This window comes from Acinetobacter sp., assembly GCF_036666595.1.
Lineage (GTDB): Bacteria > Pseudomonadota > Gammaproteobacteria > Pseudomonadales > Moraxellaceae > Acinetobacter.
The window spans coordinates 57672-115342 of the sequence record NZ_JAVWVO010000001.1 but is presented as its reverse complement, the minus strand read 5'-3'; the positions used below and the strand labels follow the sequence as shown (position 1 = coordinate 115342).

Here is a 57671-nt window from a genome sequence, read left to right as displayed (position 1 = left end):
CCAAATAAAAAATCTTAAAGCACAGGAAAAATTCTTGTTATCGCTGTTTATTGAGAAAGATGTTCTGGAATTACCTATCTCTCACAAAGAGCCTGCTCTAGGATTATTAGAAAGTAAAAAACTACTCGTAAATACCTATCAAAAAGAACCAAATGGGAAAACAATTTATCGTATAGATCCCCTAATTTTAGAGGCACTAAAGATTAATCCAAACTCGCTTTATTAATTTCTTATGAGCTCAATTAGGTTAAATAGAACGATTGATTTAGGTATAATTTCTTTTGAATAGAGACTTACTGTAAAATATGCAAACAATAGATTATAAATTAGGGAAGTTAGCTGGTGTCCTAGAAGCTTTTTCATGGATAAACAATAAAACAAATCATGGTTATAATTTTGAAATTGAGAAGCTACCTGATGAAGCTAATTGTCATCAAGCTTTTGAGAAATACATATTTCAATATTATCCTGATGCTATTGTTAGACTAGATCAGTTTTCTATCGATGATGAATCATTTCATTTTGTGATTAGAAATTGGCTATTTGCCTATCAAAAATCACAAAATATTGATGAAAACTCTATAGGAAGTGGACACGAATCTTGCTATTTAGATGATAAATATAGAGCATTTTCATTGACACATGAAAGTCTTAAAAAGCTTTTCTTTGAAGGTTTTTTAGATGAATTAATGTCATTAGTAGAAACTAATACAATTTATAAAGTTCATATGAGAACAGATACATGGTATGAAGGTGCTTGGGATGATTTTATATTTGAAGGAGAAAGGGGAAGAATTTTTCTACATTTAGGGGTATCGGATTAATTATCAAAATTTTTTAAAATCAACATAATACACCCTCTGCAAAGTTCTTGAAATTTTACATTGAGCATCAATATCTTATATGAAACCATGGTAGGGTTCAGCGCACTATCATGGTTTCTTTGTGCGTTGTACATAAGCTGCCGCTCAAGCTAACTCATAAAAAACAAAACTGTAGAGCTAATGAGCAAAACTAAAGCAATAAATGTCAGGTAGATAGCTAGTTTATTTAATTTTTCGCCTTCTATTTCTTTACTGAAAAATTTTGATAGCGGGTAATTCTTAACGGGTAACTGACACCATGGATACCAAAAGCATAGAAAACCTAAAGTTCTCAGGATGCCTTTTAAATTCACTTCTTCAAATAAAGCTATCATGCTAATTCCAACACAGAACACCCCTAAAAGAAATCCAAACCAAGATTTGATGAGGCGGGTGTCGTTAAAGTTTGTTGATAAATCGGTCATATTATATTTTATAAAGTGTTATTAAGAATCATTATTAATAATATCAGATTAGCTATGTTTTTAAAAAATAATTATTATCTAGATGGTTCAGGATTTTGCATAAGTAGAGCGCCGTGAGGCGCTTTATCTGCCTTTAAAATTAATACCAAGTAAAACCACATTCTTTGGTTCTACCAATGAAACATTTTTCTTTTCGTCAATTACAGCGCAGAGTGAAGAGCCGCATTTTATAAGATAAAACTCTTGGCCATTCGCATTGATTCTTGGCAATTGAATGGGATTTGCCAACGCTTTTCTAGCAGATTTGGTAGTTTTAATATCAATTGCAGCAAAACTCAAAAATGCAGACAAAATAAGAACACAAATAAAGAATGGCCAGAAAAATAAACGTATACGATTCGCTCGTTGTTCGTCAGTAATGTTTTGATTGTGAATTTGAGGGTGCTGCTGCTTTTTAGACTTAAATGGATTTTTTAGATTACTTGGATATCTTATATTGAGTAGCGCAAAAATATATAAAACGAAGCTTAGTAATAAACCTCCAAGTAATATAATGGACATCCAATTTAAACAATTTAGAAATCCCCAATTAATTTTTTCTGCTGTAGGAAAGTTCAAAATTACTGGATCTATATAGAACACAGCCATATATGCGGCTAGATAGTTTTGCCCACAAGCATAGAAAAATGCAGTAAAAAGAGAAATTATTACAGCAATATCAACAGAAAGGTTTGTTTTCATTTTTTATCACTTTTTCTTCTTCGGGCACTTCTTACCGTTTCCACCCGGCAAGCAGTCACATGCTTGACCATCGCCGTCGCGGTCTAAACTTTTCCAGCCTGTTTGTCCTGATTTTTTGCGTTGTTCATACCATTTCTGTGCTTGCTGCTGAGTAGAAAAGTCAGCGCATTTTTTTGCATAAACTTGGATGGAAGTGAACCCCAAAACTAAAATAAGTAAAAACTTCATAAATTATTTTAAAGTCAGAACATTAGCTAAAGTCTAGCAACACTTAGCTTAATAGCTCAATGAATCTAGTCAAAAAGTCGTATAAAAGCCAGTTTAGTTGACAAATCTTTGAATTAGCCTGATTTTTTGGTTGACAAATCACTGTTTTAGCCATAAAAAGTGAACTTGAATTGAAATGTAAGTTTTCTTTCATTTGTTCTATAAGTTGAACATAATATAAACAACTAGACTTAAAAAAATTTGTAATGTCAAAAGTGGGTAAAAAGGGCGAAGCTGCCCAACATAGTCTTGATCTATTCGATCCAGCTGTTCAGCAAGAACAAGCTGGCGATCTTGATTTTGTTTTAAAAATCCATGATGGGCATTTACATGATTTAGAAATTTCCAGTATTGCGAATTTACTATCTGCACTGGGTCAAATTGTTGGCATCAAGCAAGCTAGCTTTAATACGATTAAAGAAGGTTCAACGACCATTGCTGTTACAGTACCAAATGACTGTAGATCATTGGCTATGTCCAATGTGATGAAGGACACAGCAGCAAAGCATAAGCAAATTGCTCGCATACAAAAAGAACTAGGTAAGTATGGATATCATCGTGCTGAGATTTCATACGGCACTTTAAAAGATAATGAAATATACGAACCTAAAGAAATTTTATATGTAGTTCCAGAATCAGAGACTGAAGAAGAATTCAAACAAGAAGAGTCTTTAGATGGACGTTTAACTCGGTTGCAAATTGGTCGTGATAAGTCAGATCACATCACTATTATTTTAAAAAATGGTGTGGAAGTTCCAGCACAGTGTTCTAAGAAATTACTAGAAGAATTAAAGCCATACTTTAATACTGATAAAAGTTTAAGATTTGAAGGGGAAGCCATTTATTTATCGAAATCTAATACTTATCAATTAACGCTTAAGAAATACATCATCAATAAGTTCCATGTCATTGAGGATGTCAGCTTAGAAGAGTGGATTGATGACTTTAGAGCAAAAGGTGCATCGAATTGGTCTACACACGATGACCCGATAGCTGAGTGGCTGAAGGAGCGACAAGATTGATTATCTTAGATACAAATGCCTTAATTACATTATTGATGAAAGACAAAGATCAGGCTGAATATAAGAATCTCGTTGCTTTCCTAAATCAAGGTAAAAATTTCACTATGGCTTTGCCGATGCCTGCAATTTCTGAGTTTATTGCGGGTGATGATAATGAAGCTCGTTCTTTGAGTTTGCTTAAACCAAATTCTAAGTTTAAAAATTTAGATTTTGATGCAAAAGCAGCGTTAAGTGCAGCTAAGGTTTATCGCGAATACCGCAATTTGCCGCAAAATAGAAAGTCACAAGAGCCTCGTCAAAAAGTTAAAGTTGATATTCAAATTATTGGGATAGCACTTGCAAATAATGCTACAGCCATTATTTCTCATGACCAGGGACTTAAAACAGTTGTACATGAACTTGGTTTGGCTCTAAATGTTTATGACTACATGGATAATAATTATTTTGAGCAGATGGCTGGCGTGGTTTTAGAAAATAGTATTAAAGTTCATTAAATTTTTATAATTAATTAAAGGGTATATTTAGGAATGCTTAAACAAATAGGTATCGAAAATTTTAAGGCATTTGCTGAATTTCAGGAAATAAATTTAGCACCAATTACATTAATTTATGGTGCAAACTCATCAGGTAAAAGTTCAATTATTCACGCCTTGATGGTTTTAAAACAGTCTACGCTTTTTTCTAACCTCAAGAGCGGTATTTATTCAGATAAAAAGATATTAGATGTGGGTAGTTATTCTACAATGGTTTACTCACATGATATTCAAAAAGATATTAAATTTAGCTTGAATTTTAATATTAGAGGGACTAGGTCCAGTAATTTAGAAAGATTAGCTACAAGCTTTGTGTACTCTTTTGATGATAATGATAAACAAGGATTTTCATATTTAAAGAATATTAAGTTTGAAGATAAAAATCGAAGAGATTCATTTGGTTATACGTTTAAAAATAAATTCAATGGTAAGGATGAAACATCTACTAAAAATTTTGATTTAGAGTTACTTGAAAATTATAAGTTACCTATGAGGCATGAGAGTTTACCAAAACCTCTCTTAAAGCAAATTATGGGTGTTTACTTATATGATGCTGAAGAGGAGTTTTCAATCCCCAAAAGAATAGGTGTTGATGGTAGAAAGCATATGGAGGTTTGGGAAAAACTTGAAAAAGAAAAATATAATAGAGTTTTATTTGAAATACATAATTTTTTAAATGATAAGATTCGTAGTAACTCAAATTTTATCCAAAAAGAGTTGAAAAAAATATCATATTTAGGTCCTTTAAGGAGTAATCCTAAACGTTATTATTCAGTAGATAGTGAGTTCGAGATATCTGTTGGAAAGGAAGGAGAGAATATTGCCTATTTTTTAAAAAGCGATAATGAAAATTTATCAAAATCAATTAATGAATGGTTTAAAAATTTTAGTATCCCATATGAATTTAAACCACAACCAATTGATAGTAAACATTCAGAGCCGTTAATTCAAATTGAATTAACGGATTTAAGAAATAATGTACCAGTTTCTCCGCTTGATGTTGGGTTTGGTATCGGACAAATTTTACCCGTTTTAGTTGAAGGTATTGTTAGAAAAGATTCAATTATTTGTGTGGAACAACCAGAAATCCATTTGCATCCAAAACTTCAAGCTGAGTTAGCTGAATTTTTTGCGGAGACCTGTACAAATAATCAATGGATTATTGAGACTCACAGTGAGGCTCTAATGTTGAGAATTCAAAAATTAATAAGAAGTAAGAAGCTTATTAATGGCAAAAGATTAAAACCTGAAGATGTTTCAATATTATATGTGGTTCCAAGTAATATGGATGATGAACAGGAAGGTGCAGAGGTGGTTCAAATTCGTCTTGATGATGATGGTGACTTCATGGATTATTGGCCTGAAGGATTTTTTGAAGAACGTATTAAAGAAAGAAGATAAGAGATTAACATGTTAACAGAATTTGCTTTAGATACTTCTTTCTTTGAATCAGATGCATTAAAAACAAAGACGACTAATAGGGATTTTCTTAAATTATGGAAGAAATATGGTGTATTAATTCTTGGCGAAAATCAGGAAATTGACGAAATTCTTAAACAATTAAAAGGTAAAATTCCTCCTGAGGTCTATCAGGATTGGAAAGAATCTTTTGAAGATAATATTTGTATTAAATCAAAAAATAGCTGGAAAAGTTTTTGTGACTATAATGATTATTCAGAAATATTAAATCTAAATAGTTTCTTTAAAACAGGTATAACTGAAGCTACAACTAGTGAGTGGGTGAGGGGTTTACCTAACTATATAAGTTTTTGTAATAAATCAAATTTTGAAGTATTGGATGTGGATGATCAAAGTATATCTTATAATTTCCTGAAATCAGAGAAAGAAAGTGTGTCAGATATTATGAGAGGTTCCAATAATCAAAAAATATGGGAAAATAAGTTCGACACATTGGCAAAATATACTAAAGATATTGTGTTGTTAGATCGTTATTTTTTTAAGAATATAAGAGTTGATTCGAAAAAGGGTAGAAAAACGAGTGTAGAAGTTTTTTTAACTTTTTTACTACAGTACAGAAAAAAATTCAATTTAACTTTTATATCTGAGGGTCATGAAGAAAATAGTGATGAGCATATAGAAATTTGTGAATTTTTTAATAGTATAGCTAAAACTGAATTAGCAAAAAGTTTTAATAAAATTAACTTGATCTCGAAGACAGAAAAATATTTTCAATCGCTTTCTCATGAGCGGTTCATTAGTTTTGATAAATATGTTTGTTCTATAGGTCCTGGATTAAGTATTTTTAGCACTTATACATCCAATCAAACTGATTTTAAAATGGTATTAGAAGAATACTCTTGTGTTCCTATGAGAGTTGTAAAAGCAAGAAAGAATCCATTATGGGAAAAAGAATATTTACCCAAAAAATAAAAGCACCTCACGGTGCTTTTTTATCTCATTGGGTATTTAAACTTTTGGATTTACTATGTATAAGTAAATTCATTTTTTCTATTAAAAATTTATATTTTTCTATTTCTAAAAATAATTCTGGTGTTGGATCATTTGAGTAACCTTTCTCTAAGTCACCAAGTAGGTCGCCGTATAAAGCTGTTAGTGCCTCAACTGTACCAGCTAAAAAACCCTCACCATATTCAATTTTTTGCTCTTTAGTGAAGGTTGATTCTTCAAAGCTTTCTTCAAGACGAGCCACAATATCCGCATTCATAGAGCGGTTTAGCTCTTTAGCAGACTCTGCAATTTTATCTTTTAGTTCTTGTGGTAAGCGCAAATTATAAGCTACGCCTAAATGTTTACCCATGACTTCATCCTGAAAAATTCAGTTGACATGGTATCAAGTGGACATATATATTTGCAATATGTCCAGTGGACATTATTTTAAATAAAAATACCCCGAACATTCTTGGCGGAAGACGGGGTATTTACCAATACCAGATGAAGGATATTGATATGACTAGTTTATCACTTTGTTTTAGGGATACAACTCTCGATGTAATTATGTATGACCAAAAGCCATGGATTAGCTCGCGTCAACTTGGTCAGATGTTAGGCTATGCACGTGAAGATGCAGTTAATAAAGTATTTGAAAGAAAGGCCGATGAATTTTCTAGCGGAATGACCTGTAACGTCAAAATGACGTTACAGGGTCAAACACGTGAAGTTAGAGTTTTTTCTTTACGTGGTTGTCATTTGATCGCTATGTTTGCAAAAACACCAATCGCTAAAGAATTCCGCAAATGGGTACTCGACGTACTGGAAAATGAAATACAGCATCAGCAAATTGACACACGAGTAAAAATCAACTCAGAGCAACAAGCCATACTTAAGGAAATCGTCGACCGACGTTGTGAGGGCAGCACAAAGAAACGCACCGAACTCTGGGCCAGACATAACAAGCACTTTCGCATCCCACGTTATAGCGAACTCTTAGCCATGCATTTTCAAGACGCTGTGGACTACTTAGAAACCATGCAAATCAAAGCAAAAGGGGACATTCATATAGATGAAAACCAATCTATAGAAATGCTCTGTGGTCACGCTCGGCTGTTTCAAGCATGGTGGAATACCCATAGCCCGGCATTGGCCAAGCTGAATCCGCAACTGGTCTATATGCTGCATGACAATATGTTCTATATGACCTATGCCATATCGGATCTATGCAAAAAGTACAATGTAGAACTGCCAGCTTATGACTACCAACATATGTTCGAGCTGAAGACCTTTCCGCATGAAAGGTACAATTTATTGAAGTGAAAATGACCGCCTGAAAGGGCGGTTTTTTTATATGTTGAGAAAATAGAAATGATGGCTAAGAAATCTTTAGTAGAAGGGTATTGTAGAGCCTTTATAGATTGCAAGTAGCGCTGGTGGAGCATCATTGGTAGGATATGCTGCTGGTGATAATTGGAGCAATGGTGATATAGGATTAACCGTTGGAATTGGAGGCTACGTAGGTAAGGAAGTAGGAAAATCTATTGGAGAGGCCTCAGGAACGTATGTAGTAGATCAGGTAAATGAATATTATGAATGACAGCGAAAACTTTTTTTATCATTTTGGGCATATATCAACCATTTTGTTCTTACTACTTTATTTTATAGCTATGTTGATTGAGCGGAGTTATATCAAAGGAAATTTATCAAAAATATGTAAATTAGCCTTTGATAATGAAAATTATTTTAAGAAAATTGACTTGGGTAACTATATGGTTCTCAGTTCTTTACCTATTGTTATACAAATAGGTTTTTTACGAGAAAAGATTATTTTAAAGAGAAAAGTGGTATTTCCAAATCCTCCAATTTTATTTTCATCTATCAATGATAAAAAGATGGATACATTTTTTAAAAAATATAAATCTTGGTTGTATATATCTAATTTAAAATGGATATTTGGATTTTCATGGTTTTTTACTATTGGAGTAATTAAATTATATTTTAAGTAATTAAGATAATACCTTATCAGCGGTACAATTTATTGAAGTGAAAATGACCGCCTGAAAGGGTGGTTTTTTGCTGCTAATGCTCGAAGACGATAAGCCATATTTTAAGACAAAATTCCTATGAGCAATTTTAAGCAAAAGCCCAAAAAAGCTGTAGAGAAATGGTGCTCTAAATTATTGATTTTATTGGGTCTAGTTTGGTAAGAAAGTGACTAAAATACGCTCAAAAATAAGCAATGAAATTGTTATATTCTAAAGGCTTATATCGGGTTTTGACTTCATCTTGACATCGTAGAGGTCTCCAGTTCGAGTCTGGATATACCTACCAAATAAATTCAAAGACTTACAGTTAAAATCAATAACTTGTAGGTCTTTTTTTTCCCCGTAATTTGGTGCAATTGGTGCATTTGTTACGCTTTTTGGTGAAAATACGCCATAATTTACGCCAAGATTACGCCAAGACCTGTACGATGAAATTACCCAAAGCCCGAAAACGAGGTGATGCTTATCGAATTGAATTAATGTTCGATGGACAGCGTTACTCAGCAACCCGTGATACAGAAAAAGAATGTGAACAGTGGGCGGCAATAAAAATGCTTGAATTGAAAGCAGGTGCCAAAGAAGAAGCCCCAATAAATGAAAAACCTATTTTCACCTACATGCAATATTTGATGTTTACTTGGAGAAAGTAGGCAAGCACATGAAGTCTAAAAATTGGATTTTGACTCAGTACAAAACCTTTGAAAGAAAAATGGGTGAACTGGCCCATAAGAATATTCATGACATTACACCGCTTGATTTAACCAACTGGCGAAATATGCTTTGCACCGAAGTAAAAGAAAATACAGTGCTCAAAGAAATTTCGCTTTATTCAGCAATGTACACATATGCACAGAAAGAAATGTTCTTGCTTGATTCAAATTTGGATGCAGATTCCAAAGCCTGTTAAACCTGAATCTCGGTACCGTCGAATTTCTCAAGCCGAAATTGATAAGATGCTCAAGCTATTGGAGTACGAAATAGGGCAGATACCGACATTGCCGCAGCACTATGTTGCTTGGGGTTTCTTATTTGCGATAGAAACCGCTATGCGCAAGGGCGAAATTCTGAATATGAAGCGTTCGGAAGTATATGACGGCTATGTTCACTTACCAAAAACTAAAAACGGTTCTAAACGTAATGTACCGCTTTCTCAGTTTGCTAAAGAGCTGATTACATTAATCCCTCATGATGATGAAAAAATCATTCCGCAGAGTGCGGATGCATTTAGAAAGTTATGGGAACGAAGAAAGGCTGATTCAGGCATTGAAGATTTCTATTTTCATGACACACGCCATGAAGCGATTTCTAGAATGGTAAAAATTAGAAAATTACCTGTAGAAGTATTAGCTAAAATCACAGGCCATAAAAAAATTGAAGTTTTGATGAATGTTTACTACAACCCGGATGCAGATGAACTGGTTGAAATGTTTAACTCATAAAAAGAAAGAGAGCTTAACAAGCTCTCTTTCTTCCACGTTTGGATTTACTATCTTTTAAGAGTTGGGATGCCTTAACAGGATCATAGAGAAACTTCCCCTCAGTTCCTTGATTGATAGCACTCAATCGTCTACGTACTGTTGCAACTGAAAGACCATTGCGCTGGGCAATATCCGCAGCAGAAACCAATTCGACCTTTTCTTGTTGCATTCCCACTACAGTCGCGCCACCGATGTCTGAGCCTAAGAAAATCTTGGGAGCTACATCAGCCTCAACAGTGATTGTGAATTTTAATAATCCCATCATGGCACCTAAATGGCCGCACTCGGTATGGCCTTATCTGATTAATTACCGAAAAGCTCTGATTCGCGTCTTTGTGCTGCATTGGTAATGCGTTGCTGGTCAGGATCAGACTGTTCTTCGTACATTGGATTGATAAAGATGTTGTTAATTCCATCTTGGTTTTTGGCTGCTTCAATTTCAGCAATCGCTTTCTCAGCCCAAGGGGTTTCGTCTGTATCAAACATGGATAGCTGATTTTCTAAGAACTGTTTACGTGCTGCATAAACGTTAAGTACATCGTTCATGTGATCAGGCGTGATATTCGGTTTATTGTCTCGGATGGTCTTTGCAACGGCTTCCAGCTCAGTAATATTTTGGGCATTACCGATTTGGATTTTTAGACCACCGATGATCTGAGCAGACTTAATCTCGTTTACACGTGAAGTGCAAAAGATCATTGAGCGTCCTGTTTATCTCAACAATTGTTTCGATGATGCTGGGGTGTCAGCAGTCAATACCGCTGGTAATACCGGCTAATTTAAAAACACCATGCCCGGATTTACAGATGCTAGAAAGCGGTGTGAGTAAAGATGTTCTTATAACCATGGTTGATGATCGTCGCAAGTATGTGGATTGCCAGCAACGGCATGCAGCTGTAATTTCAATAGTTGAAAAAATCCCTCTAAGTGAGGGATTTTTTTCAAAGTAGTAACTGCTGCCTTTCCTTAGGTATTAGATAATCAATCAATCAATTAAATAAATGGCTTTATATATTTATTTACTACGTAAATAGAACCATTTTTACTTAAATGGCCGTAATCAACTTGTAATAATCCATTAGGAGTTTTAGTTTCACAAAAGTATTTAGAATCTCGTACATCACACATTTGTCGAATAAGTGAAATATACGAAACACCTTCAATATTTAAGTTCTTTACAATATTTTCACCTATTAAATCAGCTTTGATGATTTTTAAATCTAATCCAATATCATTAATTCTTGATTGATCTGAATAAAAGTTTTCATCTTTAATTTCTACTCTTGGTAATGAAGGTCGCCATTGTGGTACAGCACCAACAATAATAATTTTTTCGACACCTAATTCCTTAAGTCTACTAATTATTGATTTCCAATTTGATTTATCATGTTCATTCTGTTGAGCAATAATTACAATTGATGGCTTTAATTCTTTAATTTTCTCTAAGGCTATCAAGTTTGCTTTATCGCAAGCTTGTTTAGTTTCACCAATTAGCGTAGCTGCCGCTGTTAAAGAAGCTTTACAACCTGAAGAACTAACTTGATAAAAACTATAGCTAGAAAATGATTTTCTCAACCCAAGTGATAAAGCTTGAGAGTGCGAATCCCCCCACAAAAAAATAGACTTCATTGAATTTTTCTTATTTATACAACTGTCATCAATACCATTAAAACCATGTTCTGTCAGATTAGAGTAAACATCACATTGCAGCATATACGCATCACCAATATTTTTATGTTCATCTAAAGAACTTTCGATAAGCAACGCCTGTGGAGTGTTTGCTGCACTTCTAATCTTTAGATTGGCGCCTTGAGTAATAAAAATAGAAAAAGAAATAGTAATAACAACTAAACATGATCCTGAAATAATTAAATTTGGTTTAAGTAAATTTTTACTCTTAAGTTTATTTCCAATTCCTTTTTCAATATATTTTGCAGAAAAATAACCAACCACTATTGAGGTAGCTATTCCAAAAATAATAAATGAAATATTATCCTGTAGATTCTTATTGTACATCCAATAAACAATGGGCCAATGCCATAAATATATTGAATAAGATGCAGTACCAAGGAATTGAGCAATTTTATTATTTGTGAATATTGACTCTTGGTTCTGAACGTAAAGAATTAATGCCGTACCGAGTGTCGGCATGAGTGTGTATAAGCTTGACCATGGCGTGTCTGCTGTGAACAAGTACAGCGATGCAACAACTGCTGAAAACCCCAAAATTTCCCATACATTTTTGGATATTTTATTTAAATTTGGCTTAGGCACGAAGTATAAAAAACCACCCAAAATCATTTCCCATGCACGAGTGGGCAGCAAATAAAATGATGCTGAAGGCCGATATGTAGATACAAAGTGTGCCAATACTAGTGAAACTAGAAATAATGCTATAAGCGAGTAGATTGTTTTATTTTTCAGTAATCGATATGCGATTATTAAATAAATTGGTAGCAATAAATAAAATTGCCACTCCACCGATAGCGACCATGTATGAAGTAGAATTTTCTCATGTGCATCGGCATCAAAATAACCTGACTCACGCCAATATATTATATTTGAGGCAAAAAAAAGACTGGCAATAATATGTTTACTTAAGGATTTAAAATCAGCAGGAATTAACTCAAACCAGCCAGCAATAAGTAAAAAAATACACAGTATTGCAAGAGCTGGTATTATTCGAATTGCTCGATTTGTATAAAATTGTATGATTGAAAATTGATGGTTTTTTAAACCATCCATGATAATTTTTGTCATAAGAAACCCTGAAATGACAAAAAAAACGTCAACTCCAACAAATCCGCCGGTAAACCCGAAAACTCCGAAATGGAATAAAACAACAAATAAAACTGCATATGCACGGAGGCCATTTATATCGTATCTAAAGTTCATTTTTTAAAAAATTTAATTTTGATAGCTGTATTCTATATATTTTACTGACACATACCACCTTTCTGACTAGAATAAGCCAAAATTTGAATCATTTTGCTAAATTGTGTCATGTCATTCACTAATAAAGCAGTTATAAAATTGGAACTAAAAATACCATATAGCTTAATTCTCTTTTTTAACTTATGTTTGTGTAAGAAATAGTCGACTTAGCATAAAACTAAGTCGGTTTTCCATTAAAAATCTGTGGATAAGTTGGTGTTTTCGCCATTCTTACGCCAAATTAAATTAAGTTATTGTTTGATTTTTCCGCACCTTGACATCGTAGAGGTCTCCAGTTCGAATCTGGATATACCTACACAAAAATCGTTGACATATCAACACATTAAAGCCCACTTAAAAAGTGGGCTTTTTGTTTTAGGGGTATTTTCGGGGAATGGCGTAATTCCCCAATGTGGAAAACTCGCACATTTAAACTTAAAACCAATTATTAACGATAGCTGATCCGCTCAAGTTTTGGCACATGATAACTATTATAAGAATATGTTTTAATGCATAAAGTCGATTAGATCCCAAAGTGGATTTGAATAAGATCATTAAGTCTGGGCCTAAATTTCATTTGGAAAATTAGTAAAATGCTTAAGAAGAACTCACCAATTTTAATGCTAATAATTACTGTAGTTGGGGCACTCATTTACACTGTATTTGGCGGTAGTAATTTATTCCTCAGAAAACCCTCTATGGTCGATTCAAAATGTTATGGCGTTGATGTTCCAGCATCAGTTAAGTACCACAAAGCAGAATTATTCTGCTCATGTATTCATGTGGGTGGGCATGTGAGTAAATAAGAAAATTATAAATATTGTCTAGATAGATTTACTAAGTAAATCTGAAATGTACCAAAGCTGATGATTCAAGTTGTGAAAGCATCAGCTTATTGGCATGATGAACGATAGCTAATCCGCTCTGGTTTAGGTGCTTCATGACCCTAGCGCTCAGTTATCTTCACAGTTGCATTGCCAACCAGTACCTGCGCGTACTTCTTTCCATACTTTTGTGTGATGTTATAAATGCCCAAGGCACGTAAGTCATGCAGCGATGGTCGTTGATTTGGCTCTAAGTGATCAAGCCAGATCGGGCACGCAATGAGGCTCTCGACTGTCGTGTTTATGCTTTGGCCGCTTTGAAAATTATGCAACCGAATTTAAAGCGTGTGTCTATTGAAATTGATGAACCTCAGGTTAAAAAACAGGTTGATCAAAATACTGCAGAAGTTAAAAAACTGTTGTATCGGTAGTTGTTCCAGCGTCTAATAATACTGTGATTAAAAAGAAAAAGGTTTTTGGGAATAAAAAATAATCATTATGATGAATATTAAAGCCTCCTTCAGGAGGCTGTTTTTTATAATTGTGAATAATGAAAAATACCACTTAAATTTTGCAAGTCTAGTAACTAAATTTAGCTGAAATTGTTACAATGGCCGACTCTAAATTAGTAATAGAAAATAGTGATGCTGAGCGCATACGGAAAGAATATGCTCGCCCTCATTCACTAAGTCATTTTGTTAATTCAAAAATAATTTACTTGATAGATTTATTATATTGTTGAAGGATAGCTTTGTGAAAAAAATATTAATAGGAATGTTTTTTGTTTCAGTGCTTTGGCTAATGCTGAATCATTAGAATGTGCTAGTAATTACTCTTTATTTGAAGAAATTGTTCAGATGAAATCTGATGCAAACATGATGGGTAATGAAAGTGAAATTCTTAAGTTTCTATAAAAATATGATTACTCTTCTTTGTTTAATGAGAAACACCCAAATAAAAAATTCTGGGGATTTAAAAATTATGACGCAGATAGACAATATTGGGCTGAAGATGAATGGATTGATATTAAGGTTTATAATAAAAGGATAGTAAACTAGCGAAATATAACGATAAAAATGAATTAAATCCCTATTTTTATGAATTGTTAGACTACAAATATAATGCTGTTACTCCAGTTGGAGAGGTGTGCATTATTCCTGTTCAGGCGTATGCAAGAATAGAGTCAGAAGGAGAGGAATTGGGATTTGAAGCAATGTTAGTAGATTATTTCTTTGTTCGAGATATTCTGAGTGATCAATGGCGCGTTTTAGATTATGGGTTCCATTTTTTAGATCAAGATTTGAAAGAGTTCTTTCCTGGTTTACAAGTAGATATTAAGAATGGATTGAATACAGGGGTTATTGCTGCTGAGGATTTAATAAAAGCCTCCATAGATGATCAATAATAAAAATTTCAATATACGAACCTCCTTCGGGAGGTTTTTTTACAATTGTGAATAATGAAAAGAACCACTTAAAAAATAATGATAACACTAAGAAAAAGCGAAGTTTTGGTTAGAAAAATACATGAGTGGTCAATTTTTTCCCAACCAAATCAAAGCGGGTACGACATTTAAATTCAATCTGAATTTAACGGCATGTCCTGCATCTGATTGGACAATTTATGCATATCTACGCGGTTCAAGAGCAATTGATCTGCATTCTACAGCGCAGGGAAATATGCATGTATTCAGAGCGTCTGCAAATCTCTCAAAAGAGTATCATGCTGGACATTATGGTTTTTTACTTCGTACAGTGTATTCTGACACGGGTGAGGTAGAAGAACTTGAATCAGGTGTGCTTGAGATTAAAGCGGATCTTGCATCAATTTCAGAAAATGCCGATTTGAGAAGCCATGCACAAAAAACCTTAACGGCATTAGAAGCAGTCATCGAAAGTCGTGCCATCTTAAGTGAGGACTTTCGTATAAGCTCTATAATGTTAAATAGCTGTTGGATTCGATAATTTTTATATAAGAAGTTATTTTAAAAAAAATTAATACATATGTAATATTTAGTATATGAGAATATAAGCACCATCTTTTTTAAAGAAATTTAACTTAATGGTTTTTCATCAAAAATATTTTTTCCAAGCAAGTTTTATTACCATGGCTATTGGTTTTGGTATGAATTTACATGCAAGTGAAGTCAGTCAAAATGATAAAAATATTGAAAAAGTTGTTACCCAATCATTTAAGCCACTTATGGATGAGTACGGTGTAGCTGGTATGGCTATAGGTGTAATTTACAACGGTAAAAGTTATGAAAAATATTATGGTGTCCGATCTAGAGATGACAATAAAAGTGTAAATAGTCAGACACTTTTTGAGCTAGGTTCTTTAAGTAAAACTTTTACTGCTGTTTCAGGTACATATGCTAAAAACCAAGGCAAAATAATGTTTAACGATCATCCTAGTAAATATGTGCCTGCTTTAAGAAACTCAGAAATTGATAAAGTAAATTTATTAGAATTAGTAACTTATACAAGTGGTAATTTGCCATTACAATTTCCAAATCATGTCAAAACAGATAAGCAAATAATAGAGTATTTCAAAAATTGGAAAGCTAAGAATCCTTCTGGTACTTATCGTGAATACTCAAACCCAAGTATAGGTCTATTCGGGTACTTAACTGCAAAATCGATGAATGTCCCTTTCTCTTCATTATTAGAGGAAATTATTTTTCCTCAACTTAATTTGAGACATACATACGTCAATGTTCCAGAAGCACAAAAAACGAACTATGCTTTTGGTTATGATGAAAATAACAAGCCAATTCAGGTTAATCCTGGTCCATTGTCGGATGAGGCGTATGGTGTTAAATCAACACTCCCAGATATGCTTAAGTTTGTAAATTCGAATCTTAATGTAGATACCAATAGCCCTGCTATGAAAAAAGCTATACTGGATACACATAAAGGATATTTTAGAGTTGCTGATAGCGGTATGACACAAGCGCTAGGATGGGAGATGTTTTCTTATCCCACTACTTCTGAAATTCTACAGGCTAGTAATTCAAAACAAATTTTATTGGGCTCAAATCCTGTTGTAAAAGAATTATCGCAACCAAAGTTTAAAGTTTTTCATAAAACAGGTTCGACCAATGGCTTTGGGGCGTATGTTTTATTTATTCCAGAAGAAGGATTTGGATTGGTTATGTTAATGAATAAAAAGATACCAAATGTAGATCGTATCAAAGCTGCATATAATGTTTTTGAGTTATTGAAAGACAATAAACTTTCTTTAAAATGAACATAATACGCTTTATACGGCATACTTGAAATTTTCATAAAAGTATCAAAATCTTATATGAGAACATGATAGGGTTCAGCGCACTATCATGGTTTCTTTTTATTTTGTCCAAAAGAAAAGGGGATAATGAATTATCCCCTTCAGTTGTTACGAACTCTTAGAAGTTGTAACGAATACCTAATGAATAGTCATGTGAAGTTAGGTCAGCTGTGCTCTTTAAGTCAAAACCACCTAATTGGACATTGTTGTTCTTAAATTCAATTTCGCCAGCATCTACATAGCGGTAAGCTAGATCAAGAGCAACATTTTCAGTAACTTTATATGCTACGCCAGCACCAGCTGACCAAGTGAAACTGTTACTTGTATCAGATAGTCCTAAGTTAGCTTCTTCAGTAAATTCTGGGTTCAATGTTTGAGTATTCTTAACACGAGTTACACCCGCGCCAGCGCTTACGTATGGTGTAAATTTAGATGTGTTTTTGAAGTCATAGAAAGCATTAAACATCAAAGACTGAGTACGTAGCTCATTGATGAAGAAGCTAGAAATTCCTTCTGGTGCATCGATAGTTTGAGAATTACCCTCAGCTTCAATCGTCGCTTTGTCTATGCTAGGGCTAAATTTAGCTTTGTCTTTGTAAGTGTATTCCAATTCAGCACGAGCATTTACGTTACTGATTTTGCTGAAGTCGAAGCCGATCGCAGCAGAGATGCTTGGATAGATGTTTTTATCAGCATCATCATTATGCAAAGTTTGTTTGAAATCGAAGTCAGATTCAGAAGGTGAAAGTTGATCTTTGCTATTGTCGAATTTTGTATCGCTGATACCCGCTTTAAGCGAAGTATAGAAACCGTTGTCAGCATAAGCTAAGCTTGAAAACGAAATAGCTGTGACTAATAGTAATTGTTTCATCATGTAACTCAACTGTAATTATTGTGTAAATAGTATCGTATTTTTCATGTACTTCTATTGCATTTTGTTACATTTTTGGTCGCATTACTCTAAACTTTTGTGATTCTTTTCTAGTAATTTTGAATTAGTGAGATCTGAAAAGTAGAGTGGTATGGGGATGCTTTTTTTATGTCAAACTTGTTCAGGAGCTTGAGTTTTTAGGTTCAATTGAAGCCATTAAGGGAGTCTTAATTGGTGATAGTTTTATTGAAAAAATAAGAATTATGATTCGCGATTGATCTGTTATTATCGATATGTAGATTTAGTGCATCTGTTGTGTTACATCAGAAGTCTTTCTTATTTATAATTACGCCGTCAACAAAGGGTTGATAGATATGGCCGTAATTATTATGGATATGGCAAATAATATTTTTTCAAGCACACACAAATCTTTGCAGTAGGTCTGCTGACCATAGCATTAGTTGGATGCGCAACCACACCGACTAAACCATTGTTGGGAACTAACCAGATATTGACATCAGATGGTCAAATCCAATCAAAACAAGGGATTATGTTGTCCATATTAATAAAATGGATACTACCTCAACTCATTATAAAGAAATTGAAAGATATGGTTTACCTGTTCGAGTGACTGTCGCTAATCTAAGTAAGAAAAAGCTCACATTTGGATCAGGACAAGTACAGCTTATTAAAAATGGAATGCCTATCAATGCTTTAACCACAACATCACTCTATGATATTCAGAAAAAGAAAGATCGTAACGATGCAATCTTAGCAGGTGCAATGGGTGCGTTTGCTTTTGGTGTAGTGGGAGCTTTATCGGGAGATACATCATTGGCCCAATCTACACAGCAGCAAATGGTAGATAGTATTAATTTGACTTCTAATAACTATAATAAGTCAATTAAATACACACCGATAGTATGAATGCGTTAACTCAACAAGTAACTTGTTCTGTACTCAATATAACTGAGTTAAAGCCAAAGCAAGTGGTTGATGGTTTAGTGTTTTTTGAAAAAGTGAAAACAAGTGACCCGATTACTGTCGTTGTTCAAACGGCAGGCGTAGAACATAAAGCTGTTTTCCAGAAGTAAACAATATGTTTTTTAAATTTAAAAACTTAAATTACAAGAAACTTAGTGTTATTTCTAAGTCAGCCCTGATACTTACAACAGTGCTATATATTGGCCAGCAAACTTTTGCTTCTGAAGATGATGTTGATGCTTTGCTCAATCAGGCACAAAAAATGGTGATCTGCGTCTAAATAAGGCGAATAAAGAGGCTAGAATACAATTTGACGCGGCTAATGCCAGTTATAGTGAATATAGTAAGCAAATTATTGATCAGCCGATAAATAATATGTCAAATACATATGGTTATTCGGGATTAACTGTTTCAAATAATTCTAAGGGAATAAACACGCTTAGAAGCCTTGAGTTTACTCAGAAAATGGTGGACAGCACCAGTTGTCGTGGAACTTATAACCAACTTGCACCTGTGATAAAAAGTTATCAAGATTCTGGGCTTCGAGAAATGCGCAATAGTGTTTTAAATACAGATGTTGCTGATTTAATCCGACAAGCAAAAACTAAGGTGGGCAATAAGGAAAAAACAATAGAATTGTCGAGAATGCAGGCAACTGAGCATGACAAGGTGGCTGCAGATGCTGCACAATCATCCTCAGAAACATGGGGAGGTTTGTGAAGATCTTGTTGTCCAGTTGAACAGAGGTCGACTTCCTTTGAATATTCAATGCAATAATTCGCTATCTTATATGGGAATTTGTGCATCAGTGGGGAAGCGTCGCTTCAAAGTTTACCACAGAAATATTGAGAAAATGCTGGTAATGACTTTTGTATGAAATAACTTTTGAAAGTGGATAAAGCGCTGTGAGGCACTTTACTTGTCATAAAAATTGTTTACAAAGTGAGTAACGTTCATAAATTTAAGACATTTAATACGAGAATATTTTTTATTATATTTATTGTAATTTCACTAACAGCTTGTGCTTCAATAAAATACATTGATAATCCAGATAAATATTTTGATTTACTAGGGGAAATAATAGATAGTAAAAAAGTTTCTAGAGTTTGTTAATGAGGAATTTCCAGCAAGCCTATTTTATGATTAAACTGTAATTTTAGTAGAAATGGGATAGAAATTTTAGTAAAAAACTGGAGGATAGTGCAAATCAAGCTTTATATGCCAGATCCAAAACCGGAACTACCCTTTACAAATTATCGTAGTCATAAGTTACCTTTAGGTCTTAAGAGTAATGATACAGAGCAAGAAGTTATTTCAAAATTAGGTATGAATGAAAATACTAATAAAAACCCACACCGTAATGTGAATGAATATGAGATAGATAATTTAAGCGTTGCAATTGATAATACTACTCAAATAATTATATATGTTGAAATGTTCGAACAATCGTCTTCTGCTGATAAATAGTTAAATAATGGATCAAGTAAATAAATCATTATGATTGACAGTCAAAAAAAATTTTATCATTTGGGGCATATATCAGCAATATTGCTTTTACTGCTATATTTTATACTTATGTTTATTGAGAGGAGTTATATTAAAAACAATGATAATAATTCGATAAAGCTACTGAATGGCTTGGATCAACCAGATGTCTGCCCAAAAGTATAAGGCTGAATTTTACTTACTTTTATAGAGCATTTTTAGCAGGATGTTTATTACATACATATCAAAGGAATGATTAGGCTCATATGGATATAGAAAACATTCTCATTGCTTTAGGCTTTTTTGCTTTTTGTGGAGGCTTAATTGATGCTGCTGTTGGTGGTGGTGGATTAGTCCAATTGCCTGCACTTATACATGCACTACCACAGTATAGTTTGGCGACAGTTTTCGGAACGAATAAATTTGCAGTTCTGGCAGGAACACTATCCTCTATTTTTACTTATATAAAAAGAATAAAAATTGTATGGGTGCTGATGTTACCTACCATGATTTCCGCCTTTATTTTTGCATTTTTAGGAGCGATGTCTGTTTCATTTATTCCCAAAGAGTTAATGAAATATATTGTTTTCTTTCTATTAGTCGTTATGGCCATTTATACCTTTATTAAGAAAGATTTAGGCCAAATTCATAGTTATATTCAATGTGGTAAAAGAGAAATTTTATTGGGTATATTCTTTGGTGCACTCATTGGGTTTTATGATGGAGTCTTTGGCCCTGGTAGCGGAAGTTTTTTACTTTTCTTATTTGTTAAATGTTTTGGATTTGATTTCTTAAATGCTTCAGCTTCTGCCAAACTGGTCAATTTAGGAACATTCAGTGCATCTCTCTTGTTTTTTATCCCTGCTGGCCATGTTCTATGGAACATTGGCGTGATTGTGGCTGTATGCAATATCGCTGGATCTATTTTAGGTTCATTTTTGGCTTTACGTTATGGAAGTGGCTTTATTCGAATATTTTTCCTGATTTTACTGGTCTTTTTGATCGGGCGAATGGGCATGTCTATTTTTGTTGCATAACGCTATGCTCTTGAATGGACATGTTTTAGAGTTCTAGCAGATCATCGCAAAACGTGGCTGGAAATAATAAATCAATAATGTGAATACAAAGGGAGCAATATAGGCGTGAATCCATAATATCTTTTTACCTTGTTTATTGGTCCATAGACGCTTTTACATATAGAGAAAAAGACCAAAAAGATAGAGTAGTTACTTCTTATGAATTTCAATGTTTCTAATGCTTTTGAATATCCCAAGACAAGCTTAGCAAATCTGAAAATAATCATCGCTGAAGCATTTTTTCTCTTTGGGCATTAATTAACGCTTTATTTCGGCTTTCACTTTCTTCTAAGTTTAATGCACGAGTATCATGATTGATTAAATAATAATGTGACCTTTCAAATGCGCTCATATTTGCGGTATGCCTACGGTCTTCCTGTGTTTTGAATAAATCGTTTTCATGTTGTTGTATTGAATTTAATTCTTGCTGTTCGGCAGATTTAAAAAAATCAAATGGCTGTTGAGTTGATTTCACCTGCAAACTTGGTTTTTCTAATGTATATAGCTGAGGTTGAGCCAAAGAATGTGACGATGTCATGATGGTTGTAGTAAAAATGATCCCATACACAGCTAAAAACATGTTTCTTTTCATTAAGTTTGTCCAATTTTTAAAGCTGCATATTTTAAAGTAAAATTACATAAATAGGGTAGTATTTCTAAAAGGTGAAGGTGATTAAAAGTTTAGAACTCCATTCCTTTTTGGTGTGATTTTTGATTATCTTTTTCACGCTGCTGATATTTAGCTTGAAACTAAACTTGGGCAAAAGGCAGTATCTATATAAGATGACAATCATCAATAGAAATGTTTCACAGAATTGTTAAGTTTTCTATCGATGGTCGGGAAGAACATAGTTCAATTTCGGTAAACCCAGCCTGCTATTGGTATTTAGGTTACAGGCTAATATGTTCTAGGGTTTACAAAAAAATTATGATGAGAGTCGTTATAATTGATTATAGATTGATATTTAAGCTAATTGTTTTTTGATATAAAAATATGTAAGTAATTAAAATAAAACAATAAATATTTGTAAAGAATGGGTTTGTATAGCTTTGAAAAAAGGATCATTTTTTTTATCAATAAATGTACTGGATTATAAATGTTTACATCATAAATTATGAGATTAATAATAATGATTATCACTAATGATTACTTAACCTACATTATGACTTCACAATTTCGAATAAAAACTCTTAGCCTAGCTGTTCAATCCATCTTGGTTTACGGGGGAATAACACATTTTACTTGGGCCGCTGAACAAAATCAAAGAGCGGATACAGCAACACTCGAGACCATTACATCTAAAGCGACAGTCAGTGATAAAACAGAGGGGACGGGAAGTTTTAAAGCAAATAAATCAAAATCTTCATCAAAACTAGATTTAAGTTTAAAAGAAACTCCTCAGTCCGTAAGTGTCATTACACAAGAACAAATTGAACAGCGTAATCTTGTCAGTATCGACGATGTAATGGCGGCGACACCAGGTGTAACTGCAACCAAACAAGATAGTGAACGTTCAAGTTACTATGCCCGCGGTTTTTCTATTACCAACCGACAAATTGATGGTATGCCAGTAGGAGACAATAGTCCGCGTGCGGATAGTTTTTTCTTCGACCGAGTTGAGGTAATTAAAGGGGCAAGTGGTCTAACTGGATCAACAGGGAATCCATCAGCGACGATTAACATGGTGCGTAAGCGTCCAAATAAAGAATTCTCAGGCAGCGTAAGTTCAACATATGGCAGCTGGGATAATACTCGTGTAACAGCTGATGTCTCGATTCCCTTGACTCAAGATGGCAGTGTACGTAGTAGGGTAATGGCTGCATATACGGATAAAGAATCCTACATGGATTTCTATGAGCTAAAATCAACTGCGGCCATGGCCATTGTAGAAGCAGATTTAACCGATAATACGACGGCATCAGTCGGGTTCCAATATCAAGATAATGACCCTAAAGGGTCAACATGGGGAACAGTTCCTTACTTTAATGCGGATGGTAGCCTTGCTCACTTGCCACGAAACTTTAGTTTAACGACAGACTGGAGTGCAATTAAGCATAAAGATGAAACTATTTTTGCAGATATTCAGCATCATTTTGACAACGGTTGGATGGTAAAAGCAGCTGCCGCACATAGTACGTCGGATAATAGTTGGTTCGTTGCTTACGGGGGAAGCGGGTTCCCAGATCCTTTAACGGGTAAAGGTCTGAGTATATGGACTCAGCTATCACCTTACTCAGAGAGTAAAAAACTCAATTTAGACTTATATGCAACAGGTCCTTTTCAACTACTTGGTCGCGAGCATGAGTTAATTGTAGGTTACAGTGGCTTTAAATCAGAGACTACATCGCAATCTGTAAAGCCATTTCCGAAATTGGGATATGAAGCCGACATTCCTGATTATCGTGATTGGACGGGGGATTTGCCAAAGCCAACCTATGTTAAAACGGGTGCTGGGAGTAAAACCACCACAGAGTTATTTGGTTACTATTCAACACTACGTCTGAATTTATCCGATCCACTTAAGTTGATTTTAGGGGGGCGTTTTAATACTTATGATTATAAAAATGAGACATGGACAGCAGACTCAAATAAAGCTTTGTCAGCTAAACCACGTAGCTTTGAGCAGTTTGTTCCTTATGTGGGGGTACTTTATGATTTCAATGATAATTACACTGCTTATGCAAGCTATACGGATATGTTTACACCTTCGGGTAGAAGGGATAGAACGGGCGATTACTTAGATCCAGAAATTGGTAATAGTACAGAACTCGGAATTAAAGCTGAATTTTTTGATGCCCAATTATTAACAACGGCCGCCGTATTTTGGTCATCCGTCAAAGATCTTGCTGTTGAAGATAAGGAATATCGCGATGGTGTAGCCAATAAAACTATTCCTAAAGTAGATAATATGGATACGGCATATATGTCCTCTGGTAAAGGACTAAAAGTGAATGGCTTTGAAATTGAGGCAATTGGTAAGTTACAAGACAATTGGAATGTGAGTGCTGGTTATACCTATGTGAATAGTGTGAGTTCAGCAATATCAAACTCAACGACCACAATTCCACAAAACCAAGTTAAGTTTTTTACCAGCTATACATTGCCAGAAAACTGGTGGGATGGGGCTAATAAGCTCACTGTCGGTGGTGGAGTCAATTGGCAAAGTGAGATATTTCAGAATTGGGGAAGCGCCCCGAAGAATGCCTATAACGGCGGAACAGTCGTTCAAAAATCGTATTATTTAGCCAATGCCTTTGCGAGTTATAAGTTTAGTGATGAGTTGTCTGCGAGCTTAAATATTAATAACTTGTTTGATGAAAAATACTATCTCAATGTGGGCTTCTATAATGGCGTATATTGGGGTGAGCCAAGAAATGTAACGTTTACAGTCCGCGCAAAATTTTAAATTTTATTTAGTCAAAAAAACCGCCTAAAAGGGCGGTTTTTTTATACAAAAATGTTGCAAATTATTTACCAATCACTATAATCGCGAACGATTATCAATTATAATTATGGTCTTAATAATATGTTAAATAAAATATTTTTCAATCATAAGGTTCTGAGTGTTGCGATTCAAGGTATTCTAGGGGTGAGCATCTTTTCGAGCATGGCTTATGCTGAAGACACTCAGCCAGAGAAACTGGCAACGATTACAGTCACAGCAAGCCAAACCGAACATGATCAAAAAAGTGCACCAGCAACCATTAGTGTCATTACCCAAGAAGACTTAGCAAAACGACCTGTTTATGATCTTGCAGATGCCTTACAACAGAGTGCGGGTATCCATATCAATACATCCTCTGCTTATGGTCGTAAAGAAATTAAAATTCGTGGATTAGACTCAGACTACACTTTGATATTGGTCAATGGACGCCGTGTGAATTCTAGAGATGCATTAACCTCTAATTATTCAAATGACTTTGATTTGTCATCTATTCCTTTGGCTGCTGTTGACCGAATTGAGGTGGTGCGTGGCCCAATGTCTTCCATATATGGTGCAGATGCTTTGGGCGGCGTCGTCAACATTATTTTAAAGAAACCTAGTGAGCAATTAGAGGCTGCATTTAACTATAGTTATGAATTACCAACTGAAGGAGATGATGGAGCAATTCATAAAGCAAGTGCCTACATTGGTGGTAGCCTGATTGAAAATAAACTCTTGGCAAATTTGGTACTTGAGGGTGTAGATCAACAGGCTTGGCGTTCTGAGCAAAGCATCTATAAAAATACGGATGCAGCGGAAAAACGTAAAGGTTTCAGCATCCTTTCAAATGTCAGTTGGCTGATTAATGATAACCAGACTTTAGATGTTGATTTAACCCATCGTTTTGATGACCGTAAAGCGGTATGGAACAACTATGGTTTGTCATTTCCAACCAATATCCAAGAAATGGACCGTACCAGTGTTGGGCTGACATATTCTGCGAACTGGAATGATATCAACAGCAGACTGCGCTATTACTATGAAAACGTGGACTTGATGGATAACTCAGAAATCATCACCAATTTGTATAAAAAGAAGGGAGATATTCAGCAAACCAACCATACATTTGATGCTCAAGTGAGTGGACATATTGGAGAGCAGCATTTAGTGACTGGTGGAGCCGAGTTCCGTAAAACAGAATTAGAACATAATCAAAACTTGAATGGATCGGCATCGGTAAATCAAACGGCATTATATCTACAAGATGAATGGAAACTTGATCGACTCTCTCTGACCTTTGCCGGACGCTTTGATGACTATGATAGCTTTGGCAGCGAGTTTAGCCCACGCTTCTACAGTGTGTATCAAGTCACGGACAAATTTAATTTTAAAGGGGGGATTGGTAAATCATTTAAGGCACCGAGTCTTTCACAATCCGATCCTACATATTCGGTATTGGCCTGCCGTGGGATGTGTCAGGTGGTGGGAAACCCTGACCTAGAACCTGAAACTGCAACAAGTTATGAGTTTGGTGGTGTGTATGAAAATGATCAGTTTTATGCAAGTTTAATGTACTTCGATAATGACATTAAAAACATGATTGTAAGCGATGGTTGGAGAGCGGGATATCGTCCTAGAGTCATGACTTATACCAATGTACATTCTGCATCAGTCAAAGGTGTCGAACTCGAGAGCCAGTATGATGTGAATGATGCTTTAGGTGTGAAGTTTAATTACACTTATTCAGATGCTAAAAATAAAGATACTGACAAAGAATTAGACTATAGCCCACGTCATACAGGCAATATGGCTTTGGATTGGCATGTGAATGACGCGTTGGGCTTGAACCTAAACTATCAATATATTGGTAGCCAAATGCTCTATGTACCTGCCATTTCTAATAGTAAAAAATCGGATGATTACCATGTTTTAGGCCTAAGTGGGCAGTATCAATTTAATCCGAGTTTTACTATGCAAGCGGGGATTAAAAACTTAACCAATACTAAGCGCGATGATGTTGCACGTTCAATTGATTACATTTTAATGGGTCGAACTGCTTTTGTTGGATTTAATTTTAAGTATTGATTTAAACGGTGATAAGTTTAAAAGCACCTTTGGGTGCTTTTAATGGCCTCGCGTTTTAAGATGCCTTTCCTCTAAATAATGTCAGAGACTGTGGATGAGCATATGGTTGAATATCCATCATTTTCACGTGATAGGGCCAATATCGCCTTGAGTGTATTCTGTTCGATCAACTGTCTAAGTTGAAGATAAAGTTGCTTCAGGCTTTCGAAAATATCTTTCACTAGGGTATGATGACTGGCCTGTGATTGCTGGGGCAAAAATCCCAAAACTGTACCAACAGTAAAAAATAATCACTTGCTTTTTATAATAATTTTTATTTTTATTGGGTAAATTAGATGACCAAAAGTCACAATTTTGTGGGTTTAAAAAGACAATTTTTTCCTTCTGTTTTAGCACTTGCAATTGGTAGTGTTCTCGTGGGTTGCGGAGGAGGAGGTGGGGGAGGTTTGGCTGAAACGAGTTCTCATATCACGCAACCACCAACTAAAGGAGAAAATAATCCTGGTTCTGGTGGTCAAGATACGGGTACTGGCGGTGAGAAAAATCCTAATTCAGCATATATCTATGATCCGAAAAAATTTAATGTTGAAGAGCCTGATACTTCCCTAAATAAAGTGGGTGTGGGGGTGCTAGATTCTGGTGTGGGTACCAATGATTATTTAGAAGATTCTGTCAAAAAGGTTTTCCGTTATATTGAGGACTATCAAGCAGGGACTCTTACACGTGAAGACTTAACACATCGTGGGATTGATATTCAAGATATTGATCCTGGAACGCATGGCACGATTGTTGCACAAATTATTGCAGGTAAAATCCCTTCGGATGCAAGATATCCGGTAACCAGAAGCATTGAAGGAATCGCTAAAGATATTGCTGAAATTTATGGTGTTTCTACAAGCGAGAGCAATAACGGTATCGGTTATGCAACCACAGCATATCAAGCTGCGCTGAATCTTAATCAAGAGTATGGCGTGAAGTTATTTAATGGTTCCTTCGGTACTGTGGGTATGCGCGGGATTTTCCATGATGACGTTACTCAATATGCGGCGCGTTTAGCCGATGGTGGTTCTTTAGTGGTCATGGCAACAGGTAACGCTGGTCTTGCTGTGCCAAGTGATGAGGTGCTGCTGCCAACCCGAAATAGTGCAATTGAAAAAGGCTGGTTGGCTGTTACAGGTTTAAATGAGGAACATACTGATTTGTATCGCAATACCAAAGGAGAGGGTGCAAATAATTGTGGACTTGCTGCACGTTGGTGCTTAGCTGCTGATTATATCGTTGGCCCTATTCAAAGCGATAGTGCAGGTGGCTTGATTATGTTCTATGGAACATCGGGTGCAACGCCACAAGTTACCTCTGCTGCAGCATTGGTATGGAGTAAATATCCATGGATGACCAATGATCAAGTACGACAAGTATTACTCACTAATGCCGACTATATGGATGATGGTTCTGGTCTCAATCAACTCTATAACGAGCGATTTGGCTGGGGTGCACTGGATATCTGGAATTCTTTAAGTGGCCCGCAGTCCTTTTTAACAGTGTTTAATGAAAACTTCGAAGCAAACGTGACATCCAATGTTGCGATTTTTTCTAATGACATTGATGGCGATGCAGGTCTTATTAAACAAGGAGCTGGTACCTTGGTAATGGCTGGTGACAGCAATTATACGGGAGCAACAGATGTCCAATTAGGCAAGTTACAAGTCACTGGAAATATTAATTCTACCGTGCGTGTGGGAACGAGTGGGACTTTATCTGGTACAGGTCAGACAGGAGCTGTGGTCAATCAAGGAATTGTTTCAACCCAAGATGGTCGTTTAACGGTAAACGGTAACTATACGCAAGAAAGTACTGGAACTCTTGCTTATGGTTTAGAGCACTATTTAACCGTGAAAGGCAATGCAACACTTGCTGGAAAGCTCGAAGTTTCTGCACAGAATAAAGGCATGGTGACAGAAGGAACGCATCAGGTACTGAATGCAAATCATGTTGCAGGTCAGTTTGATCGTTATAGCTCGACTAGTGCATTTTTAACTGTGAAAGGGTTGAATCAGACCAACAAAGATGTTGCGGTAGATGTTGCACTTGCGGATGCAAAAACAGCAGGAACGCTGAGTGGTGGGATTTCTAATGCTTCAGGTGAGTTGCTGAATAAACTAATGGCGAAGGCCAATACACAAGCAGTTTCAGGTCAATCGACGCAGTTAACGGACTATGTGGCTAATGTACAAAAAGTGGCAACGGCAACAGCAGCACAGGCAGTGTTGAACTCAAATGCGGGTGCTTTATTTGCAGAGACGCCATCAGTATTGCTTCGTAATGATACCTTGGTTAATGCACAAATTGCACAGCGCTCATATCAAGTGAGTAAACATGGGCTAACAGGGGCATGGGTAACAGCAGGCTATTTAGATAATACCAGTGAAGCAAAAGGTTGGGATACTGTTGAGTCTGAAATTAAGACCCTATCTGCAGGTGCTGACTTCAAAGTGACAGACCATGCTATTTTAGGTGCCTACATTTCAGACTACAACGAAGACTCTAAATTTAGCGCATCGAATGGCAAGAGCGAAACTGAGCTGACAACAATAGGTATATATGGTCAGTGGTTATCAGATCGTAACTATTATGCTGCTGCAAATGCACAATATGGCTTTGGTGATACAACTTTCGACAGAACTGTGACCGATGGCATCAAGACTGACGCGAGCCATGCTAAAGCCGATTTAGATAAATATGGTATTTATACTGAGTTTGGCTATGCTCTGCCAACGGAGCAATTCTCCATTTCCCCATACGTTGCACTTAGTCATAATGCTGTATCTCTAGATCAAGTGAAAGAGTCGAGTGATCTAGGCGTGACGGTTGGTGATACGACTGCCAAAGAAAGCAAAGCACATGTTGGAACGCGTGCAGACTATCAAGTGACACAGCAGCTGAAGTTGGGTGGTTATGCGGAATATGCATATGCCTTTGATCGTTCATTGCCGAATGTCAGTTTGACATCAAACATTGATCATTCAGTAGATGTTCGCTATCGCGCACCGTCATTTGACAAAGACTTTTTACTTTATGGCCTAGGCTTTAATTATTTAACAGCAAACTCTAAATGGAATATTTTTGGAGATGTGGCTGGGAATGCACTTAATGCAGAAGATTATCAAATGCAGCTTGGTCTGAAATATGCATTTTAAGTTTTTTGCTAAATAAATCGTGATTTGAAAGTAAAATAAAGGTCATGTAGGACTTGTCCCACATGACCTTTTTTAATAAACGCTTAGATATGACGTTTATTTCTTAAACTCAGTAATCTGGATTGGCTTATCTTTGACAAACTCGACAATGCCTTCACTTCCTTTGATGTGAATAGAAACACCTTTGCCGTCAGTCATGAGCATACCACTTGCTGCTGGTGCACTTTTCAGCATGAATGTTCGATCGGAGTTATCCGTCATCATCGCTGTTTCAAAATTATCAGATGACTTCAGTTCAATGGTTAAATCCATTGGGCCAGTGAAGTGAATCACTTGTGTTTCTGCAGCATTACTGCCTGATGTATTTTCTTGAGTGACTTTTCCCGTTGGTGCAGAAGTACAGCCCACTAAGGCTAAAGTAATGAGTGTTGCACCTAAAATATTTTTCATAAAACTGACCTTTTTATATATAAATCATAAGTCCGTATATACTATTTGTTATACCTTAAGTTTAAAAGTTTGCTTTACATTCGCCTTACATAAATGGAGCTTTACGCTGTATAAACGTACTTTTATTCACCTTAAATGATTCAAAATACGGTTCAAAGTGTTGATTTAAACCTTACACAATAGAGTAAATTGATATTTAAAAGTTCAATTTATTCAGTGGCATTAAATGCGTCATGATAACTGACAACACCCTGAGGTATTTCTCCATTGAAACTAAGGGCTTGAAAGTATTCGCTAGGAACACCAGGTAAAACCAACTCTAGATAAGGTCGAAACCCAAAGCGATGATAATAATTTGGATCGCCTAATAGAACACAGCCTTTGGCACCCAGTTGTTTTAATTTTTCAAGGGATGCCTGCATCAGCTGTGACCCAATGCCCAAACCTTGTTTAGTTGGGCAGACAGAAATTGGGCCTAGGCCATACCAACCTGTTGTACCTGTCGAGATAGATACAGGTGAAATGGCGACATGACCGATAATTGAATCATCTTCAACAGCAACCAAAGAAATCGTAAGTTGACCGCTTTTTCGGAGGCTGTTCACAATGAATTGTTCCGTATGGCTGGTATGTTCTGCATTTAAAAATGCAGTGAGAGTCAAGGTCTCAATGCCTTCAATATCTTCTGGCTGTTCGTCTCGAATTATGATGTTCATTCACAAATCCTTCTCGGTTTAGGGTTGAGCTGAAAATGCTCGTTAATCTTTGTTCTTTAAGTGAGTGATTTTAACCAACTCTAAACAGCTCAGACCAGTTGGTCAAATAGGCAGGGGAGCGATTGCACTGATTCATTTGCCAAGGTTCTTTTTTCTCATGGCAAACCCCTAAAGAAATCATATTTTTACCAAAACGTTCAGCAATGGCATCCATTGTATTGGAGAGTTCTTCACGGTCATTTTTATGGCTATAGTCGGTAAAAAGATCATGCACAAATTTAGATTTATCTATAATTTCCAAAAGGACGATGCCCGCCTTTTTGTATTTAAACCCTGACTTGTAAATTTGGTCAATGCCTTTCATGGCCGCCTGTGTAATTTCAAATAGATCATCGGTATGTTCATGCATATGCACAATGGTATAGGGCGAGTAACGTTCACTTTGGCTAAAACGACCTGTTTGAATATACACCCCGATCATCTTACAAATAGAGCGATCATGACGCAGACGTTTCACTGCACTGGCAACATATAAGCGTACAGAGGCTTTGATGTCATCAATTTCATACACAGCTTGACCGTATGAGCGACTACTAATAATTTGCTTATGTGCAACCGCATCACTTTCAATATTGATGCAAGACATCCCTTGAAGTTCACGGACAGTCTTTTCCATCACTATGCTAAATTGCTTTTTAATTTCACTCGGCTTGGAGTCGATCAAATCTAAAATCGTATAAATACCCATCGCGTTCAGCTTTTTGCAGTTCTGTCGACCGACGCCCCAGACTTCACCGACCTCCACATCTGCAAGCATGTATTCAGCAGTACATGGATCCATGTGTGCCAAATTGCACACGCCATTCAACGCCTTATTTTTCTTGGCTAAATGATTGGCTATTTTGGCTTCTGTTTTGGAACGACCAATTCCAATACAGCAGGGAAGACCAAGCCACTGCCATGCTTTGTCTTTCATGTCTTTGGCATAGTCAGTGAGGTTAAATAAATGCTCATAAGCCGTTAGCTTTAAAAAACATTCATCAATGGAATAGATCTCTTGTTCATCGGCTGCCACATATTGCCCCAATAACTGCATGAAGCGGCGAGACATTTCCCCATATAAAGCATAGTTACTCGAAAACACGTGAATATTATGCTGCTGGACAAGTTCTTGAATTTGAAAAAAAGGGACAGCCATGCCAATGCCGAGATCCTTGGCTTCTTGGCTTCGAGCAACTACACAACCATCATTATTACTTAATACAATCACAGGGCAGTCATTGAGCTTTGGATTAAATACGCGTTCACACGAGACATAGCAATTATTCACGTCAACGAGCGCGAATATTTCAGTTTCATTTTTCATGTTGCTTCTTCTTATTATTCTTAACGGTGGTACAGACGTTTTAAGTTAAACGTCACCACTCCCCAAATGACAAAGGTTTGATTTTCTGTAGGAATAATATGTTCATATTCAGGGTTTTCAGCTTTCAACCAAAGTTGAGGCAAGGGATAATTTTCATCTCCAAAAATGTCTTTGATGTCCGACTTTGACATTTTGTTTGTCATCATCAGTCTTTTAATCGTGGAGTCATTATTATCAATTAAAGCCACCACAATGTCGTAGTGTTTGGCTTCAATACTCCGATCAATAATAATCGGGTCATTTACTTCAAGACCTGCGCCTAACATTGACTCACTGTCTACATGAGCGATGAACGTTGAAATGGGGTTTTGTATTAAGAACTCATTGAGATCGATGGCTTTGCCTTGCTCATCTTTCGTGCTGAAGGCTGGGCCTGCTGGAATGCGTTCTAAAGAAACAGGAATAGAGACTTTGGACTGAGGTAAAACAGGAGTCAGCCCAAGTTGATCCGCAAGTTCAGCTTGCTGCGCAATTTGTTCGAGCATGCTATTGATGGTGGGACTGGGTTTACCTTCTGGCCCCATGAGATCTTGTAAAGACGACCATGCGTCGTCCGAGAAGTAGATGGGTAACTTCTTTGACATGGTGAATACTCCTACGCTACAAGGCGTGTTTGGAAGTGTAATCTGTCTGTTTAGAATATGCTGATGTGAGGGGAAACTCAAATTTAAAAACACTGAATAAACAATGCTCCGTCAATATTGGTCACGGATAAGAAAAGTAAGAAACTTTCTTTTGGATGATAAATAGCCCTTTGATCAGGGCTATTATTGGAAGTGATTATATCGTTAAGCCAATGATTTAAATGAAAACTTAGGGATTAGTTCCTAAAAACTCAAAAGGTTTGGTGACTTTAAAGGATGCATTGGCTTTGCCTGCATATGTCATCGCTTGGTCTGGGCCAAGTTCTAACTTCTTAGTTTGACCATCTTTAAAGTTAATCTCTTTTAAATCGACCCAAAACACATTGGGTGAAACAGCAGATTCAAAGAAGTATAAACCACGTTTATGGTCGACCACTGTACGCCAACGGGTTGAGGAAATATTCGGTTCTTCTTCAGTGTTCAATCCAAAGGGTACGGACGCATTGCGAATGACACCAAAAACACTCGCTAATGAGTGTTTATAATTCGCATTTTTCGGGATGGCATTGATATAAAAAGATGCTCTCGCAAAACGATCGGCCGCACGGTTTGTACCCGGAAGCATGGTTGTTCCACCAATTTGCTTCCAATAAGCATTTAGCGCCAACTGCTGATCAAAGATTGGTGAGTTGGTCATGACTTGGTACTGGCGACTGTGATGAATCACTTGTTTCCCGCCAATATATTCAATGATGGCACTGTCGCCTGTGGCATCTGAAATGGATAAATGCAGTGTCGCTAACCGTTTTTCACCCGGAACTTGGTCGGTCACCACCGTGAACGGTTCTTTTTCCAATGCCTGAATGGCCTCATTCACCGTGGCATAATTATCTAAGACATATTGCGCCCACAGTGAAATGCCCAAAGGTGGCTTTTTAGAGGTTTTCACATTTGGATATTCAGATTCAACCAACCACAGTAAGTTTGCCATTAGCCCTTTTTCATTGACGCCGTCGGTAGTAGATATGTCATAACCCGTTGCAACCACACTGCCGTACTTGGATGTCCATTGAATCGATTTTGGCCCCGCCATACCATTACGTTTGACATTATTGGGTAAAATCCACAAGTTGGTTCCAACATCGCTTTTCCAGTCCATCGAACGTGCTGTCATGACGTCATTATTGCCCAGATAAACCACACGGGTACATGCCATAGCTGCTTCTGCTACCACAAATATTCCTGCGGCAAATAATACTTTTTTTAATACATTGTTCATTATCATGCTCTCTTAGAAAATAGGTAACTGTGGTGTTAAATGTCTTAATAAAAATTGTTCGCTTTATAATCGTGTTCAAAATAACGATAACCTGTTCCGAGATTTATTTTGGATTGCTTTGAGTTGTGCAGTCTCAGGAGATAGATACGCTTGATTGTAAATTCTATAACTGGTTTGATCTAATTGGGTATTTAAGACAATAGACAGGGACAATGCATATTTTTTTTTAGAGGTTGCAGCTGTTTTCCAGTCAGCAAAAGAATTCAAGTTTTCTTGGCTTATTGTGTTGTCTACATCTGCACCAAAGGCATACTTATTCGGGGCTAGTATTAACGCGCCTTGCAAGCCTTCTATAAAGCGCTCAGCCTGAGTGCTTTGGCTCATAAAAATACCGATCGAAAGTAATGAATATATTTTTATTTTCATGTCATTCCCTTTTTTATATATTTTTACCACATGATATAAAAATAGAGTATGGCCTATTTGATCATTTTTAGCACAGTTTTATTTTAATGTCGGGTGAGTCGAAAAGATATCTTCAGAAGATAAATAGAAACCAATGTACAGCCAGATTTAATGAAATGATTGCACATTTTATGATTTAAATATGCTACTCATATTTTTATGTACTTATTCAGAATATCGGCAGCGAAGACATTCTGAATAATCCACAGTTGCTGGTGCTATGAAACATCATAAATGGGTAAATAACAGATTCAGCGCCAGAGCAATTAATATGAGGCCCATCAATCGCTCAAACTGTTTTCCCATCTTTAAAAATTGCTGTCGAACGACGGGTCGAGAAAACAAAACAGCGACCAGCATGAACCAGAGTGCATTGACGATACACATCCATATCCCATAAGCAAATTGTACTTTCATCGGGGTTGTCGGACTGACGAGTGTGGTAAATATAGCCAGAAAAAAAATAGTCGCCTTGGGATTGAGTGCATTGGTCATAAAGCCTGTCATAAAAGCTTTGCTTTGACTCAAAGGCATATTGGCTGCTTCTTCAATCGAGGGATCGATATTGATAGAGGGAGCACGTAATAAACTCCAACCTAAATAAATTAAATATAGTGCGCCTGCGATTCTTAAAATAAGCATGAACCACGGACTTTGTTGAATAATAATGCCCACGCCTACAAGGGTATATAAAACATGAACTGAAATTCCTATACCAATGCTAATAGCTGTGATGCACCCAATTGCATGGCCATAGCGCACGCTATTTCTAACTGTAATGGCGAAGTCAGGGCCGGGTAAAAGGACCGCAAGAAAATGCACCAAAGCCAAAGCTAAAAATTCTGAACTATATTGCATCCACATATTATTGATGCTCATCCGAAACGCTATAGCTGACGGTTAACTTATCTTTTTTAAGTTTATAGCCTGTAATTTCGAGCGTTCCAATTTCAGATAAATTTTGGACATGGGTTCCACCACAAGCAAATGCAGGTAAAGTTCCAAAACGGACTTCACGGTAGCCATCAGCATTTTGCTGGGTCAGTCTGACGAGTTGGCTAGTAATATATTGATTGCATATCTGCTGTAAAGTTTCTAAATCTTTGTCTTCAGAATGATCTTGTCTGACAAATTGGACTTTGCATTCGTCTGGCCAGTGCTGTGCTTTGGTGGGTTGCCAGCCAAATGCTTGCATCACATGCCCGATTAAGTGGCCTGCTGAGTGTAGACGACTGTGATAGTGGCGTCGGTTGAGGTCAACTTGAGCCTGTGCCAGACCTAAAGTAATCGCGTGATTAGCATAATGAATAATTTGATCATCTTGCATAGCGACATGAAGCACATCTACACCATTGATTTTACCTAAGTCACTGGGTTGACCACCACCTTGCGGATGAAACGGTGTTTGGGCAAGCTGAATGGCAAATCGTCCATCTTCAGTGGAGTCACACTGTAAAACTTCTACCTCAGCTTGAGTAATGTCGGATAGATATAAAGCTTGAGTCATGATTATCTCTGTCAAAATTTCACAGAAAAGATTATATGAGGCCTAATTATTGATGATAATCTAGTAAAAAATTAAATTACTTTTTCCTCATGAGCACAAATCAAAGTATAGCTTTACTCCAAGAAATGGCTATTTTTGTCAAAGTTGTGGAGACAGGCAGTTTTTCAGAAACGGCTCGACAGCTTGGAAATACACCGTCCGCAGTGAGTAAAGCCATTAGCCGATTGGAACGGGCTTTAGGAACACGGCTACTCGAAAGAACAACACGAAAATTGCGTTTAAGTGAAAGTGGAAAACAAACTTATGATCATTGTTTAGAGATGGTCAGAGCTGCCCAAGCAGTGATTGAGCATTCAGGCAAATTCAATACTGAACCGAGTGGTACCGTTCGGATCAGTGTACCGAAGGCCGTAGGGCATTATTTGATTCATCCACATATACCCGAGTTTCTTGAACTCTATCCTCAAATAGATATTCAACTGCTGTTGGAAGATCGTTTCATAGACTTTATTGACGATGAAATTGACTTGGCCATACGTATCACTAATGAACCGCCTTTGGGCTTAAAGGGCCGACAGCTGATTCGCATTGACCATGTCTTAGTGGCGACAGCCGAGTATTTAAAAAAGAATGGAACACCTCAGCAACCGAGTGATTTAAGCCAACATCAATGTATTTATTTGGGTGAACAAGTCAGTGATTCAAAGTGGAAATTCCAAAAGGGTAATAAAACCACCAGTGTGACTGTAAAAGGACGATATTCGGCGAATCATACTGGTATCCGACTAGATGCGACTTTAAAGCATATGGGAGTCGCAAGTTTGCCTTATTTTATGGCGAGACATGCTTTGAATAACCAAGCACTGATCCAAGTATTACCAGATTGGCATTTCAAGACTTATTATAGTGGAGATGCTTGGTTGCTTTATCCACCCACACGCTATTTAGCTCCGAAAATAGAGGTCTTTATCCAGTTTATTGCGCAGAAACTGAGTCTAGAACCCGTCCTAAAAAGTGAAGAGACGCTTGCTTAATTTATTAAGATGGTATCATTCCAAGAACTTAGAGTATGACTAATACTCATGCTGGGCTAGAGAGATGATGAAGAGTAAACGTTGATGATGCAGGTTTAAAATAGCCTAAGCAAACTGTCGATATATAAGCCATAGTATATGTATCAAATGTACCGCATAATTTTAATGATTTAATGTTTAAGTCCTAGCGTTGAAAAGACTTTAAAATGAAATAAGCAATTTAATAAGAGATACGCAATGAAAAAACATCTACTTTATTCTTCTATCTTTGGCCTAAGCATCCCTGCTCTGGGCTATGCAAATACAACCAATATTCATGTTTTAAGCGCAACGGTAAAAGATCAAAATATTGCGAATGCACAAGTCATTTTACAAAAAAATGGTGAGCAGTCTGCATCAACTTCAACTAATGCAGATGGCCGAGCAACGGTGAACAGTAGCAGTGCGAATGGTGCAGAAAATTTATTGATTATCAAAAAATCAGGCTATTCAACACTGGTTGCAAAATGTCCCTGTGATGGTATGACCTATGCTTTAAGCCCTGTATTGAAAGACTTAAACAGTATGCGAATTGTTTTAAACTGGGGACAGAGTCCTTTAGATTTAGACTCGCATTTAAGCTATAAAAATCAACATGTATATTGGGACAATAAACAAGGGCAAGATGCCAATTTAGATGTCGATGACACAGACGCTTATGGTCCTGAAACTGTGACGATTGATAAACGTTTAGATGGACAATATTATGTTTATTCAGTCCATGATTATTCAGATCGCGCCAAACCCAATACTGCGAACCTGTCGAATAGCCAAGCTAAAGTTATGGTTTATGTAGGGGAGTCTTTGATTCGTTCTTACTATATTCCAACGGGTTTGACAGGGAACTTATGGACTGTGTTCCGCATTAGTCCAGAGGGCGAAATCCAAGATATTAACCGTATTTCGGGGACAACCATTGGGGCAAGCCAAGTGGGTTCAACTGTATCGAGTTATCAAAGCCAAGCGACGCAGCTGCATTATGTTCCTGTTTCAGCCAGTGCGCAGGCAAGGGCTAAAGCACTAAATTTGAAAGCGGATAAAGCGTATAAAAACAATCAATTTGAACAAGCTGCCCTGATTTATCAACAATCCATTGATTACAATCCAAACGTTGGACAAACCTATAGTAATCTTGCTGTTGCTTATCAAAAGCTGAATCGTTCATCTGAGGCATTATGGGCAAATCAAAAGGCGATTGCCTTAGCGTCTAATGACAATACCAAAGCGTATTCACATTACAACATTGGTAAAATTTATGAAAATAATCAGGACTATGCTCAAGCCAAACAACATTACCAATTAGCAAACCAATATAAACCAAGTGCGACTTACGATGAAGCAATTCAACGAGTGAGTCGCTAAGTCTATTAATAAAGGATTTGGATTATATTGAATGAATAAAAAAGCACCATCGGGTGCTTTTTTATAAATACAGATTGAACTGTTATCGATGTGTAGGTTTCAAAAGAGTAATCGATTATTTTGGTTCGGTAATCACCGATAACTTCTCTACGCCGACGCGTTCGATACTGGCTAAAAGTTTAGCCACAGTGCCATAAGGAACGGTTTCATCGGCATTTAAGTTTAATGCTAACTTGCTGTTGGCATTTTTACGCTGTGTAATTTCTTGCTCAAAATTTTCTAGCTTAACAGGGTCTTTATCTAAAAAGATTGCGCCATCCGGTTTTACACTAATCACCAGTGCTTTGTTTTGATCTGTAGATTGTGTTGGTGCAGCTTTGGGTAAGTTGACTTTTACGCTATTGGTTAATAAAGGTGCCGTGACGATAAACACGATCAATAACACCAACATCACATCGACCAGCGGGGTAATGTTAATGTCACTGACGACATCGTCATCTTGAGAAGTTGAAATTGCCATTTAAGCCAAAGCCTCCTTTTCTTGAGATGACAACTGATGCGTCGCCACTGGTTTTGCTGCAACATGCGCAGTTTGAGTTTGAGTTTTGGTTGGCAGTTGGAAACCTACTTTTTGAGTGAGGCTGACAAAGTCGGTTGCAAAGTCATCTAAATCTGCACCAATCCCTTTCACTTTACGGACAAAAAAGTTGTAGGCAAGCACAGCAGGTACAGCAACGGCAATACCAATTCCTGTTGCAACCAGTGCCTGACCAATTGGACCAGCAACCACATCCATGCTGGCACTGCCAGATTGCGCAATCGCTTGTAAGGCATGAATAATTCCAAACACGGTGCCAAATAAACCAATAAATGGGGCATTGTTCCCAATGGATGCGAGCACAGCTGAGCCTTTTTCGAGTTGACGACGTTCAGTAAGAATTTGCTTACGTAAGTGACGCTCTAACAAATCCTGACGACTCCAGGTTTGTTGTAAGTCTTGATGGGTTTTTTCATTGGCTTCAGTCAAGGTTTTAAAACCAGTTTGGGCAATACGTGCTGTCGGTCCCTGCGCATCTTCAGACTGGTTAATTGCATCTACCAAGTTCTGGGCTGACCAGAAACTATCGACAAAAAGTCTACTTTGTTTAGTGGCTTTTGAGGTTTGTACGGCTTTCACCACAATTAAAACCCAGGTTACGATCGAAAAACCGATCAATAACCAAATGGTTGCATCATGAATAATCGTATTAATATCAGACATATCGAGTTTTCCTAAGATAAAATTTTACAGTTTAATTGGGTAATTTGAAGTGAATCGGAACATCGACCCAACCTTCTACTGGCGTGTTGCCACGCAGTGCAGGTGAAAATTTCCAGCGCTTCACAGTTTTTACTGCTGCATCATCGAGTGCTTTTTTGCCGCTACTATTTTTCAGGTTGATTTCCAGAGGACTGCCTGTAGGTGAGACTTTCACACGTAACATCACAACGCCTTCCCAACCGCGGTCTAATGCCACCTCTGGGTATTCAGGTGCAGGATTACTTAAATAACCGGCATAACCTTTGGCTGCAGTCACGGGCAAGTTTTCTTGCGCAGGCTTAGTCACAGGTTCAGCGACTTTCTGGGTCGGTGCGACGTTTTCTGTGGGTTCAGCCTGCGGTACTGGTTGAACAACGGATTTAGCGACTGGTCTAGGCTGCTCAATCGGCTTCTGCTCGACAGGCTTCTGAATGGATTTTTCAACCATAGTTTTTTGTACAGGCTGAGGCTTTGCTGAAACAGGAGGAATGATCGGTTTTTGTATTTCCTGTTTAAGTTTAGGTTCAATTACCTTAGGCGGCTCTTCCTTGGGTTTTTCAATTACAATCGCGATTGGTTCAGGCTTTTTCACGACTAAGGGTGGTGTTGGAAGATGCTCTGCAAGATAAAAAATGCCGTAATGTAATGCCAGAACAGCACCAATCGCCCAAAAGATCTTATGGGTTTGAACAGGTTTTTCTGCTGCGACTGGACTTGCCAAATGGGCAACAAATGGATCTACAGCATGAAATACATTGGACTGAACATTTTGAAGTTGTTCAAACAAAATTGCCTTTTTATAAGGACTTCGACTGACTTCACTCATATCAGTAATGCACCATTCAATAAGATTTAATTTGTATTGCAGAATATTTTTTATTTCATTAATTAAATTGGATTAATTTGAATAAGGAAATATTCTTTCAATTCTAAGTTTTTAATTAATTCACAGATAAGTGAAATAATTTAGTTAAATGAGAGATTGAAAATATAATGAGTGATTTTTATAAAATAGAAAAAGAATTTTTTTAGATTAGTATTTTGATAAAAAGTGATAAAAGAATAATTAAAGATGGTGCCTTAGAATAATTATAGATAATTTATTTTATATTTTAGATATCTGCTTATGGTTAAGCTTGTATTTAATTTTTATTATGGAAGTAATTTTATATCTCTGCTAAATAAATCTATTTATATGCAATAAGACTGTCCGTATACAGGGCAGCCTTATTCTATTTAAAGCTAAGATTTTTAAAAATGGTGCAATAATGCTTAACTAAAGAATATTGGCCACTTTTAAAAAGTGCTCACGCGCTCTAATACGTTCGATCCATGCTTTTAAGTGTGTATGATCATGCTGGCGCTCAACATCTAAATTGAACCAGTGATTGAGCGCTAAAGCCAAAGGAATATCCGCAACGCCAAAATGAGAGCCAGACAAATAGGGCTGTTTAGCCAACTCAGCATTGGCAATATCCAAGATCTTTTCTAGTTTTTCTGCCGCGACTTTGACCGCAGCCAAATCTCTTTTGTCTTCAGGCTGTCGAACCAAATTAAAGAACACGATTCCAAACACAGGCAGGACGGTGGTGGTGTACCAGTCTATCCATTTTTCTGCGCTAAAGCGTAATTTCGGGTCTTCAATCCACAATGTATTTTTTCCATAAACTTCAGTCAAATAACGCAAAATGGTGTTGGATTCCCACAAAACCGTGTCACCGTCTTGAATGACAGGAATCAAACCATTGGGATTGAGCGCTAAAAATTCAGCAGTATCAATCACACCATACTGTTGTCCCGCAGGAATATGTTTAAATTGAAGTCCAAGTTCCGCTGCTAGCCAAAGTACTTTGTGTACATTTAAAGAGTTGGGTCTACCCCAAATGGTGATGCTCATATATTTTCTCTAAGATTTGGAATGTGAAGATGCCGTACTTTGGTGAAATCCAGTATTTAAGCAATCGCCATTCTGAATAGTCAAAATGGCTTAGGCGATATTGAAATTTCACCAAAAGCATTCAGCTTTAAATAATTTTAGAAACGGTAATTAACACGTCCGTAGTAATAGCCACCATAGAGTCCAAAAGGCGAAAGCTGGGCATAGTAGTTTTCACCTAAGCCGTCGACAATGTTGGATTTTTCAGGGTAGGTGTTGAACACGTTATCTGCACCTAAAGTCAAGGACAGACTGTCTGTGAGGTTATATGTCGCATCTAAATCTACAATCCATTTGGCTTCAAAAGTCTGGTCTGTCGCAGCTGTCTCGCTGCGTGCAATGTAACTGCCATAACGGGATAAACGGGTATTTAAATCCAGTTTTGCGTATTGCCAATTCGCAGCCAACGTGAATTTGGTTTTCGGATCTGCATCGGTGATCATACCTTTGGTACGACGGGTGATACGATCAATATTGATACCATCTAACTGACTTGGATTATCTGCAATCGCTGTAATATCGGTTTCATTCCAGTTGAAGCCTAAGCTCCAGCGGATACGACCATATTTGTTTAACTGTTGAGTATAGTCCGCAACAACATCGACCCCATTAGTTTCTGTATCAAATAAGTTGGCATAGTAGGTGACATAGTTAACGTTAGAAAAACCGTTTGCCGCCAAGATGTTATTGATACCCGTTCCTGTAAGTCCCGCCGTGGATGCAATACGATCTTTCAGTTCAATCCGATAAGCATCGACCGCAAGGTTAAAGTTCTTGAATGGGCTATAGGTTAAACCCAGAGAAAAGTTCGTCGATTCGGTAGGATCAAGTGCCTCTGCACCGAGAGCTTGACCTAGTGCCGAGTCGGTACGTGCCGATTTACTATATACATCTGAGCGAACACCGTTATTTACTGTACTCACAATACCCGTACTGGCAAAACCTTGTTGATATAACGAGGGTGCAATAAAGCCTGTGCTGGCTGTTCCACGTACCGCCAGTTGAGGATTGAACTCATAACGGCTGTTAATTTTACCGTTAAAGGTATCGCCTGAACTGTCATCATAATGCTCAAAACGACCCGCTAAACCCACAAACCAGTTGTCAGTCACATCTAAACCTAAGTCTAAATAGGCAGCGGTGTTACTCCGGCTAATATCGGCTTCATCTTCAGGTAAGAGCACACGAGCACCAAAGGTTCCAACAGTTGCAGGTAAGCCTGCATTATCACCTGTAGGAATAATATAACCGCCATTTTTATAGGCTAAAGGATCGGTGGCTTTAGAAGACCAACCTTCTTTACGATAGTCGAGGCCCCACGCAACACTCAGTGGATTGGCACCAAAACCAACATCGAAAGTTTTCTTCAGGTCAAGGTTGCTGACCCATTGATAAGCATCGTATTTTTGTAAGCCAAATGACGTTGGGCTAGACGGTCCAAGAGATGGATTTAGGTTATTTTGGGTAGAGTGGTTTTGAGTATTTTTACCATATGAGCTACTCACATCCCATGCCCAGCCGAGCACATTATCGCCTTTTAGTCCCCAAACGGTTTGTACATCCGTTTCACTTAAAATGACATCAGGTGTCGTACCATTTGGAAAGATTTCAACAATACCCGATCTGGAGTTTGGACGACGGTAGGATGCACCAGTCGCAGCATCGCGCCAGCCTGCGGTGGTGTAGCTATACAGGGTGGCTGCATCGCTTAGCGGAAGTTCAGCATTTGCAGAGACATTAAACTGTTCAACCGAAGGTAGACCTAATTTATTTAAATTACGATCTACCGTGGCTTCACGTGGGTCATCTTGACCATTTACTTTTGAATAAATATTGCCTGAAACAGCCCCTGCACGGGTCGTAGCATCTTGATTTTTCAGGTCAAAACCAAAATTGATAAAACCATCTTGGCCTAGAGGTGCACCAACGTTGGCATTCAGTTGGAAGGTTTCTCCATTTCGGTCAGTGCCTGAATAATGCTCTCGACCACCATAGGTGGCACTAATATTGCCGCCATTATCAGCAGATTTGAGCACGATGTTGATCACCCCAGCAATGGCATCGGAACCATATTGGGCTGCTGCACCATCACGTAAAACTTCAACTCGCGCAATAGCACCAATTGGAATCAGATCTAAATCCGCGGCTTGGTAGCCTTCGCCAAAGCCGTATTTGTTAATTGCCAAAGCACCGACATGACGACGTTTCCCATTCACTAGCACGAGCGTATGCCCACCACCCAAACCACGTAAACCCGCAGAACGGGCTACAGCTCCGTAACCATCGGGTTGGCTAGGCACGGTAGCCACGCTAAAAGAGGGAATCACTTTTGCCAAAATATCTCTTAAAGCGAGGGTATTGCCTTGTTTGACGAGTTGTTCGCCACTAATCACGTCTACGGGTGCAGGGCTTTCAGTGATGGTACGAATACCACCACGATTGCCTACCACGACTACGCTTTCGAGTTGTTGAACATCTTCTTTTTCAACGGATGTCACGGTTTTTTGTTGAAGCTCTTCAGCGTAGATTGAGCCGGTAATTCCGCAAGTTAATGCAAAAAAAATGGATTGATGAAGGAGTGATATTTTAAAACCCAGCTTTTCAGGCTGGGGCTGTATTAACTTGGTGTGCAGCATTATATTTTCCAATGATGATGTAATTTGTAGAGGTTTAATTAAAACAATAATCTGATGAGTGTTTCGACTCTGGTAGTCAATATATCGATTGTTTTTTTATTGTTAAATATTAAATAATCATTTAAATATCAGTTTTGAGTAAATATGTTTATATTGAAATATTAATAAGTTTTTCTTTATTTTTAATAACATTTTAATCTATTTATGAAAAATTATATTTTCACTTTTTTATATAACTTTAAGTTTATTTAATATTTAATTTTTAAAAGCTAAATCCGTTTAATAGGTTCCAACTTTATATCTTTTGGAAAATAGAAAATGGGGCTGAATTACAAATTAAGCATATTGGATAAATGTCCAAGAGCCGAAGGCATCAGCGCAGAACAGTCATTTAAAAATGCATTGCAGATTGCTCAAACGGCAGAAGCTTTAGGCTTTTATCGTTACTGGGTGGCTGAGCACCATTCCACGGCTTTGTTATCCAGTCCATCACCTGAAATTTTGATTGCATGGTTATTGGCACAGACTAAAAGCATTCGAATTGGCTCGGGTGGGGTGATGTTGCAGCACTATAGCCCTTATAAAGTTGCGGAAAATTTTAATGTTTTAGCAAGTCTGGCACATGACCGCGTGGACTTGGGCGTAGGCAAAGCACCTGGTGGTTTTCCTGTTTCAACGCAGGCATTACAACTTGGGTTAGACCAAACACAAAAGGGCAACTTTAAAGCGCAGCTACAGGCATTAGATCATTATTTACATGCAAAGTTAGATCGAAATCAGCCTGATCAGGTTGCTGCAACACCAATACCTCAGCAAAGTACAGAAAAGTTCTTATTGGGGGCAAGTATTGAAAGCGCTCGACTTGCGGCAGATTTAGGCTGGAACTTCGTATTTGCTGCACATCTGAATGGTGATGCCGCCTTACTTCAAGATACGTTGCAAACCTACTCAAGCTATTCAGCAGGGAAACAGGCCATTGTTGCAGCACAAATTATTGTGGCAGATAGCCCTGATCAAGCAGAAGAACTAGCAGCAGGGCTATCCGTTTGGACCTTAGAACTTGAGAATGGTCAACGGGTAAAAATCCCGAATGAACAAAGCGGACAGGAGTTTTCGCGACAAGCTCAATCTCCAATTAAAAGCCTCAAAAAAGAGCAACTGAATATTATTAAAGGTACTGCCGATGACATTCATCAGCAATTACACGCTTTGCATCAACAATTTGGTATCCATGAGTTTATTGTTGAATCGCCACTGTTGGATCATGCAACGCGTCTGAAATCTCTAACTTTACTGGCACAGCATGCTGTGCTTGCAGCCTGAGTTGGGGAAACTAATGTCAAATAGACCATTACTGGAACAGCAGTTGCTGAGTTGGAGACATGAATTACATCGTCATCCAGAATTATCAGGTCAAGAGTTTCAAACCACCGACAAATTAAAACAATGGTTGTCTGAATACGGCATCGAAACCTCAACTTGGGGCTTAAAAACAGGACTGATTGCGGATATTGGCACTGGTCATCCAATTGTTGCTATTCGAGCAGACATCGATGCATTACCCATTCATGAAGAGATCGAGCAAGACTTTCGTTCAACTCAAAATGGGGTAATGCACGCTTGTGGACATGATTTACATAGCTCGACCATTTTAGGTGCTGCGATTTTACTTAAAGCGCAAGTGTCTGAATTAAAAGGTACGGTACGCGTTATTTTTCAGCCCGCTGAAGAAACCTATAGTGGTGCTTATGAGGTAATCAATAGTGGCGCCTTGGAAGATGTATCCGCCATTTTCGGTTTTCACAATGTTCCCGAGTTACCTCTGGGCACTTTTGCAACTCGCGCTGGTGCATTTTATGCCAACGTCGACCGATTCAAAATTGTGATTAAAGGCAAGGGCGGTCACGCAGGTCGACCGCATGAAACCAAAGATCCAATCGTTGTGGCAGCGCAGTTGATTAGTGCTGTGCAAACCATTGCCAGCCGCAGCATTAATAATTTAGACACCTGTGTAGTCAGTATTACCCAAGTACATGCGGGCACAAGTTGGAACATTCTGCCAGAAGAAGCTCGCGTAGAGGGCACGGTACGAACCCATTCTCCTGAGGTGCGTCTAGCTGTTGAAGAAAAACTTAAACAAATTGCACAGGGTCTTGCACTTGCCCACTCAGTTGAGATTGCTGTGGATTGGGACAATGGACCCGCTGCATTAATCAACACTGCGACATGGACTGAACTGAGCCAAAGCGTTGCGCGTGCACAAGGTTATGAGGTGCAAGAGGCACCGCTTTATTTGATTGGTGAAGACTTTGGCGCCTATTTAGAGCAGATCCCAGGTGCCTTTGTCAGTATCGGTAGTGCCAGTTCCTTCGGACTGCACCATCCCCAATATCAACCCAATGAATCCTTAATTTATCCAGCTGCTCAGTACTTTGCTGCCTTAGCAACACAAGCACTTGAGTCTATTCATAAAAACGCAGAGGTCTAACATGAGTAATAACAAACAAATTCGCCTTGGAACTATCTTACACGGTGCAAACGGAAATATGTCTGCATGGCGCCATCCTGAAGCAGTAGTCGATGCCAGTATTAATTTTGAGTTTGCCAAAAACGTAGCACTTCAGGCTGAACGGGCAAAGTTTGATTTTGTCTTTGTGGCTGATGGTCTATATATCAATGAAAAATCGATTCCTCATTTTCTCAACCGTTTTGAACCGATTACGTTGCTTTCAGCCTTAGCCAGTGTGACGCAAAATATTGGTTTGGTGGGTACGGTGTCGACCTCGTATAGCGAGCCTTTTACGATTGCGCGTCAGTTTGCCAGTCTGGATCACCTAAGTGGTGGTCGTGCCGGATGGAATGTCGTAACGACACCACTTGAAGGTACTGCAAAAAATCATACTCGCAAGCAGCATCCTGAGCACAGCCAACGTTATGAAATTGCAGATGAATATTTGCAAGTCGCAAAAGGGCTTTGGGACTCGTGGGGTGAAGGTGCTTTTGTTCGCAATAAAGAAACAGGGCAATTTTTTGAACGCAATAAATTACATACTTTAAATCACAAAGGTAAACATTTTGAAGTAGCAGGTCCACTCAATGTGGAGCGTTCGCCACAAGACCGTCCGATTTTGTTCCAAGCTGGAGCATCAGGTGCGGGTCGTGCATTAGCCGCGAAACATGCCGATGCCATTTTTACCCATCAAGCCTCTTTGGAAGAAGCACAAGCGTTTTACTTAGATGTGAAACAACAAGTGATTAAGAATGGTCGTGACGCAGATGATTTGCTGATTTTCCAAGGCATTGGAGTTTTGATCGGAGATTCTGTGGAAGACGTAGAGCGTCAATATCTTGAAACAGCAGCACTGGTGACGATAGACGACGCGCTGAATTATTTAGGCCGTTTCTTTGAGCATCATGATTTTTCTCAATATGAACTCGATGCACCTTTTCCAGAACTGGGCACACTGGGTGAGAATAGCTTTAAAAGTGGTACTGATGAAATTAAACGCAAAGCCAAAGCAGAGAATTTAACTTTGCGTCAGGTCGCACTGCAAGCGGCAACTCCGCGTCCACCTTTTGCTGGAACGGTAGAAGAAGTGGCAGATCAGTTAGAACTGTGGGTAAAAGAAGAAGCGACAGATGGCTTCATTATTGCGGGTGCAACCCCTAAAACTTTAGATACCTTTATTGAAAAAGTTGTGCCATTGCTGCAACAACGTGGGCTATATCGCACTGAATATCCAGACACCACTTTACGCGCTAGTTTTGGTTTAAAGCGACCAGAAAATCAATTTGAACCATCAGAAAAGGAACACCTTCATGCGGTTGAATAAAACGCCTTTGGCGATTACTTTGGCACTGTTGGTTGGTGTTTCTCTGGTTGGATGCAGCAAAGAACAGGCATCTAATCAAACAGCTAGCTCAACAGCCGAGTCTACAAAATCGACCGATAAAACCGATTTTTATAGCCGTGAGCTTGCAAAATTAAAAGAGAATATGACGCCGATTCATGTTGCTCAAAATGCAGAAGCCAGTCAAAAAATTCCAAAAGATTTTAAGTTTGTAAATGCAGGTTATTTAACGGTTGCTGCGATTTCAGGCGCACCGCCTTTAAGTGTATTGGGACCCGATAATCAAACCTATATTGGAACTGAAATTGATATTGCCCGTTTGATTGCAGACAGTTTGGGCTTAAAGCTGAAACTGGTTCGTACCTCGTGGGAAGACTGGCCGCTCGGTGTGATCAGCGGCAAATATGATGCCGCGATTGCCAATGTCACTGTGACCAAAGAGCGTAAGGAGAAATTCGACTTTGCGACCTATCGCCAAGACGTATTGGCTTTTTATGTCTCAGAGAAAAGCAAAGTCAAAGCGATCAAAGGTCCCGATGATATTTCAGGTTTAAAAGTGATTGTCGGTTCTGGCACCAATCAGGAAAAAGTGCTGTTGGACTGGATTGAGGACAACAAAAAGAAAGGGCTGCCACCGGGACAGGCACTTTATTACGATGATGGTGCATCCGCAAGTTTGGCGCTTCAGTCTGGGCGTGTTGATGCTTTATTTGGCCCTAATGTCGCTTACGCATGGCAAGCGGCAAATGGTGCAAAAATCCGTTTGGCAGGCACAGCACTCGGTGGTGGAACAAGACCTGCCGAATTGGGGGTCACGCTGAAAAAAGGCGGCGGCTTGGCCGATGCGGTACAGACCGCTTTAAATGGAGTAATTCAAACAGGCGAGTATCAAAAAGTCTTAGCGCGTTGGGGGGCACAGGCAGAAGCGATTCAGCATTCTGTAATCAACCCGCCGGGGTTGGGAGACTAAAATGTACAAGGTCCAGACAGCGGTGGTTTTTGGTCTGACACTGGCGGCTTTAAGTGTGACGGGTTGCTATAACCATGAGAGAGCAACTCATACGCAAGAAAATCGTTTGAAAACTGAGTTTTCGGAAAAAGAGCAACAGACCTTAAGACATAACATGGTGGCTATTCATAGTACTAAAAATGTAGAGGCAATTGCTCAATTGCAGCAAGGTTTTAAGTTTGTAAATGATGGCTATTTTACTGTTGCTGTGGGGACCAACAGTTTTCCACCCCTCCATGTTTTGGCGGAAGATAACCAGACCCGTATTGGCAGTGAAATTGATATTGCACAGTTAATTGCTGACAGTTTAGGTCTCAAACTTCAAGTGATTCCAAGCTCGTGGGAAAACTGGCCGCTCGGTTTGGCATCGGGGAAATTCGATGCTGTACTCAGCAATATTGCGGTCACAGAACAGCGTAAGCAGAAATACGACTTTGCGACTTATCGTCAAGACAGGTTGGCTTTTTATGTAACCAAAGACAGCAAAATTCAATCGATTAAAACGCCTGATGATATTGCGGGACTCAAAATCGTGGTCGGTTCTGGCACCAATCAGGAAAGACTACTGTTGAACTGGATTGAAAATAATCAGCAAAAAGGACTGAACCCAGCACAGCCCATTTATTTAGAAGACGGTGCAGCTGCGGCTTTGGCATTGCAGTCTGGTCGTGTCGATGCCTACCTCATTCCTAATGTGATGGGGGTGTGGCAACAAGCCAATGGTGCCGATATTAAAGCAGTGGGCACCTTAGATGGGACATGGTCCGTTGCAGTTGCCGTCAAAAAAGGCACAGGTCTGGTGAATGCCATTCAAACATCTATAAATGGTGTCATTGCGAATGGGAAATATAGCCAAGCTCTATCACGTTGGAATTTACAAAATCAAGGAATTCCACAATCAGTGATTAACCCACTGATTCAGGATAAATAAGAGGTCGTTATGCAAGAAAAATTTATCCAAATACCCGTTGATGTGCCCGAGGCACAGCCTTTACTGGATCAGTTATTTGCTGAATATGAAGAAATTTACGGTGATTTTTTTGCGCGTCAAGATGCACAAGTGATTTATGAACGTAAAAAAGCTACACATCGAGAACGCTATGAAGGCGCGGAAGACTTTTTACCGCCGCATGGATTATTCGTCGTGCTGAAACGTGATGATGAAGTCATTGCAATGGGTGCGTATAAACGCTATGACGCAGAAACCGCAGAGTTGAAACGGATTTGGTCACATCGGAACTTACGTAAACAGGGACTGGCTGCAAAAATAGTCAAAGAACTAGAACGAAGTGCGCTCGCTGCGGGGTATCGCAAAATTTTTCTCACCACGGGGTTTAAGCAAATTCCAGCAGTGAAATTGTATTTGAGTCTAGGCTATGAACCGCAGTTTGAACTTACTCCAGATTTTAATTTTGATCGATACATTGGTGCGCCTTTACACGGTGGACTTCCTTTTAGAAAGACTTTATTGCAAAAGGAGGTCGCATGAGTTTAGAGCACTATAAAATCGTTCCAGCACGTCATCCACTGCGTTACATTGGTGTCGCATTTTCGATATTAATTATTGCAGTGGTTGCTGAGTCGATTTTTTCTAACAAAAATTGGGGCTGGCCTGTTTTTAGACAGTGGTTCTTTGATCCTGCGATTCTTCAGGGCCTGTTGATGACACTGAAACTGACCTTTTGGTCAATCGTGTTTAGTTTAATTTTGGGCACCATTGTGGCGATGATGAGACTGTCTTCATCTTGGTTGATTCGCTCATTGGCATGGGTGTATATCTGGATGTTCAGATCATTACCACTGCTATTGGTGTTGATTATTCTCTATAACTTTTCTTATTTATATGAATATATCAATGTTGGGGTGCCTTTTACCGACACGGTCTTTGCCCAGTTTAAAACCATCAATGCACTGGATCAGTTCTCAACAGCTTTGGTGGGTTTGGTGATTGTACAAAGTGCTTATACTGCGGAAGTTATCCGTGGTGGGATTTTGTCAGTCGATCATGGTCAATTTGAAGCAGCGGCAGCATTAGGTCTGTCATGGTGGCGCCGTACAACACGCATTATTTTACCGCAATCGATTCGCAGTATTATCCCCGCGATTATCAATGAATGTGTGGGCTTATCTAAAGGCACATCGATTGTGTATGTTTTGGCAATGCCTGAACTCTTTTACACGGTACAAATGATCTATAACCGCAACCAAGAAGTGATTCCGTTGTTGATGGTTGCCGCCGTTTGGTACGTAATCGTCACCAGTGTATTTTCCATCGTGCAATGGTATATCGAAAAAATATTGGCGAAAGGCGAGCGGAAATCAGCCATTAATAGCTTTGTTTTTTTCAAGAAAGCGCAGCCACACACAACTCAGCCACGTATAGGAGCCAGCTATGATCATTAATCAATCGGTGCAGCCTGCAAATGGTCATATTCAAGTGAGCCATGTATTTAAAAATTATGCAGGACATGCGGCATTACAGGATATTAGCCTTGATATTCCTGCGGGATCTGTAACAGTAATTATTGGTCCATCTGGGTCGGGTAAATCAACTTTACTACGCACTATTAATCATTTAGAACGTGTGGATGCAGGATTTATTCAAATTGATGATGAGTTTATCGGCTATCGGAAAAAAGGCGATAAACTTTATGAATTAAAAGAACGAGATATTTTAAAACAACGTAAATCGGTGGGTTATGTATTTCAGAATTTTAATTTATTTCCACATTTAAATGTTTTGCAAAATATTATTGAAGCACCTTTAGCGCATAAAAAACTCAGCAAAGATCAAGCCATTTTAAAAGCCAATCAATTATTGGGTTTAGTGGGGCTAAGAGATAAGGTTGAAGCATGGCCTAAACAACTTTCTGGTGGTCAGCAGCAGCGCGTTGCGATTGCTAGAGCTTTAGCCTTAGACCCTAAAGTGATCTTATTTGATGAACCTACCTCCGCTTTAGATCCTGAGTTGGTAGGGGAAGTCTTGAATGTAATCAAAAGCTTGGCGAAATTAGGTAAAACCATGGTGATTGTAACGCATGAAATTGCTTTTGCACGAGAAGTTGCCGACCATGTGGTGTTTATGGATCAGGGCCGAATTATTGAACAAGGAACAGTTCAACAGGTTCTGGAACATCCTAAAGAAGAGCGTACTCAAAACTTTTTATCTCGGGTTTTATAAATTTGAGTCTTATTTTTTAATGATATCTATTTTAGTTTTATATATTAAAATCGTTGGTAAATGATAAAACTAACGATTTTTTATAAGTTTAATTTTGTTGATAAGGTATGATTAAATCCATATAAATAGAATAAATTTCATCCTTTATAATCATTTTAAATTTATTTTTAATAGTGATTAAAATGAGCAGATTAATTTATTTGGATTATGCCGCAACAACACCCATCCTTCCTGAAATTTCTCAAGCAATGATTCGATGTTTATCTGTAGAAGGTGATTTTGGAAACCCTGCCTCACAATCGCATCATTATGGTTGGGACGCTGCAAAACATATCACCACATCTAGACAACATGTTGCTGATTTAATCCACGCCAATCCGCAAGAAATTATTTGGACTTCAGGTGCGACAGAATCGAATAACCTCGCGATCAAAGGAACTTTAGATCGTTATAAAAATCAAAATAAACACATTATTACCAGCAAAATAGAGCATAAGGCCGTTTTAGATACCTGTGCAGAGCTAGAAAGCCTCGGTTTTCAGGTCACTTACTTACAGCCTGAATTAGGTACAGGGGTGATTCGTCCAGAGCAGGTTAAACAAGCCATTCAACCCAATACGGTTTTAATTTCACTGATGATGGTGAATAACGAAATTGGCACATTAACTGATATTCAAGCGATTGGTCATATTGCACATCAGCATCAAATTTTATTTCATGTCGATGCTGCTCAAGCTGCGGGGAAAAAAGCCATTGATGTTCAGGCGATGCAGATTGATTTACTTAGTTTATCTGCCCACAAAATCTATGGACCCAAAGGCATTGGTGCGCTCTATGTTCGTCAAGACATTCAAAAACACATCAAGACTCAAATTCATGGTGGTGGGCATGAGCAAGGCTTACGTTCGGGAACTTTAGCCACACATCAAATTGTGGGCATGGGAGAAGCGTGCCGACTGGCTAAATTAGCCTTAAGAGATGAACAAAAGCGGATTCAACATCTAAGGAATAAGCTATTGCAAGGATTACAGGCTTTGACACCTGTGAATTTAAATGGCCATGCTACACAGCATGTCGCAAATTATTTAAATGTGAGTTTTTTAGGCGAACGAGCCAATTCTATTATTGCAGCGATTAAACAGGTTGCCGCAGTTTCAAGTGGCTCGGCTTGTAATTCGCATCATGCCGTGCCGTCGCATGTATTAAATGCTTTAGGATTGAGTGAAAATTTAGCATCAAACGCGGTACGTTTTAGTTTTGGAGCTTATACGACAGAAGAGCATATAGAAATTCTACTTAATAAATTAGACAGAGTTTTGCAGACAAATCTCAAAACGGATAAGCTATCTTTTGTTTAAATTCTAAAGTGCATTTTGCAAAGTACTAGGTGATTAGAATCTTTTAATGCTCATAGACTTTAGTCGCCTTTATAAATACAAAAATTAATAACATATGTAAATAATGCGTATACTCGTTAGATGGTTTAATTTTTAGATTTATAAAATATAAATAAAATTGATAGAGACTAAATTTAATTCTTCGTATGACTTATATGTTCTATCTTAGGATAGATTATTTAAGTGAAGTATTCAGAATAATTCAATTGCATATAATATCAAAATAACTTTTATAGTAGATTTCTCAATGGTAATTGAAGATGCTTTTGTATAGTGTGACTTTTAAATATTTAAATTAATTTAATGTGATTTTGTTTGCAATATAAGCCATAAAAAAATTAAGCCTTTATATTTTTAATTTACATAAATAAACAATATAAAGGCTTATTGAGACTGTTTATTAAAAATATGAGGTAATGAATTTTTATTTAAAAATAGATTTTTTAAAGAATCTCAAGATATTGTATTTTAACAATATATTATTAATTGTTTTAAATACCTAAAAAATATATGATTTTAATAAAATTTAAATTTAATGTTAAAGGATCTTAATAGTGGTTTAGTTTTTATAAAATAATTTTATACAGGTGTATTTTAAAAAATAATAAAGTGGTGTAAAAATACTGAAAGGGAAGGACCCAGAGATTGAGTTATATTTAAATTATGGAAACTTTAATTAAAAATGAAAAGAGCGGAAATAACTCACTTGGAATCAAACTCTATTTTAGCCTATTTAAAGCACAAAGGATCAACTGCCGAAAAAAGAACGCATGGTATCTGTATTTTTAAGAGTTCTGGTCTTTGGCACTCATCTTTATATTTAAGTCTAGCTTTATTGCTTCCAGCGACATTCGCAAGTGCAAACACAGAGCAACCATCTTCAGTTAAAAGTAAAATCAGTCAAATATGGCAGTCTAAACCTGACGATCAAGCGAATACGATTAAAATTGATGATTTTAATCGTTTATTCACCAATACATCGTCAGTCCAAGAGTTACCAAAAATAAGTGCAGCAGTGATGACTGGTATGCCAAGTCGTAGTGTAAGGTCTGTCGCTGTAGCAAAAAGAAGCCAACTGGATTTTTTAGATGCGATTCGGCAGGCATTGCAACGTCGTCCTGAAATTACTCAAGGCATTGCGGAAGTTGCTCAGCAGCAAGCAAATATTGATACAGTCAAATCACAGTATTTTCCTCAAATTTCAGGAGGATTCAATACTGGCGACTTTACGACAGGAGAGCGTGGCCAACAAGTTTTTAGCATTTCAGCGACACAAATGCTGTATGACTTCGGCAAAATTAAAAGTGCTGTGACGGTAGAGCAAGCGAAACTGATGCAAGATCAGGCGCAGTTATTGCTTGAAATAGATGATATTTCATACCAAGTGGCGAATGCGATTGTGAACATCAAACGCTATGAAGAGCTCGTAAAAATTGCAGATCAGCAAATTAGTGGTATTGGTCGTATCACCGAAATTGCGAGGTTGCGTGCACAAGCTGGTATCAGTAGCCAAGCAGACCCAATTCAAGCACAATCAAATTTAGAAGCTGCACAATCGACCAAGGTGGTTCAGGAAGCACAATTACATCAGTACCAACAAAAACTAAGAACTTTATTGGGTTACGACGTTTCAAATGTAAATGTAAATATGCCAAGTTTTTTAGTTGAAAAAGCAGGGTTATACGATGAAATTGATTTTAATAACGTTTCAAAAATGATGGCAGCGCAAACGGCAGTTCAGATTGCGAAATTTCAGAAGCAACAAACCAAATTAAATGTCTATCCAACGTTAAATATTAAAGGAAGTTTGAGTCAGGCGGTAAATGGTCGTAATCCAAATAATAACGAAGATGATGGTTTTTATAATTCAATCATGCTTGAAGCTTCAAGCACCTTTTTTCAAGGTGGCGCAATTAGTGCGAGAAACCGCGCTGCTAGCTATGCAGAAGAAGCGGCTAAAGCACAAGTGAGTACCGTTTATTTAGATGTATTGGATCAAACTCGTTTGATTCAGACAGAAGTGGAAAGTAAGCAAAAGCAAATGGTGGTGCTTGCTCAACGACGTGAAACCACCAAACGAACTAAAGAACTCTATCAAGAACAATATAAATTAGGAACACGAACTGTTGTTGACTTACTCAATGCAGAACAAGCAATACATGGCGCAGCTCAGGAAATTGAGGCTGCGCGCTATGATATTTATGCGGCACTGATTCGATACATTGAAATTACTGGACGTAGTAGAGCGGTTTATCAATTAAATAATACGCCTATTCAGGGGTTTGAGGTGGTGTCATGAGCAGTTCATTGAATTACCAACCATGGCTAAAAGCAGTGCTTCGTATTGCAAAGCATTATCGTATCGAAACATCAGAAGAACAACTTCGTTTGCAACTCAACTGGAATCAAAGTGATTCTATCACGGAGACTCTGACACTCATGACCCGTCAACTGGGGATGAGTCTACGTCAAGTACCATTCAGTCAAGATTTACTCAACCCATGGTTGTTACCAGTCGTTGTCGAGTTATCAGATGGACAAGTCGCTGTAATTGAAAAAGCAGATTCAGATGGCAATATCAGCATCCAGTTCAGTGCTGACGAAGGGCTTACACAAACCTATACCATTACGAAACTACAAGAACATATTCGCTTTGTTTATATCATTCGACCTGAAAAATCGGTGAGTGATATACGGGTTGATGAATACATCAAGCCTTATGAAGCCAGTTGGTTTTGGGGCATCGTATTACAAGACTGGAAACGTTATATCGACATTATGTTTGCCTCTTTAATGGCGAATATCCTTGCATTAGCAGCCGTCGTATTTTCTATGAATGTCTATGACCGTGTCATTCCAGCACAGTCAATTCCAACGTTGTGGGTACTGGCAGGTGGGGTATTAATTGCAGCAATTTTTGAGTTTTCGATACGCGTTGCACGGGTTTTTTTATCCGACATTATTGGTAAAAGAGCAGATTTAAAAATATCGGATCGGGTCTTTGGTCATGCTTTACGCATTAAAAATAAAGAACGCTCAAAATCTACAGGGACATTTATTTCTCAAATTAGAGAATTAGAAGGGGTTCGTGAACTAGTCACTTCAACCACCATTTCAGCAATTGCCGACTTACCTTTTTTCTTAATGTTTTTGGTTATTTTTTGGCTCATTGGCGGCAATCTGTTTTGGGTCATGCTTGTGGTAGTCCCCCTGATGATTTTACCAGGTTTGCTGATTCAAAAGCCTTTAGCAAAATTGGCTAAAGAAGGTATGCGTGAGGGTGCGATTCGTAATGCCATGCTCGTTGAAGTGGTACAGGGTATTGAAGACATTAAACTGCTGAGAGCTGAGTCAAGGTTTCAAAATCAATGGAACCGAATGAATGAAATTTCTGCGGATATTTCTATGCGTCAGAGAAAGTTGGTGGGGGTGTTGAATGCATGGACACAGAAGATTCAAGGGTTGACCTTTGCAGTTGTGGTGTTAGTGGGCTGTTTTGCGGTCATGGAAGGTGAAATGACAACGGGAGCATTGGTGGCCTGTT

General features: G+C 37.8%; 55 protein-coding genes and 1 pseudogene (2 of these 56 cut by a window edge). 34 read left to right on the top strand and 22 right to left on the bottom strand.

All coding sequences use genetic code 11. The features are described 5' to 3' along the window. Both RR876_RS00555 and RR876_RS00550 read left to right on the top strand, forming a co-directional pair. A protein-coding gene (locus tag RR876_RS00555) for a super-infection exclusion protein B (protein ID WP_332477076.1) crosses the window boundary here: on the top strand, window positions 1-226 show its final stretch. The gene continues 254 nt to the left of window position 1, outside the view; the window shows 226 of its 480 coding nt (coding positions 255-480); the start codon falls outside the window, past its left edge; its stop codon occupies window positions 224-226. Between the two features lie 79 nt (window positions 227-305). After that, window positions 306-824 (top strand): hypothetical protein, encoded by a 519-nt coding sequence (locus tag RR876_RS00550; RefSeq protein WP_332477077.1) that lies wholly within the window; start codon window positions 306-308, stop codon window positions 822-824. Between the two features lie 149 nt (window positions 825-973). On the opposite strand, the gene RR876_RS00545 is transcribed toward RR876_RS00550, so the two are convergent. The 3 genes from RR876_RS00545 to RR876_RS00535 form a co-directional block, all read right to left on the bottom strand. Next, on the bottom strand, window positions 974-1288 hold the full coding sequence (locus RR876_RS00545) for a hypothetical protein (protein ID WP_332477078.1): 315 nt from the start codon (window positions 1286-1288) through the stop codon (window positions 974-976). Between the two features lie 123 nt (window positions 1289-1411). Further along, a complete protein-coding gene (locus RR876_RS00540; RefSeq protein ID WP_332477079.1) occupies window positions 1412-2029 on the bottom strand; it encodes a hypothetical protein in 618 nt (205 codons plus the stop codon). A gap of 6 nt (window positions 2030-2035) precedes the next feature. After that, the gene (locus RR876_RS00535) at window positions 2036-2257 is read right to left on the bottom strand and encodes an excalibur calcium-binding domain-containing protein (RefSeq protein WP_067666639.1); all 222 of its coding nucleotides are present in this window, start codon (window positions 2255-2257) and stop codon (window positions 2036-2038) included. A 245-nt stretch (window positions 2258-2502) separates the two neighbouring features. On the opposite strand from RR876_RS00535, the gene RR876_RS00530 reads away from it, so the two are divergent. Genes RR876_RS00530 through RR876_RS00515 form a run of 4 tightly spaced genes read left to right on the top strand, consistent with a single transcriptional unit; the run spans window position 2503 to window position 6242 of the window. After that, the gene (locus tag RR876_RS00530) at window positions 2503-3318 is read left to right on the top strand and encodes a hypothetical protein (protein ID WP_332477080.1); all 816 of its coding nucleotides are present in this window, start codon (window positions 2503-2505) and stop codon (window positions 3316-3318) included. Next, the gene (locus RR876_RS00525; protein WP_332477081.1) at window positions 3315-3812 is read left to right on the top strand and encodes a type II toxin-antitoxin system VapC family toxin; all 498 of its coding nucleotides are present in this window, start codon (window positions 3315-3317) and stop codon (window positions 3810-3812) included. Before RR876_RS00530 ends, RR876_RS00525 begins: the two co-directional genes overlap by 4 nt. 33 nt (window positions 3813-3845) lie before the next feature. Then, complete coding sequence (locus tag RR876_RS00520; RefSeq protein ID WP_332477082.1) at window positions 3846-5252, top strand: DUF3696 domain-containing protein; 1407 nt, start codon at window positions 3846-3848, stop codon at window positions 5250-5252. A 9-nt stretch (window positions 5253-5261) separates the two neighbouring features. Continuing rightward, window positions 5262-6242, top strand: coding sequence for a hypothetical protein (locus RR876_RS00515; RefSeq protein ID WP_332477083.1), 981 nt, complete (start codon window positions 5262-5264; stop codon window positions 6240-6242). 25 nt (window positions 6243-6267) lie between these two features. Here RR876_RS00515 and RR876_RS00510 read toward each other — a convergent pair whose 3' ends face one another. Beyond that, window positions 6268-6630 carry an Arc family DNA-binding protein gene (locus RR876_RS00510; protein WP_332477084.1) on the bottom strand — a complete coding sequence of 121 codons (363 nt, stop codon included), beginning with the start codon at window positions 6628-6630 and terminating at the stop codon, window positions 6268-6270. A 149-nt stretch (window positions 6631-6779) separates the two neighbouring features. Here RR876_RS00510 and RR876_RS00505 point away from each other — a divergent pair, with 149 nt between their 5' ends. The 3 genes and pseudogenes from RR876_RS00505 (at window position 6780) to RR876_RS00495 (ending at window position 9747) form a co-directional block, all read left to right on the top strand. Beyond that, window positions 6780-7583, top strand: coding sequence for a Bro-N domain-containing protein (locus tag RR876_RS00505; protein WP_332477085.1), 804 nt, complete (start codon window positions 6780-6782; stop codon window positions 7581-7583). A gap of 260 nt (window positions 7584-7843) precedes the next feature. Continuing rightward, window positions 7844-8269 carry a hypothetical protein gene (locus tag RR876_RS00500; RefSeq protein WP_332477086.1) on the top strand — a complete coding sequence of 142 codons (426 nt, stop codon included), beginning with the start codon at window positions 7844-7846 and terminating at the stop codon, window positions 8267-8269. 467 nt (window positions 8270-8736) lie between these two features. Continuing rightward, window positions 8737-9747: pseudogene (locus RR876_RS00495) on the top strand (site-specific integrase). Between the two features lie 13 nt (window positions 9748-9760). On the opposite strand, the gene RR876_RS00490 reads toward RR876_RS00495, so the two are convergent. The 3 genes from RR876_RS00490 to RR876_RS00480 all read right to left on the bottom strand — a co-directional run bounded on the left by RR876_RS00490 (window position 9761) and on the right by RR876_RS00480 (window position 12681). After that, window positions 9761-10051 (bottom strand): DNA-binding protein, encoded by a 291-nt coding sequence (locus RR876_RS00490; protein ID WP_332477087.1) that lies wholly within the window; start codon window positions 10049-10051, stop codon window positions 9761-9763. Between the two features lie 38 nt (window positions 10052-10089). Further along, complete coding sequence (locus RR876_RS00485) at window positions 10090-10485, bottom strand: hypothetical protein (RefSeq protein ID WP_332477088.1); 396 nt, start codon at window positions 10483-10485, stop codon at window positions 10090-10092. Window positions 10486-10779: 294 nt separating this feature from the next. Next, entirely contained in the window at window positions 10780-12681 is a 1902-nt protein-coding gene (locus RR876_RS00480; protein ID WP_332477089.1) for an acyltransferase family protein, read from the bottom strand. 1117 nt (window positions 12682-13798) lie between these two features. Here RR876_RS00480 and RR876_RS00475 point away from each other — a divergent pair. From RR876_RS00475 to blaMCA, 4 genes are all read left to right on the top strand, one after another. After that, window positions 13799-13975, top strand: coding sequence for a terminase gpA endonuclease subunit (locus tag RR876_RS00475; protein ID WP_332477090.1), 177 nt, complete (start codon window positions 13799-13801; stop codon window positions 13973-13975). A gap of 671 nt (window positions 13976-14646) precedes the next feature. Continuing rightward, window positions 14647-14949, top strand: a complete 303-nt coding sequence (locus tag RR876_RS00470) for a hypothetical protein (RefSeq protein ID WP_332477091.1) — start codon at window positions 14647-14649, stop codon at window positions 14947-14949. Between the two features lie 121 nt (window positions 14950-15070). After that, a complete protein-coding gene (locus RR876_RS00465; RefSeq protein WP_332477092.1) occupies window positions 15071-15508 on the top strand; it encodes a hypothetical protein in 438 nt (145 codons plus the stop codon). A gap of 97 nt (window positions 15509-15605) precedes the next feature. After that, entirely contained in the window at window positions 15606-16793 is a 1188-nt protein-coding gene (gene blaMCA, locus RR876_RS00460; RefSeq protein WP_332477093.1) for an MCA family class C beta-lactamase, read from the top strand. A gap of 157 nt (window positions 16794-16950) precedes the next feature. Here the strand turns inward: blaMCA and RR876_RS00455 are convergent, their stop codons facing one another. Beyond that, on the bottom strand, window positions 16951-17706 hold the full coding sequence (locus RR876_RS00455; protein ID WP_332477094.1) for an outer membrane beta-barrel protein: 756 nt from the start codon (window positions 17704-17706) through the stop codon (window positions 16951-16953). A gap of 567 nt (window positions 17707-18273) precedes the next feature. Here RR876_RS00455 and RR876_RS00450 point away from each other — a divergent pair. The 5 genes from RR876_RS00450 (at window position 18274) to RR876_RS00430 (ending at window position 21209) form a co-directional block, all read left to right on the top strand. Continuing rightward, a complete protein-coding gene (locus tag RR876_RS00450; protein WP_332477095.1) occupies window positions 18274-18630 on the top strand; it encodes a hypothetical protein in 357 nt (118 codons plus the stop codon). Beyond that, window positions 18627-18797 (top strand): hypothetical protein, encoded by a 171-nt coding sequence (locus RR876_RS00445; protein WP_332477096.1) that lies wholly within the window; start codon window positions 18627-18629, stop codon window positions 18795-18797. Before RR876_RS00450 ends, RR876_RS00445 begins: the two co-directional genes overlap by 4 nt. A gap of 265 nt (window positions 18798-19062) precedes the next feature. After that, the gene (locus tag RR876_RS00440; RefSeq protein ID WP_332477097.1) at window positions 19063-19407 is read left to right on the top strand and encodes a hypothetical protein; all 345 of its coding nucleotides are present in this window, start codon (window positions 19063-19065) and stop codon (window positions 19405-19407) included. A gap of 480 nt (window positions 19408-19887) precedes the next feature. After that, complete coding sequence (locus RR876_RS00435; RefSeq protein WP_332477098.1) at window positions 19888-20154, top strand: hypothetical protein; 267 nt, start codon at window positions 19888-19890, stop codon at window positions 20152-20154. A gap of 284 nt (window positions 20155-20438) precedes the next feature. Then, window positions 20439-21209, top strand: a complete 771-nt coding sequence (locus RR876_RS00430; protein ID WP_332477099.1) for a TSUP family transporter — start codon at window positions 20439-20441, stop codon at window positions 21207-21209. A gap of 262 nt (window positions 21210-21471) precedes the next feature. Here the strand turns inward: RR876_RS00430 and RR876_RS00425 are convergent, their stop codons facing one another. Beyond that, the gene (locus RR876_RS00425; RefSeq protein WP_332477100.1) at window positions 21472-21840 is read right to left on the bottom strand and encodes a hypothetical protein; all 369 of its coding nucleotides are present in this window, start codon (window positions 21838-21840) and stop codon (window positions 21472-21474) included. Window positions 21841-22411: 571 nt separating this feature from the next. Between RR876_RS00425 and RR876_RS00420 the strand changes: the two genes are divergently transcribed. From RR876_RS00420 to RR876_RS00410, 3 genes are all read left to right on the top strand, one after another. Then, window positions 22412-24655, top strand: a complete 2244-nt coding sequence (locus RR876_RS00420) for a TonB-dependent siderophore receptor (protein ID WP_332477158.1) — start codon at window positions 22412-22414, stop codon at window positions 24653-24655. Window positions 24656-24775: 120 nt separating this feature from the next. Then, the gene (locus RR876_RS00415) at window positions 24776-26758 is read left to right on the top strand and encodes a TonB-dependent receptor (protein WP_332477101.1); all 1983 of its coding nucleotides are present in this window, start codon (window positions 24776-24778) and stop codon (window positions 26756-26758) included. Window positions 26759-27093: 335 nt separating this feature from the next. Continuing rightward, window positions 27094-29955, top strand: coding sequence for an autotransporter domain-containing protein (locus tag RR876_RS00410; protein ID WP_332477102.1), 2862 nt, complete (start codon window positions 27094-27096; stop codon window positions 29953-29955). Window positions 29956-30051: 96 nt separating this feature from the next. Here the strand turns inward: RR876_RS00410 and RR876_RS00405 are convergent, their stop codons facing one another. The 8 genes from RR876_RS00405 to RR876_RS00370 all read right to left on the bottom strand — a co-directional run bounded on the left by RR876_RS00405 (window position 30052) and on the right by RR876_RS00370 (window position 36382). Continuing rightward, window positions 30052-30405: a hypothetical protein gene (locus RR876_RS00405; RefSeq protein ID WP_224466467.1), complete on the bottom strand. Its 354-nt coding sequence runs from the start codon at window positions 30403-30405 to the stop codon at window positions 30052-30054. A 209-nt stretch (window positions 30406-30614) separates the two neighbouring features. After that, window positions 30615-31121 (bottom strand): N-acetyltransferase, encoded by a 507-nt coding sequence (locus tag RR876_RS00400; RefSeq protein WP_332477103.1) that lies wholly within the window; start codon window positions 31119-31121, stop codon window positions 30615-30617. Between the two features lie 70 nt (window positions 31122-31191). Continuing rightward, window positions 31192-32487, bottom strand: a complete 1296-nt coding sequence (locus tag RR876_RS00395) for a Y-family DNA polymerase (RefSeq protein ID WP_332477104.1) — start codon at window positions 32485-32487, stop codon at window positions 31192-31194. A gap of 20 nt (window positions 32488-32507) precedes the next feature. Then, the gene (gene umuD / locus RR876_RS00390) at window positions 32508-33131 is read right to left on the bottom strand and encodes a translesion error-prone DNA polymerase V autoproteolytic subunit (protein ID WP_332477105.1); all 624 of its coding nucleotides are present in this window, start codon (window positions 33129-33131) and stop codon (window positions 32508-32510) included. Window positions 33132-33360: 229 nt separating this feature from the next. Beyond that, the gene (locus RR876_RS00385; protein ID WP_332477106.1) at window positions 33361-34410 is read right to left on the bottom strand and encodes a linear amide C-N hydrolase; all 1050 of its coding nucleotides are present in this window, start codon (window positions 34408-34410) and stop codon (window positions 33361-33363) included. Window positions 34411-34485: 75 nt separating this feature from the next. Next, a complete protein-coding gene (locus tag RR876_RS00380) occupies window positions 34486-34836 on the bottom strand; it encodes a hypothetical protein (protein ID WP_332477107.1) in 351 nt (116 codons plus the stop codon). Window positions 34837-35103: 267 nt separating this feature from the next. Next, window positions 35104-35739 carry a LysE family translocator gene (locus RR876_RS00375; protein ID WP_332477159.1) on the bottom strand — a complete coding sequence of 212 codons (636 nt, stop codon included), beginning with the start codon at window positions 35737-35739 and terminating at the stop codon, window positions 35104-35106. Between the two features lies 1 nt (window position 35740). Then, entirely contained in the window at window positions 35741-36382 is a 642-nt protein-coding gene (locus RR876_RS00370) for an alanyl-tRNA editing protein (RefSeq protein ID WP_332477108.1), read from the bottom strand. A gap of 89 nt (window positions 36383-36471) precedes the next feature. Here RR876_RS00370 and RR876_RS00365 point away from each other — a divergent pair, with 89 nt between their 5' ends. Then, window positions 36472-37416, top strand: a complete 945-nt coding sequence (locus tag RR876_RS00365) for a LysR family transcriptional regulator (protein WP_332477109.1) — start codon at window positions 36472-36474, stop codon at window positions 37414-37416. Window positions 37417-37653: 237 nt separating this feature from the next. After that, window positions 37654-38817, top strand: coding sequence for a hypothetical protein (locus RR876_RS00360; protein WP_332477110.1), 1164 nt, complete (start codon window positions 37654-37656; stop codon window positions 38815-38817). 115 nt (window positions 38818-38932) lie between these two features. Here the strand turns inward: RR876_RS00360 and RR876_RS00355 are convergent, their stop codons facing one another. The 5 genes from RR876_RS00355 to RR876_RS00335 form a co-directional block, all read right to left on the bottom strand. Beyond that, on the bottom strand, window positions 38933-39337 hold the full coding sequence (locus tag RR876_RS00355) for a biopolymer transporter ExbD (protein WP_332477111.1): 405 nt from the start codon (window positions 39335-39337) through the stop codon (window positions 38933-38935). After that, complete coding sequence (locus tag RR876_RS00350; RefSeq protein ID WP_332477112.1) at window positions 39338-40078, bottom strand: MotA/TolQ/ExbB proton channel family protein; 741 nt, start codon at window positions 40076-40078, stop codon at window positions 39338-39340. Window positions 40079-40109: 31 nt separating this feature from the next. Beyond that, complete coding sequence (locus RR876_RS00345; RefSeq protein ID WP_332477113.1) at window positions 40110-40943, bottom strand: energy transducer TonB; 834 nt, start codon at window positions 40941-40943, stop codon at window positions 40110-40112. 450 nt (window positions 40944-41393) lie between these two features. Next, window positions 41394-42014 carry a glutathione S-transferase family protein gene (locus tag RR876_RS00340; RefSeq protein ID WP_332477114.1) on the bottom strand — a complete coding sequence of 207 codons (621 nt, stop codon included), beginning with the start codon at window positions 42012-42014 and terminating at the stop codon, window positions 41394-41396. Window positions 42015-42151: 137 nt separating this feature from the next. Continuing rightward, window positions 42152-44689: a TonB-dependent receptor gene (locus RR876_RS00335; protein WP_332477115.1), complete on the bottom strand. Its 2538-nt coding sequence runs from the start codon at window positions 44687-44689 to the stop codon at window positions 42152-42154. Between the two features lie 318 nt (window positions 44690-45007). On the opposite strand from RR876_RS00335, the gene RR876_RS00330 reads away from it, so the two are divergent. The 11 genes from RR876_RS00330 to RR876_RS00280 form a co-directional block, all read left to right on the top strand. Next, window positions 45008-46012, top strand: a complete 1005-nt coding sequence (locus tag RR876_RS00330) for an MsnO8 family LLM class oxidoreductase (RefSeq protein WP_332477116.1) — start codon at window positions 45008-45010, stop codon at window positions 46010-46012. 13 nt (window positions 46013-46025) lie between these two features. Next, window positions 46026-47177, top strand: coding sequence for an amidohydrolase (locus RR876_RS00325; protein WP_332477117.1), 1152 nt, complete (start codon window positions 46026-46028; stop codon window positions 47175-47177). Window position 47178: 1 nt separating this feature from the next. Beyond that, window positions 47179-48522: an LLM class flavin-dependent oxidoreductase gene (locus RR876_RS00320; RefSeq protein ID WP_332477118.1), complete on the top strand. Its 1344-nt coding sequence runs from the start codon at window positions 47179-47181 to the stop codon at window positions 48520-48522. Next, window positions 48509-49510, top strand: a complete 1002-nt coding sequence (locus tag RR876_RS00315; RefSeq protein ID WP_332477119.1) for an ABC transporter substrate-binding protein — start codon at window positions 48509-48511, stop codon at window positions 49508-49510. Before RR876_RS00320 ends, RR876_RS00315 begins: the two co-directional genes overlap by 14 nt. A 1-nt stretch (window position 49511) precedes the next feature. Then, window positions 49512-50480, top strand: a complete 969-nt coding sequence (locus RR876_RS00310) for an ABC transporter substrate-binding protein (RefSeq protein ID WP_332477120.1) — start codon at window positions 49512-49514, stop codon at window positions 50478-50480. A gap of 9 nt (window positions 50481-50489) precedes the next feature. After that, on the top strand, window positions 50490-51038 hold the full coding sequence (locus tag RR876_RS00305; protein WP_332477121.1) for a GNAT family N-acetyltransferase: 549 nt from the start codon (window positions 50490-50492) through the stop codon (window positions 51036-51038). Continuing rightward, window positions 51035-51952 (top strand): amino acid ABC transporter permease, encoded by a 918-nt coding sequence (locus RR876_RS00300; RefSeq protein WP_332477122.1) that lies wholly within the window; start codon window positions 51035-51037, stop codon window positions 51950-51952. The genes RR876_RS00305 and RR876_RS00300 overlap by 4 nt, the downstream gene beginning before the upstream one ends. Then, window positions 51942-52730 carry an amino acid ABC transporter ATP-binding protein gene (locus RR876_RS00295; protein WP_332477123.1) on the top strand — a complete coding sequence of 263 codons (789 nt, stop codon included), beginning with the start codon at window positions 51942-51944 and terminating at the stop codon, window positions 52728-52730. The genes RR876_RS00300 and RR876_RS00295 overlap by 11 nt, the downstream gene beginning before the upstream one ends. Before the next feature lie 182 nt (window positions 52731-52912). Then, window positions 52913-54088 (top strand): aminotransferase class V-fold PLP-dependent enzyme, encoded by a 1176-nt coding sequence (locus tag RR876_RS00290; RefSeq protein WP_332477124.1) that lies wholly within the window; start codon window positions 52913-52915, stop codon window positions 54086-54088. A 721-nt stretch (window positions 54089-54809) separates the two neighbouring features. After that, window positions 54810-56426 (top strand): TolC family protein, encoded by a 1617-nt coding sequence (locus RR876_RS00285; protein WP_332477125.1) that lies wholly within the window; start codon window positions 54810-54812, stop codon window positions 56424-56426. Next, on the top strand, window positions 56423-57671 hold the 5' portion of the coding sequence (locus RR876_RS00280; RefSeq protein WP_332477126.1) for a type I secretion system permease/ATPase. 887 nt of this gene lie beyond the right edge of the window; 1249 of the gene's 2136 nt are visible here — the first part of the coding sequence; the start codon lies at window positions 56423-56425; its stop codon lies beyond the right edge, outside the window. The genes RR876_RS00285 and RR876_RS00280 overlap by 4 nt, the downstream gene beginning before the upstream one ends.

Excerpts from the sequence above, each read along its gene's own strand:
- RR876_RS00550 (WP_332477077.1), top strand. The coding sequence starts at position 306 with ATGCAAACAATAGATTATAAATTAGGGAAGTTAGCTGGTGTCCTAGAA.
- RR876_RS00545 (WP_332477078.1), bottom strand. The coding sequence starts at position 1,288 with ATGACCGATTTATCAACAAACTTTAACGACACCCGCCTCATCAAATCT.
- RR876_RS00540 (WP_332477079.1), bottom strand. The coding sequence starts at position 2,029 with ATGAAAACAAACCTTTCTGTTGATATTGCTGTAATAATTTCTCTTTTT.
- RR876_RS00535 (WP_067666639.1), bottom strand. The coding sequence starts at position 2,257 with ATGAAGTTTTTACTTATTTTAGTTTTGGGGTTCACTTCCATCCAAGTT.
- RR876_RS00530 (WP_332477080.1), top strand. The coding sequence starts at position 2,503 with ATGTCAAAAGTGGGTAAAAAGGGCGAAGCTGCCCAACATAGTCTTGAT.
- RR876_RS00520 (WP_332477082.1), top strand. The coding sequence starts at position 3,846 with ATGCTTAAACAAATAGGTATCGAAAATTTTAAGGCATTTGCTGAATTT.
- RR876_RS00515 (WP_332477083.1), top strand. The coding sequence starts at position 5,262 with ATGTTAACAGAATTTGCTTTAGATACTTCTTTCTTTGAATCAGATGCA.
- RR876_RS00510 (WP_332477084.1), bottom strand. The coding sequence starts at position 6,630 with ATGGGTAAACATTTAGGCGTAGCTTATAATTTGCGCTTACCACAAGAA.
- RR876_RS00505 (WP_332477085.1), top strand. The coding sequence starts at position 6,780 with ATGACTAGTTTATCACTTTGTTTTAGGGATACAACTCTCGATGTAATT.
- RR876_RS00500 (WP_332477086.1), top strand. The coding sequence starts at position 7,844 with ATGAATATTATGAATGACAGCGAAAACTTTTTTTATCATTTTGGGCAT.
- RR876_RS00490 (WP_332477087.1), bottom strand. The coding sequence starts at position 10,051 with ATGATGGGATTATTAAAATTCACAATCACTGTTGAGGCTGATGTAGCT.
- RR876_RS00485 (WP_332477088.1), bottom strand. The coding sequence starts at position 10,485 with ATGATCTTTTGCACTTCACGTGTAAACGAGATTAAGTCTGCTCAGATC.
- RR876_RS00480 (WP_332477089.1), bottom strand. The coding sequence starts at position 12,681 with ATGAACTTTAGATACGATATAAATGGCCTCCGTGCATATGCAGTTTTA.
- RR876_RS00465 (WP_332477092.1), top strand. The coding sequence starts at position 15,071 with ATGAGTGGTCAATTTTTTCCCAACCAAATCAAAGCGGGTACGACATTT.
- blaMCA (WP_332477093.1), top strand. The coding sequence starts at position 15,606 with ATGGTTTTTCATCAAAAATATTTTTTCCAAGCAAGTTTTATTACCATG.
- RR876_RS00455 (WP_332477094.1), bottom strand. The coding sequence starts at position 17,706 with ATGATGAAACAATTACTATTAGTCACAGCTATTTCGTTTTCAAGCTTA.
- RR876_RS00450 (WP_332477095.1), top strand. The coding sequence starts at position 18,274 with ATGGATACTACCTCAACTCATTATAAAGAAATTGAAAGATATGGTTTA.
- RR876_RS00445 (WP_332477096.1), top strand. The coding sequence starts at position 18,627 with ATGAATGCGTTAACTCAACAAGTAACTTGTTCTGTACTCAATATAACT.
- RR876_RS00440 (WP_332477097.1), top strand. The coding sequence starts at position 19,063 with ATGTCAAATACATATGGTTATTCGGGATTAACTGTTTCAAATAATTCT.
- RR876_RS00430 (WP_332477099.1), top strand. The coding sequence starts at position 20,439 with ATGGATATAGAAAACATTCTCATTGCTTTAGGCTTTTTTGCTTTTTGT.
- RR876_RS00425 (WP_332477100.1), bottom strand. The coding sequence starts at position 21,840 with ATGAAAAGAAACATGTTTTTAGCTGTGTATGGGATCATTTTTACTACA.
- RR876_RS00420 (WP_332477158.1), top strand. The coding sequence starts at position 22,412 with ATGACTTCACAATTTCGAATAAAAACTCTTAGCCTAGCTGTTCAATCC.
- RR876_RS00415 (WP_332477101.1), top strand. The coding sequence starts at position 24,776 with ATGTTAAATAAAATATTTTTCAATCATAAGGTTCTGAGTGTTGCGATT.
- RR876_RS00410 (WP_332477102.1), top strand. The coding sequence starts at position 27,094 with ATGACCAAAAGTCACAATTTTGTGGGTTTAAAAAGACAATTTTTTCCT.
- RR876_RS00405 (WP_224466467.1), bottom strand. The coding sequence starts at position 30,405 with ATGAAAAATATTTTAGGTGCAACACTCATTACTTTAGCCTTAGTGGGC.
- RR876_RS00400 (WP_332477103.1), bottom strand. The coding sequence starts at position 31,121 with ATGAACATCATAATTCGAGACGAACAGCCAGAAGATATTGAAGGCATT.
- RR876_RS00395 (WP_332477104.1), bottom strand. The coding sequence starts at position 32,487 with ATGAAAAATGAAACTGAAATATTCGCGCTCGTTGACGTGAATAATTGC.
- umuD (WP_332477105.1), bottom strand. The coding sequence starts at position 33,131 with ATGTCAAAGAAGTTACCCATCTACTTCTCGGACGACGCATGGTCGTCT.
- RR876_RS00385 (WP_332477106.1), bottom strand. The coding sequence starts at position 34,410 with ATGAACAATGTATTAAAAAAAGTATTATTTGCCGCAGGAATATTTGTG.
- RR876_RS00380 (WP_332477107.1), bottom strand. The coding sequence starts at position 34,836 with ATGAAAATAAAAATATATTCATTACTTTCGATCGGTATTTTTATGAGC.
- RR876_RS00375 (WP_332477159.1), bottom strand. The coding sequence starts at position 35,739 with ATGTGGATGCAATATAGTTCAGAATTTTTAGCTTTGGCTTTGGTGCAT.
- RR876_RS00370 (WP_332477108.1), bottom strand. The coding sequence starts at position 36,382 with ATGACTCAAGCTTTATATCTATCCGACATTACTCAAGCTGAGGTAGAA.
- RR876_RS00365 (WP_332477109.1), top strand. The coding sequence starts at position 36,472 with ATGAGCACAAATCAAAGTATAGCTTTACTCCAAGAAATGGCTATTTTT.
- RR876_RS00360 (WP_332477110.1), top strand. The coding sequence starts at position 37,654 with ATGAAAAAACATCTACTTTATTCTTCTATCTTTGGCCTAAGCATCCCT.
- RR876_RS00355 (WP_332477111.1), bottom strand. The coding sequence starts at position 39,337 with ATGGCAATTTCAACTTCTCAAGATGACGATGTCGTCAGTGACATTAAC.
- RR876_RS00350 (WP_332477112.1), bottom strand. The coding sequence starts at position 40,078 with ATGTCTGATATTAATACGATTATTCATGATGCAACCATTTGGTTATTG.
- RR876_RS00345 (WP_332477113.1), bottom strand. The coding sequence starts at position 40,943 with ATGAGTGAAGTCAGTCGAAGTCCTTATAAAAAGGCAATTTTGTTTGAA.
- RR876_RS00340 (WP_332477114.1), bottom strand. The coding sequence starts at position 42,014 with ATGAGCATCACCATTTGGGGTAGACCCAACTCTTTAAATGTACACAAA.
- RR876_RS00335 (WP_332477115.1), bottom strand. The coding sequence starts at position 44,689 with ATGCTGCACACCAAGTTAATACAGCCCCAGCCTGAAAAGCTGGGTTTT.
- RR876_RS00330 (WP_332477116.1), top strand. The coding sequence starts at position 45,008 with ATGGGGCTGAATTACAAATTAAGCATATTGGATAAATGTCCAAGAGCC.
- RR876_RS00325 (WP_332477117.1), top strand. The coding sequence starts at position 46,026 with ATGTCAAATAGACCATTACTGGAACAGCAGTTGCTGAGTTGGAGACAT.
- RR876_RS00320 (WP_332477118.1), top strand. The coding sequence starts at position 47,179 with ATGAGTAATAACAAACAAATTCGCCTTGGAACTATCTTACACGGTGCA.
- RR876_RS00315 (WP_332477119.1), top strand. The coding sequence starts at position 48,509 with ATGCGGTTGAATAAAACGCCTTTGGCGATTACTTTGGCACTGTTGGTT.
- RR876_RS00310 (WP_332477120.1), top strand. The coding sequence starts at position 49,512 with ATGTACAAGGTCCAGACAGCGGTGGTTTTTGGTCTGACACTGGCGGCT.
- RR876_RS00305 (WP_332477121.1), top strand. The coding sequence starts at position 50,490 with ATGCAAGAAAAATTTATCCAAATACCCGTTGATGTGCCCGAGGCACAG.
- RR876_RS00300 (WP_332477122.1), top strand. The coding sequence starts at position 51,035 with ATGAGTTTAGAGCACTATAAAATCGTTCCAGCACGTCATCCACTGCGT.
- RR876_RS00295 (WP_332477123.1), top strand. The coding sequence starts at position 51,942 with ATGATCATTAATCAATCGGTGCAGCCTGCAAATGGTCATATTCAAGTG.
- RR876_RS00290 (WP_332477124.1), top strand. The coding sequence starts at position 52,913 with ATGAGCAGATTAATTTATTTGGATTATGCCGCAACAACACCCATCCTT.
- RR876_RS00285 (WP_332477125.1), top strand. The coding sequence starts at position 54,810 with ATGAAAAGAGCGGAAATAACTCACTTGGAATCAAACTCTATTTTAGCC.